Annotated in this window: 53 protein-coding genes and 1 tRNA gene (2 of these 54 running past the window's edge); 18 read left to right on the top strand and 36 right to left on the bottom strand. The window is 66.8% G+C overall.

Annotated features, from left to right (window positions below; all coding sequences use genetic code 11):
• Window positions 1-914 carry the 5' end (the start) of a glycoside hydrolase family 3 C-terminal domain-containing protein gene (locus OSC27_RS11535; protein ID WP_267181592.1) on the bottom strand. The gene continues 1,423 nt to the left of window position 1, outside the view, so only the first 914 of its 2,337 coding nucleotides appear in the window; its start codon is at window positions 912-914; its stop codon lies beyond the left edge, outside the window.
• Between the two features lie 75 nt (window positions 915-989).
• On the opposite strand from OSC27_RS11535, the gene OSC27_RS11530 reads away from it, so the two are divergent.
• Window positions 990-1,568 carry a TetR/AcrR family transcriptional regulator gene (locus tag OSC27_RS11530; protein WP_267181591.1) on the top strand — a complete coding sequence of 193 codons (579 nt, stop codon included), beginning with the start codon at window positions 990-992 and terminating at the stop codon, window positions 1,566-1,568.
• A 133-nt stretch (window positions 1,569-1,701) separates the two neighbouring features.
• Here OSC27_RS11530 and OSC27_RS11525 read toward each other — a convergent pair whose 3' ends face one another.
• Complete coding sequence (locus OSC27_RS11525) at window positions 1,702-2,184, bottom strand: FBP domain-containing protein (protein ID WP_267181590.1); 483 nt, start codon at window positions 2,182-2,184, stop codon at window positions 1,702-1,704.
• Between the two features lie 35 nt (window positions 2,185-2,219).
• On the opposite strand from OSC27_RS11525, the gene OSC27_RS11520 reads away from it, so the two are divergent.
• Window positions 2,220-3,692, top strand: coding sequence for a PLP-dependent aminotransferase family protein (locus OSC27_RS11520; protein WP_267181589.1), 1,473 nt, complete (start codon window positions 2,220-2,222; stop codon window positions 3,690-3,692).
• 15 nt (window positions 3,693-3,707) lie between these two features.
• Here OSC27_RS11520 and OSC27_RS11515 read toward each other — a convergent pair whose 3' ends face one another.
• Window positions 3,708-4,457, bottom strand: coding sequence for a pyridoxamine 5'-phosphate oxidase family protein (locus OSC27_RS11515; protein ID WP_267181588.1), 750 nt, complete (start codon window positions 4,455-4,457; stop codon window positions 3,708-3,710).
• Window positions 4,458-4,580: 123 nt separating this feature from the next.
• Between OSC27_RS11515 and OSC27_RS11510 the strand changes: the two genes are divergently transcribed.
• Window positions 4,581-5,771, top strand: a complete 1,191-nt coding sequence (locus OSC27_RS11510) for a winged helix DNA-binding domain-containing protein (RefSeq protein WP_267181587.1) — start codon at window positions 4,581-4,583, stop codon at window positions 5,769-5,771.
• Here OSC27_RS11510 and OSC27_RS11505 read toward each other — a convergent pair.
• From OSC27_RS11505 to OSC27_RS11495, 3 genes are all read right to left on the bottom strand, one after another.
• Window positions 5,725-6,558: a hypothetical protein gene (locus tag OSC27_RS11505; protein WP_267181586.1), complete on the bottom strand. Its 834-nt coding sequence runs from the start codon at window positions 6,556-6,558 to the stop codon at window positions 5,725-5,727. The two genes, OSC27_RS11510 and OSC27_RS11505, sit on opposite strands and share 47 nt — an antisense overlap.
• Window positions 6,555-7,541, bottom strand: coding sequence for a hypothetical protein (locus tag OSC27_RS11500; RefSeq protein WP_267181585.1), 987 nt, complete (start codon window positions 7,539-7,541; stop codon window positions 6,555-6,557). Before OSC27_RS11500 ends, OSC27_RS11505 begins: the two co-directional genes overlap by 4 nt.
• Window positions 7,542-7,699: 158 nt before the next feature.
• Window positions 7,700-8,008 (bottom strand): hypothetical protein, encoded by a 309-nt coding sequence (locus OSC27_RS11495; RefSeq protein WP_267181584.1) that lies wholly within the window; start codon window positions 8,006-8,008, stop codon window positions 7,700-7,702.
• Between the two features lie 126 nt (window positions 8,009-8,134).
• On the opposite strand from OSC27_RS11495, the gene OSC27_RS11490 reads away from it, so the two are divergent.
• From OSC27_RS11490 to OSC27_RS11480, 3 genes are all read left to right on the top strand, one after another.
• Window positions 8,135-8,752, top strand: coding sequence for a dihydrofolate reductase family protein (locus OSC27_RS11490; RefSeq protein ID WP_267181583.1), 618 nt, complete (start codon window positions 8,135-8,137; stop codon window positions 8,750-8,752).
• Window positions 8,749-9,177 (top strand): DUF4186 domain-containing protein, encoded by a 429-nt coding sequence (locus OSC27_RS11485; protein ID WP_267181582.1) that lies wholly within the window; start codon window positions 8,749-8,751, stop codon window positions 9,175-9,177. The genes OSC27_RS11490 and OSC27_RS11485 overlap by 4 nt, the downstream gene beginning before the upstream one ends.
• Window positions 9,178-9,272: 95 nt before the next feature.
• On the top strand, window positions 9,273-10,817 hold the full coding sequence (locus OSC27_RS11480) for an HNH endonuclease signature motif containing protein (protein ID WP_267181581.1): 1,545 nt from the start codon (window positions 9,273-9,275) through the stop codon (window positions 10,815-10,817).
• Window positions 10,818-10,870: 53 nt separating this feature from the next.
• Here the strand turns inward: OSC27_RS11480 and OSC27_RS11475 are convergent, their stop codons facing one another.
• Together OSC27_RS11475 and OSC27_RS11470 are read right to left on the bottom strand one after the other, a co-directional pair.
• The gene (locus tag OSC27_RS11475; protein WP_267181580.1) at window positions 10,871-11,596 is read right to left on the bottom strand and encodes a DUF1295 domain-containing protein; all 726 of its coding nucleotides are present in this window, start codon (window positions 11,594-11,596) and stop codon (window positions 10,871-10,873) included.
• Window positions 11,593-12,222 carry a TetR/AcrR family transcriptional regulator gene (locus tag OSC27_RS11470; RefSeq protein WP_267181579.1) on the bottom strand — a complete coding sequence of 210 codons (630 nt, stop codon included), beginning with the start codon at window positions 12,220-12,222 and terminating at the stop codon, window positions 11,593-11,595. Before OSC27_RS11470 ends, OSC27_RS11475 begins: the two co-directional genes overlap by 4 nt.
• A 76-nt stretch (window positions 12,223-12,298) precedes the next feature.
• On the opposite strand from OSC27_RS11470, the gene OSC27_RS11465 reads away from it, so the two are divergent.
• Complete coding sequence (locus tag OSC27_RS11465) at window positions 12,299-13,810, top strand: basic amino acid/polyamine antiporter (RefSeq protein WP_267181578.1); 1,512 nt, start codon at window positions 12,299-12,301, stop codon at window positions 13,808-13,810.
• 33 nt (window positions 13,811-13,843) lie between these two features.
• Here the strand turns inward: OSC27_RS11465 and OSC27_RS11460 are convergent, their stop codons facing one another.
• Window positions 13,844-14,482 (bottom strand): response regulator, encoded by a 639-nt coding sequence (locus tag OSC27_RS11460; protein ID WP_267181577.1) that lies wholly within the window; start codon window positions 14,480-14,482, stop codon window positions 13,844-13,846.
• Window positions 14,470-15,717, bottom strand: coding sequence for a sensor histidine kinase (locus OSC27_RS11455; RefSeq protein ID WP_267181576.1), 1,248 nt, complete (start codon window positions 15,715-15,717; stop codon window positions 14,470-14,472). Before OSC27_RS11455 ends, OSC27_RS11460 begins: the two co-directional genes overlap by 13 nt.
• Window positions 15,718-15,827: 110 nt before the next feature.
• On the opposite strand from OSC27_RS11455, the gene OSC27_RS11450 reads away from it, so the two are divergent.
• Window positions 15,828-16,607: an ABC transporter ATP-binding protein gene (locus OSC27_RS11450; protein ID WP_267181575.1), complete on the top strand. Its 780-nt coding sequence runs from the start codon at window positions 15,828-15,830 to the stop codon at window positions 16,605-16,607.
• Window positions 16,601-19,105: an ABC transporter permease gene (locus OSC27_RS11445; RefSeq protein WP_267181574.1), complete on the top strand. Its 2,505-nt coding sequence runs from the start codon at window positions 16,601-16,603 to the stop codon at window positions 19,103-19,105. Before OSC27_RS11450 ends, OSC27_RS11445 begins: the two co-directional genes overlap by 7 nt.
• Here OSC27_RS11445 and OSC27_RS11440 read toward each other — a convergent pair.
• Window positions 19,080-19,694 (bottom strand): TetR/AcrR family transcriptional regulator, encoded by a 615-nt coding sequence (locus OSC27_RS11440; RefSeq protein ID WP_267181573.1) that lies wholly within the window; start codon window positions 19,692-19,694, stop codon window positions 19,080-19,082. The two genes, OSC27_RS11445 and OSC27_RS11440, sit on opposite strands and share 26 nt — an antisense overlap.
• Window positions 19,695-19,753: 59 nt before the next feature.
• Between OSC27_RS11440 and OSC27_RS11435 the strand changes: the two genes are divergently transcribed.
• Window positions 19,754-21,193 (top strand): DHA2 family efflux MFS transporter permease subunit, encoded by a 1,440-nt coding sequence (locus OSC27_RS11435; RefSeq protein WP_267181572.1) that lies wholly within the window; start codon window positions 19,754-19,756, stop codon window positions 21,191-21,193.
• Here the strand turns inward: OSC27_RS11435 and OSC27_RS11430 are convergent.
• The 12 genes from OSC27_RS11430 to OSC27_RS11375 form a co-directional block, all read right to left on the bottom strand.
• Entirely contained in the window at window positions 21,144-22,322 is a 1,179-nt protein-coding gene (locus tag OSC27_RS11430; RefSeq protein WP_267181571.1) for a class I SAM-dependent methyltransferase, read from the bottom strand. The two genes, OSC27_RS11435 and OSC27_RS11430, sit on opposite strands and share 50 nt — an antisense overlap.
• Window positions 22,323-22,355: 33 nt before the next feature.
• A complete protein-coding gene (locus OSC27_RS11425) occupies window positions 22,356-23,747 on the bottom strand; it encodes an LLM class flavin-dependent oxidoreductase (protein WP_267181570.1) in 1,392 nt (463 codons plus the stop codon).
• 529 nt (window positions 23,748-24,276) lie between these two features.
• Window positions 24,277-24,921: a hypothetical protein gene (locus OSC27_RS11420; protein WP_267181569.1), complete on the bottom strand. Its 645-nt coding sequence runs from the start codon at window positions 24,919-24,921 to the stop codon at window positions 24,277-24,279.
• 209 nt (window positions 24,922-25,130) lie between these two features.
• Window positions 25,131-25,757 (bottom strand): signal peptidase I, encoded by a 627-nt coding sequence (locus OSC27_RS11415; protein WP_267181568.1) that lies wholly within the window; start codon window positions 25,755-25,757, stop codon window positions 25,131-25,133.
• On the bottom strand, window positions 25,745-26,230 hold the full coding sequence (locus OSC27_RS11410) for a hypothetical protein (RefSeq protein WP_267181567.1): 486 nt from the start codon (window positions 26,228-26,230) through the stop codon (window positions 25,745-25,747). The genes OSC27_RS11415 and OSC27_RS11410 overlap by 13 nt, the downstream gene beginning before the upstream one ends.
• Before the next feature lie 44 nt (window positions 26,231-26,274).
• Entirely contained in the window at window positions 26,275-26,895 is a 621-nt protein-coding gene (locus OSC27_RS11405) for a hypothetical protein (protein ID WP_267181566.1), read from the bottom strand.
• A 24-nt stretch (window positions 26,896-26,919) separates the two neighbouring features.
• The gene (locus OSC27_RS11400) at window positions 26,920-27,456 is read right to left on the bottom strand and encodes an alternate-type signal peptide domain-containing protein (protein WP_267181565.1); all 537 of its coding nucleotides are present in this window, start codon (window positions 27,454-27,456) and stop codon (window positions 26,920-26,922) included.
• 117 nt (window positions 27,457-27,573) lie between these two features.
• Entirely contained in the window at window positions 27,574-27,990 is a 417-nt protein-coding gene (locus tag OSC27_RS11395) for a heat shock protein transcriptional repressor HspR (protein ID WP_267181743.1), read from the bottom strand.
• A gap of 24 nt (window positions 27,991-28,014) precedes the next feature.
• Entirely contained in the window at window positions 28,015-29,010 is a 996-nt protein-coding gene (locus tag OSC27_RS11390; RefSeq protein WP_267181564.1) for a DnaJ C-terminal domain-containing protein, read from the bottom strand.
• A 127-nt stretch (window positions 29,011-29,137) separates the two neighbouring features.
• The gene (locus OSC27_RS11385) at window positions 29,138-29,782 is read right to left on the bottom strand and encodes a nucleotide exchange factor GrpE (RefSeq protein WP_267181563.1); all 645 of its coding nucleotides are present in this window, start codon (window positions 29,780-29,782) and stop codon (window positions 29,138-29,140) included.
• Between the two features lie 14 nt (window positions 29,783-29,796).
• Window positions 29,797-31,668, bottom strand: coding sequence for a molecular chaperone DnaK (dnaK, locus tag OSC27_RS11380; RefSeq protein ID WP_267181562.1), 1,872 nt, complete (start codon window positions 31,666-31,668; stop codon window positions 29,797-29,799).
• A gap of 171 nt (window positions 31,669-31,839) precedes the next feature.
• Complete coding sequence (locus tag OSC27_RS11375; protein WP_267181561.1) at window positions 31,840-33,216, bottom strand: GH1 family beta-glucosidase; 1,377 nt, start codon at window positions 33,214-33,216, stop codon at window positions 31,840-31,842.
• Between the two features lie 75 nt (window positions 33,217-33,291).
• Here OSC27_RS11375 and OSC27_RS11370 point away from each other — a divergent pair, with 75 nt between their 5' ends.
• Both OSC27_RS11370 and OSC27_RS11365 read left to right on the top strand, forming a co-directional pair.
• Window positions 33,292-34,617 carry an MFS transporter gene (locus OSC27_RS11370; protein WP_267181560.1) on the top strand — a complete coding sequence of 442 codons (1,326 nt, stop codon included), beginning with the start codon at window positions 33,292-33,294 and terminating at the stop codon, window positions 34,615-34,617.
• A 230-nt stretch (window positions 34,618-34,847) separates the two neighbouring features.
• Window positions 34,848-35,423, top strand: coding sequence for a GTP pyrophosphokinase (locus OSC27_RS11365; protein ID WP_267181742.1), 576 nt, complete (start codon window positions 34,848-34,850; stop codon window positions 35,421-35,423).
• Here OSC27_RS11365 and OSC27_RS11360 read toward each other — a convergent pair whose 3' ends face one another.
• The 3 genes from OSC27_RS11360 to OSC27_RS11350 all read right to left on the bottom strand — a co-directional run bounded on the left by OSC27_RS11360 (window position 35,424) and on the right by OSC27_RS11350 (window position 37,428).
• A complete protein-coding gene (locus OSC27_RS11360) occupies window positions 35,424-35,945 on the bottom strand; it encodes a hypothetical protein (RefSeq protein ID WP_267181559.1) in 522 nt (173 codons plus the stop codon).
• A gap of 40 nt (window positions 35,946-35,985) precedes the next feature.
• Window positions 35,986-36,588 carry a dCTP deaminase gene (gene dcd, locus OSC27_RS11355; RefSeq protein ID WP_267181558.1) on the bottom strand — a complete coding sequence of 201 codons (603 nt, stop codon included), beginning with the start codon at window positions 36,586-36,588 and terminating at the stop codon, window positions 35,986-35,988.
• Window positions 36,589-36,798: 210 nt separating this feature from the next.
• Complete coding sequence (locus OSC27_RS11350) at window positions 36,799-37,428, bottom strand: hypothetical protein (protein WP_267181557.1); 630 nt, start codon at window positions 37,426-37,428, stop codon at window positions 36,799-36,801.
• A gap of 155 nt (window positions 37,429-37,583) precedes the next feature.
• On the opposite strand from OSC27_RS11350, the gene OSC27_RS11345 reads away from it, so the two are divergent.
• Window positions 37,584-37,654 (top strand) — tRNA-Gly (locus tag OSC27_RS11345).
• A 77-nt stretch (window positions 37,655-37,731) separates the two neighbouring features.
• On the opposite strand, the gene OSC27_RS11340 is transcribed toward OSC27_RS11345, so the two are convergent.
• The 7 genes from OSC27_RS11340 to OSC27_RS11310 form a co-directional block, all read right to left on the bottom strand.
• Window positions 37,732-38,136, bottom strand: coding sequence for a hypothetical protein (locus OSC27_RS11340; protein WP_267181556.1), 405 nt, complete (start codon window positions 38,134-38,136; stop codon window positions 37,732-37,734).
• Between the two features lie 9 nt (window positions 38,137-38,145).
• Window positions 38,146-38,811 carry a DUF433 domain-containing protein gene (locus OSC27_RS11335; RefSeq protein WP_267181555.1) on the bottom strand — a complete coding sequence of 222 codons (666 nt, stop codon included), beginning with the start codon at window positions 38,809-38,811 and terminating at the stop codon, window positions 38,146-38,148.
• A 165-nt stretch (window positions 38,812-38,976) separates the two neighbouring features.
• A complete protein-coding gene (locus OSC27_RS11330; protein ID WP_267181554.1) occupies window positions 38,977-42,072 on the bottom strand; it encodes a type I restriction endonuclease subunit R in 3,096 nt (1,031 codons plus the stop codon).
• Window positions 42,072-43,364: a restriction endonuclease subunit S gene (locus OSC27_RS11325; protein WP_267181553.1), complete on the bottom strand. Its 1,293-nt coding sequence runs from the start codon at window positions 43,362-43,364 to the stop codon at window positions 42,072-42,074. The genes OSC27_RS11330 and OSC27_RS11325 overlap by 1 nt, the downstream gene beginning before the upstream one ends.
• A complete protein-coding gene (locus OSC27_RS11320; RefSeq protein WP_267181552.1) occupies window positions 43,361-45,319 on the bottom strand; it encodes a type I restriction-modification system subunit M in 1,959 nt (652 codons plus the stop codon). The genes OSC27_RS11325 and OSC27_RS11320 overlap by 4 nt, the downstream gene beginning before the upstream one ends.
• Window positions 45,320-45,439: 120 nt before the next feature.
• Complete coding sequence (locus OSC27_RS11315) at window positions 45,440-45,799, bottom strand: hypothetical protein (RefSeq protein WP_267181551.1); 360 nt, start codon at window positions 45,797-45,799, stop codon at window positions 45,440-45,442.
• A gap of 659 nt (window positions 45,800-46,458) precedes the next feature.
• Complete coding sequence (locus OSC27_RS11310; protein WP_267181550.1) at window positions 46,459-47,541, bottom strand: SDR family NAD(P)-dependent oxidoreductase; 1,083 nt, start codon at window positions 47,539-47,541, stop codon at window positions 46,459-46,461.
• Between the two features lie 59 nt (window positions 47,542-47,600).
• Here OSC27_RS11310 and OSC27_RS11305 point away from each other — a divergent pair, with 59 nt between their 5' ends.
• On the top strand, window positions 47,601-48,161 hold the full coding sequence (locus OSC27_RS11305; RefSeq protein WP_267181549.1) for a TetR/AcrR family transcriptional regulator: 561 nt from the start codon (window positions 47,601-47,603) through the stop codon (window positions 48,159-48,161).
• A 69-nt stretch (window positions 48,162-48,230) separates the two neighbouring features.
• Here the strand turns inward: OSC27_RS11305 and OSC27_RS11300 are convergent, their stop codons facing one another.
• Together OSC27_RS11300 and OSC27_RS11295 are read right to left on the bottom strand one after the other, a co-directional pair.
• The gene (locus OSC27_RS11300; protein WP_267181548.1) at window positions 48,231-49,334 is read right to left on the bottom strand and encodes an alkene reductase; all 1,104 of its coding nucleotides are present in this window, start codon (window positions 49,332-49,334) and stop codon (window positions 48,231-48,233) included.
• A gap of 109 nt (window positions 49,335-49,443) precedes the next feature.
• Window positions 49,444-49,902 (bottom strand): MarR family winged helix-turn-helix transcriptional regulator, encoded by a 459-nt coding sequence (locus tag OSC27_RS11295; RefSeq protein WP_267181547.1) that lies wholly within the window; start codon window positions 49,900-49,902, stop codon window positions 49,444-49,446.
• A 167-nt stretch (window positions 49,903-50,069) separates the two neighbouring features.
• On the opposite strand from OSC27_RS11295, the gene OSC27_RS11290 reads away from it, so the two are divergent.
• The gene (locus tag OSC27_RS11290; RefSeq protein ID WP_267181546.1) at window positions 50,070-50,393 is read left to right on the top strand and encodes an ATP-dependent DNA ligase; all 324 of its coding nucleotides are present in this window, start codon (window positions 50,070-50,072) and stop codon (window positions 50,391-50,393) included.
• Between the two features lie 542 nt (window positions 50,394-50,935).
• Here OSC27_RS11290 and OSC27_RS11280 read toward each other — a convergent pair.
• On the bottom strand, window positions 50,936-51,517 hold the full coding sequence (locus OSC27_RS11280) for a TetR/AcrR family transcriptional regulator (protein WP_267181545.1): 582 nt from the start codon (window positions 51,515-51,517) through the stop codon (window positions 50,936-50,938).
• A 92-nt stretch (window positions 51,518-51,609) separates the two neighbouring features.
• Between OSC27_RS11280 and OSC27_RS11275 the strand changes: the two genes are divergently transcribed.
• The 3 genes in view from OSC27_RS11275 to OSC27_RS11265 are tightly spaced (at most 34 nt apart) and all read left to right on the top strand, a layout consistent with a single transcriptional unit that may run on beyond the window.
• The gene (locus OSC27_RS11275) at window positions 51,610-54,111 is read left to right on the top strand and encodes a beta-glucosidase (protein WP_267181544.1); all 2,502 of its coding nucleotides are present in this window, start codon (window positions 51,610-51,612) and stop codon (window positions 54,109-54,111) included.
• Complete coding sequence (locus OSC27_RS11270; RefSeq protein ID WP_267181741.1) at window positions 54,108-55,253, top strand: serine hydrolase domain-containing protein; 1,146 nt, start codon at window positions 54,108-54,110, stop codon at window positions 55,251-55,253. The genes OSC27_RS11275 and OSC27_RS11270 overlap by 4 nt, the downstream gene beginning before the upstream one ends.
• Window positions 55,254-55,287: 34 nt before the next feature.
• A protein-coding gene (locus tag OSC27_RS11265; RefSeq protein ID WP_267181740.1) for an alpha-L-rhamnosidase crosses the window boundary here: on the top strand, window positions 55,288-56,813 show its 5' portion. Its footprint extends 724 nt past the window's final position; 1,526 of the gene's 2,250 nt are visible here — the first part of the coding sequence; its start codon is at window positions 55,288-55,290; the stop codon falls past the right edge of the window.

Below are 56,813 nucleotides of genomic sequence, written 5' to 3'. Positions count from 1 at the left end.
CGCGCCGCTCTCTGCGCCAGCGCGACGGAGCGGCCCGCCGCGACGTCGAGCACCCCCTCGTCGAGAACCCCCGAACGAACGGCAGCCACGACCTCGGCATCCGTTCTGCCCGAACTGGCGGGCATCTCGAGGTCGAGCCCGGCGACCAGGCCGGCGACGCGGTCGTTCACGGCGCCCCAGTCGGAGACGACGAGCCCCTCGAAGCCCCACTCGTCTCGCAGAACGCTCGTAAGCAGCCACGGGTTCTCGCTCGCGTAGACGCCGTTGATCCTGTTGTACGAGCACATCACGGTCCAGGGCTGCGCCTCCTCGACGACGCGCTGGAAGCCGCGCAGGTAGATCTCGCGCAGCGGCCGCGGGTCAATATCGGCGGAGACGCGCATGCGGTCGTTCTCCTGGTTGTTGGCGGCGAAGTGCTTGAGCGAGGCGCCGACGCCCTGCGACTGCAGCCCGCGCACGAGAGCCGAGCCGAGCACGCCAGACACGAGCGGGTCTTCCGAGAGGTACTCGAAGTTGCGCCCGCACAGCGGCGAGCGCTTGATGTTGATGCCGGGGCCAAGCAGCACCGCGACACCCTCGGCCTGCGATTCCTCGCCGAGGGCCGCGCCGACGCGCTCGAGCAATTCGGCGTCGAACGACGAGCCGAGCGCGACGGCGGGCGGGAAGCACGTGGCGGGAACGCTGTCGCCGATGCCCAGGTGGTCGCTGCCCTCGCGCTGCTTGCGCACGCCGTGCGGCCCGTCGGTGAGCATGATCGCCGGAACGCCGGCGCGCTCGACCGCCTTCGTCGTCCAGAAGCTCGCGCCGCTTGTGAGCGACGCCTTCTCTTCGAGCGTGAGGCCGGCCACAACCTCCTCGGGCGTCGCGTTCAAGAACAGGGCAGCGGATGCCGTTGGGCTGGTCGTGTCGGTCATGACTCTCCTTCGCGTCTGGCAAAACCTTATAACGCTCGGTTTTGAATGGCAAACGGTGTTCCGTAGCATTCAGGTATGGCAGCGAGGGGTTCGTACGCGAAGGGCGTCGCGAAGCGCGAGGAGATTCTCACGACCGCGCTCGACGTGATCGCGCGAAACGGCTACCGGCGCACCTCGGTGCGCGAGCTCGCCGAGGCGGTCGGGCTCAGCCAGGCCGGCCTGCTGCACTACTTCAGCTCGAAGGAGGAGCTGTTCCACGAGATCCTGCGCAAGAGAGACGAGCGCGACGCCGCCAGCTTCGATCTGCCCGGCGCGGAGCGCATCGACGCGTTCCTCGCCCTGATCCGGCACAACGCCGAGGTGCCGGGGCTGGTGCAGCTGTACGCACAGCTTTCGACAGAAGCGAGCGAGCCCGAGCATCCGTCGCACTCATATTTTGTGGAGCGGTACGCCACCATTCGGCACTCGTTCGCCGAACTCGTGCGGCACGAGCAGGCGGCCGGCGCGGTCGACGCCTCCCTCGACCCCGAACAGATCTCGGCCCTGCTGTTGGCGGCGGCAGACGGACTGCAGACCCAATGGATGCTTGACCCCTCGATCGACATGGCGGCCGGCATCGAGTACCTGTGGCGGCTCGTCACGCAACGGGTGTAACACACGCGACGTCGAAGAACTGCCCTATGTGGGTTGAGGAGACGCGAAGCGTCGTCTCGAAACCCTGCCGCGCCACGCGTTTTCGAGACGCAGCCTACGGCCGCTCCTCAATCCGCTCCTGGTCGACGCCCCTTCACGGCGCCCGCATCACGTCGGCGGTGAAGTTCTGCACCCGGCGCAGCAGCCCCGCCGACCGCGCCTCGATGAACTCGCGCTGGTCGGCGCGCGGAGGCGTGATTCGGATGAGCAGCGGGCACGCGAGATCCTCGCAAATGTATGAGCCGATACTGTTGCCATTTCGCCCCGCCTCGCCTGCGCGTGGCGCCGTGAACAGCTTCACCTGCGTCGCCGGCTGCGAGGAGTGGCACAGCGAGCACATCGCCGAGATTCCCGTTCGAAGCGACCCGTTCGGTGCGCGTAAGACGATGCCGGTCGGTCGGTCGTCCATCCAGTGCACGATGTAGCCGAGGTGTGCGGCCGCCGGGTCGCGCCATCCGAGAAACTCGCGCTCGTTCCAGATGGTCTCGTGCAGCCCCGGTATCGGCAGCCGGTGCAGCTGCTCGGGCGTCGCGTTGACGAACGATGAGCGGATGTCGGCTTCCGTCAGCGGTTTCATGTGACCTCCCATCCGGCAGTCTGCCACGATGAATCATGCGCATCACGCGGCCGAGCGACCTCGCCCTCTCGATGCACGACGTGCCGCGCGGGAACACGCGAACGCGCCTGGCGGACGAGCTGCGTCGGGCGATCCTGGGCGGCCGGGTGCGCGCGGGCGACGCGCTGCCCTCAAGCCGGGCCCTTGCGGCGTCGCTCGGCGTGGCACGCGGCACGGTCGTTGCGGCGTACGACGACCTGGCGGGCGAGGGGTACGCCGAGGTCAGGCCGGGCGCCGGCACGTTCGTCGCGGCGGTTCCGGCGGGTGCTGTTCCGACCGCCTCCGTGCTGTACGTCGCCGCGTCGCCCGCTCCCACTCCCGCACCCGCGCCCGCGAGCGCCCCGGACGCCTCGGCCGCCGGGGCCTCCATCAACCTGAGCCCCGGCCACCCTTCGACGCGCTCGTTCCCGCACCGCGAGTGGGCGGCGGCGTGGCGCGGCGCGTTGGCGAGCGCCCTGCCGGGGGACGAGCCACCGGCATCCGGTCTGCCGCAGCTTCGGGAGCAGATCGCGAGGCACCTGCGCCCCTCGCGCGGCATCGAATGCGGCGCCGATGACGTGATCGTCGTGGCCGGCACGAGGGATGCGCTCGCGCTGCTGACCCTCACGCTTGCGGGCAGCCTCGGCGGGGCGCCGCGCATCGCGTGCGAGTTGCCGGGTCACCGCGGCGGCCGGCGCACACTCGTGGCGGCGGGGGCCGAGCGCGTGCCGATCCCGGTGGTCGACGGCGGCATGGACCTCGCCGCCCTGCACGGCGCGGGGCGCATCGATGCGGCGCTCGTGACGCCGAGCCACCAGTTTCCCCTCGGCGGCAGGCTCGACGTCTCTCGGCGCCTGGAGCTGCTCGAGTGGGCCGAGGCGCGCGACGCCCTGGTCATTGAGGACGACTACGACAGCGAGTTCCGGCACGGCGCGAGTGTGCTGCCGGCGATGGCGTCGCTCGACCGCTCGGGCCGCGTGCTGCATGTCGGCAGCTTCTCGAAGGTGCTGAGCCCCTGGCTGCGTCTCGGCTACATCGTGACGACGAACGGGCGGCTGCGCGACGAGCTTCTCGCGGTTCGCACCGAGCTCGGCTCCACGGTGCCTGGCATGGTTCAGGATGCGCTCGCCCGCTATATGGCCAGCGGTGCACTGCGTCGTCACCTCGCGCGCGCGCGCCGCCAGTACGCGCATCGGCGGCGGCTCATCGTGCACGCGCTCGAGCCCGTGGCGGCCGCTTCGGGCGGTGCCGTGGCGCTCGACGCGCTGGACGGCGGCCTGCACGCGGTGATCTCCTGGCCATTGGCCGACGAGCGCGGTGTCGCCGTGCGGGCCGCGCTCGCACGCCGCTCGGTTCTGTGCGCAGACCTCGATGAGTACTACGGATGCGACGGGCCGGCCCCGCGCGACGGCATCGTCATCGGCTACGGCGCCTGCACCGACGTGGAGCTCGGCCTCGTTCTCGAAGACCTGAGGGTAGCGCTCGGGTAGCCAGACCCCCTCGTCTTACAGCGAACCGGCGACTTGTGCCGCTCGGCTCGCGCCGGCGCGACCGTCGAGCGTGCGAACGAGCCCCGCGACCGACGGCGGCACTGCGGCATCCGCGTCGCTCAGGCCGCTCACGATGGGCTCGCCCGCGCACGTCGACAGCGGCAGCACCCCGGCCCAGACGCCGTGGTCCTCGCCGTCGTCGGCGGTCTCGCCCGTACCGGCGCACCGCACCTTCACGCTGACGTGGTCGAGCGGCACCGCGAGCACCTGCGTCGCCGCCACCTCGCGCTCGGTCATCTCGCGCACCTCGGCGCGGCGGCCGGGCATGAGGTGCTCGCCCACGATCCAGAGAGCACGCCGACGCAGGTCGAGGGGAACCGGCTGGGCGCATCCGTAGATCATGGCGCTTCGGTAGTTGGCGGAGCTGTCGTGCAGCGAGCGCGCGTAGACGAGCCCGTCGAGGTGGGTGATGCCGACCGACACCGGCACGCCCTCGGTCCCGGCGTCGAGGAAGAGGCCGCCGCCGGTCGAGCCGTGCAGCAGCAGCTGGGTGCCGCGGCCGTCGCCGAGGTCGCCGGTGCCGTAGAGGTAGGGCAGCACTATGGGCATGCCGTCGCGCACCATGGCGACGTGCGCGATGAGGCCCTCGGCGAGAATCTGCTCGAGCACCGCCGGGTCGAAGGATTGGCGCTCGCGTTTGCGGCGCACCGTGAGGTTCGGGGTGTTGTTGGTGGCGGCTGGCGATGCGGCAGAACTCGAGGTCATAGCGCTCAGGCTATGGCCGCGACTGGCACAGGCAGAAGGCCGGTTGTGGCGAATTCGAGTGGACCAATCTTTCGGCTTTCGCCCGCCGCCCGCAGCGTCGGTGGCTGCCCCTAGGCTCGAGGCGTGACGACGACGATCACCCGCCGCGAACTCATCGCGCTGCGCCTGAAGCCGCAGGGCCTCGCCTTCAGCCCCCTCAGCACGCCGCTCGAGGCGGCGCGTCGCATGCTCGCGACGCAGGCGCAGGAGTTCGCGGGCGGCTGCTGGGCGCTCGGGGTGCGCGCACCGGGCTCATCCCAGCAACAGGTGCTCGACGCGCTCGCCGCCGGCACCGTCGTTCGCTCGTACCCGATGCGCGGCACCCTGCATTTCACCGCCGCAGACGACCTGCGATGGATGCTGTCGGTCACCGCCGGCCGCATGCTCGCCTCCGTCGAGCCGCGCCTCGCGCGCATGGGCCTCGACCGCGCCGCCCTCGATCGCGCCCGCGATGCTGCCGTGCAGCACCTCGCGGGTGGTGGAGCGCTCGGCCGGCAGGAGTTCGTCCAGGCGATGGCCGCCGCCGGTGTGCCGACCGAGGGGCAGCTCGGCTACCAGGTCATCTTCTTCCTCGCGCAATCCGGCCTCATCTGCTGGGGGCCGCCGCACCGCACCCAGCAGGCGCTTGTGCTCGTCGACGAGTGGATCGCGCCCACCCCGGCCGTCGACCCCGACGAGGCGCTGCGGCGTTTCGTGCTGCGCTACCTCGCCGGCCATGGCCCCGCCCAGGTGCAGGACTTCCAGTGGTGGACCAAGCTCACCCTCACCACCGCCCGCCGCGCCTTCGAGCTGGCGGCCGACGAACTTGAGCCGCTCGAGTGCGAGGGCGAGACGTTCTGGGTTGTGGCATCGGCTTTGGGTTCGGCTTTGGGTTCGGCTTTGGGTTCGCAAGCGGATGCTGCCGCGCTCCCCCGCCGTCGTGACTCCGCCTTCCGCGCCCTTCCCGGTTTCGACGAGTACCTGCTCGGCCCGAACTACCGCCGCTTCGCCCTGCCGCCTGAGCACAACGAGTTGCTGTTCCCGCCCAAGACGAGCATCTTCCTGCGTTCAGTCGTGCAGGAGGGCAGGGTGATCGCGTCGTGGCGTTCGGTGAAGAGCGCCAGGGCCGCTGGCGAGGCTCCGGAGATCACGCCGCTGAAGCCGCTGTCGTCGCGACAGCAGGCCGGCGTCGCGCAGGCTATCGCCGCGCACGACGGGTTCCTCGATGGCGGTGCTCCCGCTGCCGCCTCTACTTCTCCTGCCGCTCTTCGCGCTCGAGCACCGCGCGCGCAATAGCGTCTCCCGCCTCGGTCGAGCTGAACCAGATCGTGTCGCGGAAGTCATTGGTTCTCCAGTCGAGACCGACTTCGAACCATTCACGAACGATGCGCGCCATGGTGTCGTCTGCGGTTGCCTGCCAAGAGTAGAACCGGCCGTCATCCTCCAATCCTCCTGCGACAGCGAGATCGCGGTACAAGAACTCCGTGATGATCCCGAGTGACATCGTTCGGCCGTCCTCGCGGCTCGCTATGCCCAATCCAACAGCATGCGATTCGACCCACCCGAGGCTGGCCCAGTCGATCAGCATTCCTACAAGCAACTCTTCTACGACTGTCCGCTGTCCGTACGCAGATCCCGTCGACCCTTCACGCGAATCGTCCGTCGGTAGAGCGTCTCCTGGCGATCCAGCGATGCCTTGCTTCTCGCGCAGCAGCGCAGCGTGGGCGATTGCGTCGCCTGCACCCGTGGCGTCGAGCCAGATGCTGCCCCAGGGGCCATCATCGCCGTTGTTCAATCCGGCGGCAAACCATTCGGTAACGACGCGTGCGAGCGCTTCATGAGTGCTGCATGCCCACGGCACGAAACCCGCGCTACTTTCGTAGCTACCGGCCACAGCCAAGTCCCTGTGCAGCAACTGCGCCACAATCCCGAGCGACATGGTGCGGCGGTCCTGGCGGCCCTCGATCCCGGAGTCCGCAACGATCGACGTTACCCAGCCCAGGCTTGCCCAATCGTCAAGCATGCTTACGAGCACTTCTTCCAGGACAGTCCGCTCACTCAATCGCTTGCCGGGCTCGTTCATTTCGGCTCTCCAATGTGAATCTTGCTGTGCTTGTCCGCGCCGGGGAATTCGATGTCAATGGTCTTCCCCCCAGATTTCGACTTCTCGCGCATACCAATCTTTGTACCGTCGTCGAGTTCCACTGCCTTTTCGTGTCCCTTCCAGTTGGCGGGTCGAGCGCCCTTCGTTATTTCGGCGTATTCGTTGTCGAGGGCCGATTCGTCCGGCACCAGACGAATGCTGTCCCTCGACCCGCGTGGAAGCTTCTTCAGACGCTCTCTTATGTCCCTTCCCGTCTTGGCCGAACTTGCCGAATCATTCCGTGATGAAGAGGGCGCGCCCACGTCCCCCTGCGCTTCGTTGAACAATCTCATGTTCTCGGCGATGCCGGCGCCAACAGCACCGACGGCCACTCCGGCTATCGCACCGATCGCGGCCCCGAGTCCAGCCCCTGCGATCGTGCCTCCGCCCGGCTCGACCAGCGTGCCAGCTCCGCCGCCGATCTCCAGCCCGAGGCCTCCCCCGCCGATTCCTCCCGCAAGCGCGCCCCCGATCACTGCTCCGCCGATCGCTCCGATTTCGGCCCAGAAGCTCTGCACTTGATCAGCGGAGTTCCGCAACGAGCGCACTGACGCCGCTGGCACCACGGTGCCGATGCGCGGGAATGCCGCCCTGCCATCCTCGCCGCCGCCGATCGCCAGAATGCGTCGCGCCAGGGCCGTCGTCGACTCCTCGACCGCCCGGTTGAACATCGCGCCTCGCTGCCGCAACTGCGCCTCCTCGGCGACGAGCTGCGGAACCCGCATCCAACCCTCACCCGGCGCGAGGCAACGAAACCGCAAGATCTGCTCGACGAGCGACGCGCGCTCGCGCTGCAGGGCCAGCAACGCGGGAAGGGCCTCGCTGATGACCGCGCGCAGCTGTTGAGCGGCGCCACGCAGCTCGGCCGCGTGGTCAGCGGCCGGGTACACCCACCCCTGCATGAGCGCGGTCGTCTGCGGCACGGCGACCGCGTCAGGCAGCGCCGACCACGCTCGCGATCCCGTCATCGCCGCCTCCTCGAGCCTGCTGGCCTGCGCTGCGTAGCGGAGGGCGGCTTCGTCGAGAGATTCGGGCGAGAAGCCGAGCTGGGCGACATCCGCTTCGCTGATCGCGGAGAACATCAGGCGCCGATCTCTGCGGCGTGGCCGAGTTCAGAATCGGCCCGCTCGAACATCGCAAGCACTGTCGTGACGGATTGCCCCGCCTCGCCCAAGTGCTCGCCGATCGCGGCACCGTGGCCGGCCCGCGCGTGCTCGAACGCGCTCAATGCCGCGACGAGCGCAGGGCACGCCCGAGCCGTGTCGAGGAGTTCGGCAAACGCCGCCCGCGCCGAGGCTGCGGCCGTCGCCGCGTCGGACCCGGCCGCATCCATCACGGTCGCGATGTGCGCCGCGGCGTCGCCATCGAGGTGAATACGCGCAGCCCGCATCCGTCTCTCACACCCCTCCGCTACCCGCCCGTTCCGCCGAGCGCCCACGCTAACAGCGGCGGTCCCCTCCCGTTTCTGCCCTGTGGATAACCACGGATGTCGGTGGCGGCGGCCAGAGTGTCATGCATGAAGACGGTCTATTACACGGCGACCAGCCTCGACGGTTACATTGCCGACGAGAACAACTCGCTCGAGTGGCTCTTCGCGGCCGACGCCGCGGCTGACGCAGACTCGCCTGACGATCGCTCGCCTGACGATCGCTCGCCTGACGACTCCGCGTCTCTCGACGCTGGCCATGGCTACGACGCCTTCATTGCCACGATCGGCGCCGTCGCCATGGGCGCCACGACATACGAATGGATGCTCGAGCACCACCTCGACGCCGGCAACGCGTGGCCGTACCGCCAGCCGACGTGGGTGTTCACGCATCGCGACCTGCACGCGGTGTCGGGAGCAGACATCCGCTTCGTATCGGGAGACGTCGGGCGCGTGCATGCCGAGATGGCGGCCGCCGCGGCCGGCCTGAACCTGTGGATCGTCGGCGGCGGCGACCTGGCAGGCCAGTTTCACGACCTGGGGCTTCTGAACGAGATCGTCGTCAGCGTCGCGCCCGTCACGCTCGGCGCAGGCGCACCGCTCCTCCCGCGCGCGATCACTCCGCCCAGCATGCGGCTCACCGGCCTGACGCAGAGCGGACCGTTCGCGCAACTCACCTTCGCCGTCGCGACCGACGCAGCACCGTGAATGACGCCGTCGTCACACGCACACTCCGGCGGCTTGGCCGGTCGTCGTTCCGATCCCGGTTCGCGCTCGACGCCCGCGACCTCGCCTACCTGCGGGAGCGCGGCCGGCAGACCATCGGCGAGCACGCCACGCACCTTCTGACCACCCGTGTCGGCGCCGCGAGACCCCTCAAAGACGGTAGGCAGACCCCGTGGCGGGGGCATCCGGTGTTCGTGGCCCAGCACGCAACCGCCACCTGCTGCCGTGGTTGCATTGAGACGTGGCACGGCATCGCTCGAGGCCATCAGCTGACGGATGACGAGCTCGCGCATCTGCGCGACCTCGTTCTGGGGTGGCTCACGGCGCAGCTGGCGACGAACGGGCGCACGCATCCTTCCTCGCTGTCCCCGTTCGGCGCTTCCTCATCTCCGCTCCCCTCCTCTTAAGCTCCCTCATCCTCCCCAATTCAACCTCTCATCGGGTTTTCCCCAGCTGCGTGATCGGCCCTCAGAATGTCGGTGGTCGGGTGTGTACTTGAGGCATGCAGACAGCAGGCGGCACCGCGATCGACGTTTTCGTCGAACATGATTCGAGCCTGCTCGAGATCGAGGCGGCGTTCCTGGTTGCCGGCGCGCGCGGTCGAGTCTCGTCGCCAGAGCTTCCCGCTTTCGAGCGTGGGGATGACCGCAGCAGCGAGATAGGCGGTGAACGCGACTTCGTCTTCGCAATGGTGAAGGCGACGGCGGCCGCTGCGAACGCCGCCGCAGCGATGTCGTGTCAGATCGATGCCGTCTGCGAGGCTCTCGACGCCGCGCAGGCCTCACCCGAAGCGTTCGTGGGCCCGTTCGCGCGGCAAGGTCGAGAATCGGCCGAGTTCGTGAGGCGTGCCGCCGTTGCTGAGCTGGCTGTCGAGCTTGGCGTCTCCGAGGCGACCGTGAACCGGTATGCGGAGACAGGCAGGCTTCTGCAGACTCGTCTGCCTCGGGTGCGCGAAGGGTTTGCCGAGGGTTCGATCTCGTACGCCAAGGTCCGCATCATCGTCGAGCAGGCGTCGACGCTTCCCGACCCCGACGCACCAGGCGTCGACCCCGCCTTCGCTCGGCAGGCTCTGCAGGCATTCGACGAGTCGATGTCCGCCCTGGCCCCCGCGCTGACTCCCGTAAAACTGCGTATAAAGGCGCGGAGCCTCCGCGAGAAGCTTCACGACGAGCCTCTCGCCGAGCGGCACCGGCGAGCGAAGGCCGAGCGCAGAGTCTGGGTGGATCCGGCGGCCGACGGCATGGCGTGGTTCGGCGCGCACATTCCGGCCGACGTCGCTTATCGGGCCATGGCCAGGATCACCGCGAACGCCCAGAACCTGGCCGGCCTAAGGCGAGAAGAGCGAACTCTCGCTCAGCTGAAGGCAGATGTGGCCGCCGACCTACTCACCGGCGACGGCACCGCGCACGAGGTGCGAGCCGTCGTGAACGTCACCGTGCCGGTGCTCACACTGCTTGGCGACGGCGACGGCGACGGCAACGGCAACGGCCAAAGCAAGAGCAAGCGCGATCGCCATCGCACGAGCAAGAGAGATCGCAATCGCAACAGCAACGGGGCCGCGCATCACTCCGCCCCCGCGCCCATCCCCGCGGCGTTCCTGGGTCTCGAGCCGACCGGCTCTCACCTGCCAACGCAGCCGGCAACGCTCGAGGGCTACGGCCCCATCGACCCCGTCACCGCCCGGCGGCTCTGCGGCCGGGCGCCATCCCTTTACCGAGTGCTCACCGATCCTGTCAACGGCGCCGTAATCACCGTCGACCGCACGAGCTACCGCCCGCCGGCAGACCTCAAGCGGCTTGTGGCCGCCCGATTCAGCACCTGCACATTCCCGGGATGCGCTCGACCGACCGACGCGTGTGACATCGACCACAGCGACGCCTGGGAGCAGGGCGGCACCACGAGCATCCACAACCTGGCACCGCTCTGCCGACACCATCACCGGGTGAAGCACAATACGCGGTGGGCGCTGTCGCGAACTCCGGCTGGCGGGGTTCAGTTCACGAGCCCCAGCGGCGTGACGCACGACACCGATCCGCCGCCGTTCTGATGCACGCCCGCGCTCGCGGCCAGCCAGGAGCGAGATCGAGATCAGCGGCGAAATCAGTACACGAAGGGCACGAACCTCGCGGTACGACGTCGATAGCGCTCGAACGGCTCGCCGTAGTGTTCGGCCAGGTGGCGGTCAAGCATCGGGATGTTCACGAAGATGAACAGCGCGGCCATCAGTGCCGGGATCACGAACGCCCAGACAACGCCGGTGACCAGGGCGAACCCCGAGAATAGAACGACATCGCCGAAGTAGTTGATGTGCACGGCGAAGCGGAAGAGCCCTCCCGTGTACAGCTTGCCCGCGTGCGAGGGGTCGTCCTTCCACCGCTTGCGCAGATACTCGGATGCCGTGTTCGTGGCCGATCCGATCACATAAAGCGCCACTCCACACCAGGTTGCGGCACCGACTGGCGTCGTGTTCATACCGCCCAAACACGCCATGGTGAGATGGATCGCGACGATCCACAGCCCCACCCCGAACCCCTCTCCATACGAGACCCTGCGCTTGACCATCACGTACGTGGTCATGATGATGCGCAGAAAGTACACGAACGAACACGTCACGATCAGCACGCGCCGAACCGACTCAGCCTGTTGGAAGAGTCCTCCGAAGAGCGGAGCGCCGCCGAAGAGCGGGCCGCCACCGAAGACTCGGGCGCCGCCGAACAGCAGCCACGCACCCACGAGCACGCCCGCCAGATTGAGGCCGAGGAGCACGAGCTTGGCGGCATCCGATCGCCCGTGCTCTTTGTAGAACCCCCGCTCCGTGTCACTCATGATCCGCTCAACCCCTTCGAATAGATCGCCAGCAACTCGCGCCCCCACACCTCGATGCCGTCGGCAGAGAGCGGGTCGAAGCCCACGACCTGCTGCACCCGACGGCGCAGCATGATCACCCCGAGGTCGTTGACGAGCAGGAACGCCGCTCGAGCCGCCGGGTTCTGCCCCGGCGCGGCCGAGCCCGACGCGACCATCGCGTCCAGCCCGCGCTGGGCCGCCTCGAACAGGCGCCGGAACATTTCTGCGCCCGCGTCCGGTTCCGAACCCGAGCCCGAACCCGAACCCGAACCCGAACCCGAACCCACCAGCATCCGCCCCAGATACTCCGGCAACGGCGACCCCGGCGGAAAGAACGTCGCCGCAGCCTCCAGAATCGACGACGCCGGCCCGTCACCCGTCACCGTCCCGATCATCTCACTGAACCGCTCGAGCACCCGGTCATCGACCGCGGCCCGCAGCCCATCCTTGCTGCCGTAGTGCTGCATCACCAGCGCAGGCGACACGGATGCCGCCGCAGCAACCTCGCGCACCGTCACCCCATCGACACCGCGCGCCGCAAACAGCCGCATCGCCTCGTGCAGAATCACCGCCTTCGCGGTTCGGTCATCCCCTTGTGAACGCATGTTCGGTATTATAAACGCTTGTTCATATCGGTAGCAACAGGCGACGGAAAATCCGCTCAGGGGTAGACAGAAACCTGTGAGCGAGTACTCGGCAGCGACCACAACGGCGGCACCCGAAGGGGCCGCGCGCAGGCAGCTGCCGGTCATCGCGCTCACCGCCATGGTGGTCGGCTCCATGGTCGGCGCGGGCGTCTTCTCGCTGCCAAGCAACTTCGCGAAGCAGACCGGTGTCGTCGGAACGTGCATCGTGTGGGCCATCGCCGGCACGGGCATGCTCATGCTCGCGCTCGTCTTCCAACGACTCGCCGTGCAAAAGCCCGAGTTGAACGCCGGCGTCTACTCGTACGCGAAGGCGGGCTTCGGCGACTACGTTGGGTTCTTCTCGGCGTTCGGCTACTGGGCCAGCGCCTGCGCTGGCAACGCGACCTACTGGATCCTCATCGGCTCCACACTCGGAGAGGTCATCCCCGCCCTCGGCGAGGGCTCGACAGTTCTCGCCATCGCGGGATCGTCGGCGTGCGTCTGGATCGTGCACGCTCTCGTGCTGCACGGCATCCGCGAGGCGTCTGTCATCAACGTGATCGTGACGATCGCCAAGCTCGTGCCTATCGCTCTCTTCATTCTCATCGTCGCGATCGTGGGATTCAGCGGCCACGTGTTCGCAGGCAACCTGTGGCAGGGCGGCGCGGGCAGCAGCGGCGCGGGCAGTAGCACAGTCGGCAGCGCAGCGGGCAGCGCAGCCGCCAGCGCAGCCGGCCTCATCGACCAGGTGAAATCCACCATGCTCATCACCGTCTTCGTCTTTCTCGGCGTCGAGGGCGCAAGCGTGTACTCGCGCTACGCCCGGCGCCGCAGCGACGTGGGCAAAGCCACCGTGCTCGGCTTTCTCAGCGTGCTCGCGGTGTTCGCTCTCGTGTCGATCCTGTCATTCGGCGTCGCACCCGCGGCCGACCTCGCGGGTATGCGCCAGCCCTCCGTCGCGGGCGTGCTCGACGCGGTGGTCGGCCCGTGGGGGCGCGCGCTGGTCAGCGTAGGCCTCATCGTCTCGGTGCTCGGCGCCTACCTCGCCTGGACCCTGATGGGCGCCGAAGTTCTCTACAACGCCGCCATCAGCCGGGATGCGCCCCGCTTTCTCACGCGCATCGGCCGCCGGGGCGCCCCGCGTTACGCCGTACTTCTGACGAGCTGCCTCGTGCAGCTGCTACTCGTCGTCGCTCTCTTCTCCGACGACGCCTTCACGTTCATGCTCGACCTGTGCAGCTCGCTGTGCCTCGTGCCATACCTGCTGAGCGCCGCATACGCGCTGAAGCTCGCGCTGAGCCGCCGCGAGGCGACACCGCGCGCATCCGCTCTGATCATCGGATGCCTCGCCACGGCATACACACTCTTCCTGCTCGTTGCGGCAGGCCCGACATTCCTGTTGCTGGCCTTGATCGTCTACGCTCCCGGCACGGTGCTGTACGTCATCGCCCGCCGCGAGCGCCGGCTGCGGCTCTTCCGGCCGGCCGAGGCGGCGCTGTGCGGCCTCGTCATCGCGGGCGCGATCGTGGGCGTGATCGCGGTGGCGACCGGCGCGATCTCGATCTGAGCCGAGAGCTCTCGAGGACCGCGGCTCAGGTTCTCAGGTTCTCAGGTACGCCAGAACCGCGAGCACGCGGCGGTGCCCGCTGTCGCTGGTCGAGAGGCCGAGCTTCATGAAGATCTTGCCGATGTGCTTGCTCACGGCCGTCTCGGTCACCACGAGCCTGGCCGCGATGGTGTCGTTGTCGAGTCCCTCGGCCATGAGCCCGAGCACCTCATGCTCGCGCGGCGTGAGGGTGCGAATCGGGTCGTCCGCTCGCCGCCGGCTCAGCAGCTGCGAGATCACCTCGGGGTCCATCACCGTGCCGCCCTCGGCGACTCGTCGCAGCGCGTCGGTGAACTCCGTCACCTTGCCGACGCGCTCCTTGAGCAGATAGCCGAGACCGCCCGCGCCCTCGGCGAGTAGCTGTGCCGCGTAGCGGTCCTCCACGTAAGCGGACAGCACCAGCACGGGGAACCCGGGGCGCCGCTGCCGTGCGGTCTCTGCCGCCTTCAGGCCCTCGTTCGTGAACGTCGGCGGCATCCGCACGTCGAGAACCGCGGCATCCGTGTCGTCGAGCAGTGTCAGAAAGTCGTCCGCGTTGTCGACCGCCGCCACCACGTCGAACCCCTCGCTGCGCAGCAGCAGGGCGAGGCCCTCACGCAGCAGCGCGTCGTCTTCCGCAATCACCACCCGCACGGCAGCTCCACCCTCATCCTCGTCGGCCCGTCGACCGGACTGGTCACCTCGAGCGTTCCCTCGAACGCCTCGGCACGGCGCCGGATTCCCGCGATGCCGCCTCCCGGGCGTTCGGTCGCCCCGCCGTGTCCATTGTCTTCGACGACGATCAGCAACCGTTGGGCCGGCTCGGACGCGTCGGTCTCGAGAGAGATCGTCGCCTGCGTCGCCTCACTGTGTTTGTTGAGGTTCGTCACGGCCTCGGCCACGATGAAGTAGCTCGCGGACTCCACCGCCGACGGAACCCGATGCAGGCCCTCGGCGTGCAGCGAGCACGGCACGGCCGAGCGGCCGGCCACAGAGGAGAGCGCGCCTTCGAGCCCGAGTTCCTGCAGGATCGGCGGGCAGATGTCGTGCACGGTCGTGCGGAGGCCGGCCAGCGCATCCGTCGCCGCTTCTCGCGCGCGGCGCAGCTGCGGCAGCGCGCTCTGCGGGTTGGTTTCAAGCGATCGTTCCGCGATGCCCAGCATCATGACCACGCTGACCAGGCGGTTCTGCGCCCCGTCGTGCAGGTCGCGCTCGATGCGTCGCAGCTCGGCGGCGTGGGCGTCCAGTGCGGCCGCCCGGCTGGCGGTGAGTGCCGTGACGCGTTCGGCCAGCACCTCGTTTCGGCCCGGGGTGAGCATCGCCGCCTGCGCCCGGGTCAGCACGGAGGCGACGCCCGGTACGAGCCACCAGGCGGCGAGTGCGTAGCCGAGGGCCACAAGCGGCGACCACGCGGCCGCCGCCCACGACGTGACAGGGAACGGGCTGGCAATCGGATCGTTCGCGGGGGCGAGGTACCAATACGCGGGCACGAGCAGCGCGTTGACGGCGGCAAGCGGCAGGGCAATGGTCAGAAGGCTCACGAGCGGCGCGATCACGGCGTCGCCGACGAGCCACACCAGGTCGCGCCCGGTTGAGCGGGAGAAGGCGAGGCGCATCAACTCGCCGTACGTCGCAGAGTCTGGGATCGGTCGGTACGCAGAACTGATCGGCCTGCCGCGATAGCGCTCGCTTCGCTCGCGAGCGAGCAGCGCCCACCAGCGCAGCGGCCGCACGATCAGAGGCACGACGAGAGTTCCGCCGCTGAGCACGAGCACGGGCACCAGGGCGAGGGCGACCAGAAGGAAGAAGAGCGACGTGAGGCCGGCGCCGAGTTCGACCACCAGGTGGCGCAGCGCGCGCCACCATCGTCGACCTCGTGCGCGGCTCATCCGTTCAGTCTGCCGTAGTACCCGCGGCAAGGCGGTAGAGCCAGCTACACCATTAAGACGGTGGCGGGCGGGAGCGCGCTGCCGGGCCCACATTCGTAGCGTCAATGACTATGAACATCAACACGAGCATCGAGACGTCGCCTCCCCGGGCCCAGTCGAGCACACGACAGGCGCTGCGTCTCGAGGCGGTCGTCAAAAGGTACGGCACGGGAGCCTCGGCGGTGATGGCATTGAGAGGCATCGATCTCACGCTGTCGCGTGGATCGTTCTCCGCGATCATGGGCCCATCAGGCTCGGGAAAGAGCACCTTCCTGAACACGGCAGCCGGGCTCGACACCCCCACAAGCGGCTCCGTCTGGATCGGCGACACCGACATCTCCCGGATGCGCGCCAACCGGCTCGCGAGGTTCCGTCGCGAACACGTCGGCTTCATTTTCCAGGCCTACAACCTGCTGCCAGCGCTGACGATCGAGCAGAACGTGACGCTCCCCCTGATGCTCGCCCACACCCGTGTGGATCGGGCCTGGCTCGACCGCATCATCCGGGCGGTCGGCCTCGGCGAGCTGCGCGATCGACGACCTGCAGAACTCTCCGGCGGCCAGCAGCAGCGGGTCGCCATCGCGCGCGCGCTGATCACGCGACCGGATGCCGTCTTCGCCGACGAGCCGACCGGCGCGCTCGACTCGCGAACGGGTCGCCAGGTGCTCGAGCTGCTCGCGCAGATGACACGTGAACTGAACCAGACCGTCGTCATGGTCACCCACGACCCGGTCGTCGCCTCCCATGCGGACCGCGTCATCTACCTCGCCGACGGCGCGTTCGTCGGCTACCAGGACGGCGCGACGACGCAGCAGATCATCGACCAGATGTCCGGTCTGGGGGAATGGTGAACACGTTGGTCAGGGCGGCGATCCGCCAGCATAAGGGCTCGTTCGTGGGCGTCTTCGTGGCCGTGCTCACCGCCACCATGCTCGCGACCGGGCTCGGCATTCTGATTGAGTCCGGCATCCGCGGTGGCGTGCACCCCGAGCGCTACTCGGCCGCCGACGTGATGGTGGGCGCACAGCAGTCGTTCGACACCGCGGAGGGCGTGACCGTACCGCTGAACGAGCGCGTCCCGCTCCCCGCCGATGCGCTCGCGGCGCTCCGGCAGCTTCCTGCCGCGGCTCGGGTCGTCGCCGACACGACGACGCCGCTGGCCTGGGCGGGGTCGCCCGTTGAGGCCCACGGCTGGAGTTCCGCCGCGCTCACCCCGTACCGTCTGGTTCACGGGCATGCGCCACAGGCACCGGACCAGGTGGTCGTCACCGGGGCGGCAGCGACACGCACCGAGGTCGGCGCTACCATCACCCTGCGCCACGGCGGTGTTCCCGCCCGCTACCGCGTGGTCGGGATCGCCGCCGCCGCCACGGCCGAGCAGCCCGCGCGCGCGCAACACGTGTTCCTGAGTGACGCCGCGGCATCCGCTCTGGCTCCGCTGGGCGGCGCGCCGAGCGTCGTGGGCGTCTTCGCACGCCCCGGCGTTTCGCCGGACCAGCTGGCTGGCGAGATCCGCACCGGCATTCCCGACGTCGCCACCTACACCGGTGATCAGCGCGGCAACGCCGAGTTTCTCGACGTGGGTGTCGCACGAGGAACCCTCGTCGCCATCGGGTCGTCGTTTGCCGGCACGGCCATCCTGATCGCCCTCTTCGTCGTCGCGAGCACGCTGTCACTGTCGATCCAGAGCCGAAGGCGGGATTACGCGCTGATGCGTGCGATCGGCGCAACACCCCTGCAGATCATTCACCTTGTCGTCAGGGAAGTGCTCGTCATCGCCGGCGCGGGAGCGCTGATCGGCGCGGCACCCGGCTACCTGCTGGCGAGCGCGATGCGATTCGGCTTCGCTCAGGCCGGGGTGATCCCGGCGGACTTCGCCCTCGCTTCGAGTCCGATCCCGGCGCTCGGCGCCATCGTGCTCGTCGTCGCGGCGGCTCTGCTCGCCGCCGTGGTCGCCGCTCGACGTCCCGCACGGATCAACCCGATCGAGGCCCTGCGCGAGGCGTCGACCACGCCAGCGCGACTGGGCCGGGGTCGCACCACCACCGGCATCGTGCTCGGCATCGTCGGCCTGCTTGCGAGCGCCATGCCCCTCGTTGTGCAGGGAGCGATCGCCGTCACCGGCCCGGCGGCCGCCCTTCTGCTCCTGCTCATCTCCGCGGGCCTGCTCGGGCCACGCCTGGTGCGCATCGCCATGGCGGTCTTCGGTGGGCCCCTCAGGCGGTCGCCGTCGCCGTCGGCGTTTCTCGCGGCCACCAACGCGCGCAGCAACTCGCGACGGCTCGCGGCAGCCATCATCCCCATCGCACTGGGCATCGGCCTTGGCCTGGTTCAGGTCGGCACGGGCCAGATCGTCGCGACCGAGGCAAGCGCGCAATCCCACGCAGGCCTCACCGCAGACCTCGTGGTCGCGGGAGGCGCATCCGGCATATCCGGCGACGGCGCGGCGGTTATCGCCCGCGCGCCCGGAGTGCAGGCAGCGAATCCGGTTGCGCTCAGCGACGTGACCCTCAGCTACGTGCTTCTCGGCGATCCGTCGTCACAGCAGTACGCCGCGCAGGGGGTGGACCCCTCGACTGATGCATCGACCCTCGACCTCGACATGGTCGCCGGTTCCCTACATTCCCTGAAGGGCATACAAACCGTCGCATTGAGCACGGATGCGGCGCAGGCCGCCGGAGCGCATGTCGGCGACACCGTGCACGAACACCTCGGCGACGGAACCCGAGTGGACGCACGCGTCGTCGCCATCTACACGAGGGGCCTCGGCTTCGGAGACGTCACTATGGCCAACGCGGCGCTGCGCGAACACACAACGACCGGGCTCAGCAACTACGTTCTGGTGAGCACACAGCCCGGCCAGCGCGCGCAGGTGCAGAAGGCCTTGGCCGATGCCGGCTTCACCGTGACGACCCGAGACGGGCTCGACGCGGTCGGTGACGGCGCCCGCGACGCCAATAGTGCGGTGAATCTCATCGCTCTCGTCGTCATTCTCGGCTACATCGCCATCGCGGTCGTCAACACACTGGTGATGGCAACCGGTGAGCGCCGCCGCGAGTTCGCGCTGCTGCAATTGCTCGGCGCGACGCGACGCCAGGTGCGCTCGATGATGCGCGCCGAGTCCATCATGGTCGCGGTGATCGCCGCGGTGCTGGGGGTGCTGCTGGCCGCCCCGCCGCTGGTCGGGATCAGCCTCGGCATCTCGGGCCAGCCGCTGCCCGGCATCTCACCCGTCACGACCGTGGCGATCGTCGCTTCGCTGAGCGTGCTCGCGATGATCGCGCTGGCGTTGGCGACACGGTCGACCATGCGCACCGCGCCGATCAGCGAGATCGGGTCGCGCGAGTGACGACCAGGGGCATGAACACCTCGTCAACGATGGAGGCGCTCACCTCCTCCGTGACCGGCTTCAGGGTCAGCAGCAGCTCCTGCCGGTACAGGTCGAACGGTACCGAGACGACCCTCGGGGTCAGTCTCGACGGGTCGACCTCGCCCCGTTCGACGGCACGCGCAATGATCGTCTCGACCGCGTTGCTGCGCCCCGCGAGGAGCGATTCGCGCAGATCGGAAAGGGCGGTTCCGGTCTCGGCGAAGTAGCCGGAGAGCTGCAGCATCATCATGATGCCGAGCCGTGCGCGCGAGCGGTTCGAGCGCTGCAGCAGCTCGACCATGTCGTCGCGCAATGAGCCGGTATCCGGGATCACCACGTGCTCCTTGCGGCCGACGTGCGTCACGGCCGCGCGCACCAGATCGGGCTTGGTGGGCCACCGTCGGTAGATGACGGCACGGCTCGCCTTGGCCCGCTCTGCCACCGACTCGATCGTGAAGTCCGAGTAGCCCTTCTCCGCGAGCTCGTCCCACGCGGCATCGAGCAGCGCGTTCTCGAGTGCCGCCCCGCGCCGCCGCCTCGGAACCTGGGCATCGTCTTTAAGAGACATTGTGTTTCTTATCCTCACGTCCTACTCTTTAGTGTACAGAGTGACTCTAAGGAGGACCGATGCTCGATCAGAAGATCGAAACCACCACGGTCGACCCCGCCGTGTGGCGCACCGTCTGGACCATACTCGTCGGCGGCCTCGCCGTGCTGTTCGACACGACCATCGTCGCGGTCGCCCTGCACACCCTCGCGCACGATCTGCACGTCTCGGTGGCCACGATCCAGTGGGTCAGCACAGGTTATCTGCTCGCGCTGGCCGTCACTGTGCCGATCGCAGGCTGGGCACAGCGGATGCTGGGCGGCAAGCGTCTCTGGCTGGCGGCCCTCTCGTTGTTTCTCGCCGGCTCGGTGCTCTCGAGCCTGGCGTGGAGTGCCGGCAGCCTGATCGCGTTCCGCGTCGTGCAGGGCGTGGGCGGCGGCCTGCTGTTGCCGCTCATGTCGACCATGGTGATGCAGGCGGCGGGCGGGCGCGCCCTCGGCCGCATCATGTCGGTCGTGAGCCTGCCCGCCGTGCTCGGCCCCATTCTCGGCCCGGTCGTCGGCGGCATCATTCTGCAGCACCTGCACTGGTCCTGGATGTTCTGGGTCAACGTGCCGTTTTGCGTGGCCGGCCTGATCCTCGCCGTCATCTACCTGCCGAAGGACGGCCCCGTGAAGCGGCTGCCGCTCGACGTCGTCGGGTTCCTGCTCATGGCCCCCGGCCTCGTCGGTGTGCTCTGGGGCCTCTCGAACGCCAGCAAGCCCGGGGCCTTCACCCGCGCCGACGCCTTCGGCCCGATGGTCGTCGGGCTCCTGCTGCTCGCCGCCTTCGTCGCCTGGGCGCTGCGCCGCCGCGAGCGAGCCCTGGTCGACCTGCAGCTGCTGCGGCACTGGCCCCTCGCATCCGCTTCTCTGCTGCTCTTCCTCTCTGGCGTCACGCTTTACGGGGCCATGCTGCTGATGCCGCTGTACTTCCAGCAGCTGCGCGGCTCGACGGTGCTTCAAGCCGGCCTGCTGCTCATTCCGCAGGGGCTGGGCACGCTCGCCTCCCGCTCGCTCTCCGGCCGACTCTCGGACACCATGGGCGCGCGCTGGCTCGTCGTCGGCGGGTTCCTCATCGTGCTGCTCGGCACCGTTCCGTTCGCGTTCGCCGACGCCCACACGAACGAGTGGATGCTCATGGCCGCCCTGTTCGTGCGCGGCATCGGTCTCGGCACGGTCACGGTGCCCCTGATGGCGCTCGGCTTCCGCGGGCTCGCGCGGCACGAGGTGCCCGACGCCAGCATCATCACGCGCGTGGCCCAGCAGGCCGGCGGATCGTTCGGCACGGCGGTGCTCGCGGTGATCCTCACCGGCGCGATGACGGCGGCCACGGCCACCGCGAGCGCCGCGTTCCAGCAGACCTTCTGGTGGGCGATCGGCTTCACCGCGGTCGGCGTGATCATCTCGCTCGCGCTCCCGGGCAGGCCGGCTAGAGAGCCGTCTGCGACACCGGGATCTTCTGCGACACCGTCACGGTGAACTTCGCATTGCGTCCCACCTGCCGCGTCGGCCCGACCAGCGCCTCGAGCTGCCCCCGATAGCCGAGGTGGGAGTTGTAGACGCACCAGAGCTCGCCACCGGGCGCGAGAACCCTCGCGGCATCCGCGATCAGGCGCAACGCCACGCCGGCATGCACCGAGGCGCCCACGTGGAACGGCGGGTTCAGCAGAATCAGCTCGGCCGAGGCGTCGGGCTGCGCGCTGAGCGCGTCGTCGCGCACGACGCTCACGCGGTCGGCGACGCCGTTGGCCTCCACCGTGGCCCGAGCGGATGCGACGGCCGCCGCAGACTGGTCACTCGCCAGCACGCTGACACCGGGCCGTCGCAGAGCGAGCGCCGTCGCCAGCACACCGGTTCCGCAGCCGAGGTCGATGGCCGAGCGGGCAGCGGGCGCGGCCTGGTCGAGGTACTCGAGCAGGAATCGCGTGCCGATGTCGACGGCGGTGCCGGCGAACGCGCCACCGTGCGCGCACACCCACAGCGCGAGGTCGTCGTGCCATTCGCGCACGGGCCAGACCGTGTCTTCCTCGTCGAGCTTCGGCCCTCGGGCCGTGAGCCCGCGGGCCGTGAGCACGCGGGCCTTCTGCCGCGCCAGCCCGGCGCTCACGTCGCCGAAGTGCGCGCCGAGAACCTCGTTCATGCCCCGCGTCATGTGCTTCAGCATGCCGCCGGCGAAGACCTGCACATCGGATGCCGCATGCCGCGCCACCTGCCAGGCGATCTCGTCGAGCTCGGCCAGGCTGCGCGGCAGCTGCAGCAGCACCACGCGGGCGCCATCCAGCAGCTCCACGCCGAGCGGAAGGGAACGGTACGAGCCCTCGAGCCCCAGCGCCTTCGCGTTGGCGGCCAGCGCACGCTCACCGCTCAGCGGGTCCTGGTGGGTGCGGATGCCGCCGGACTCCGATGCGGCCTCGCCACGCAGCGACGCCGCTCCCAGCGTGAGCGCCCCGTACCGGTCGCCGATGACGACGATGCCGGCTGCTCCGGCATCCGTCAGCGCCCCAGCGGCCGTGTCGAGAATGAGCCGGTCCGCAGCGTCGACCGCGTGCAGGTTCGGGGCCTCGACGTCGGGCCATCGGCGAAGGGCGTCGAAGGTGAACGGGGGCACCGGGTAAGGCTAGGTCTCGATGCGCGCTTCGCGCTACTCGACCAACGAAGCCGCAGCCGCCCCCACCCGGTAGCGCGCCCCGCGATGCGTGTCGGGCAGCCGGTCGCCCGCGCCCTGCAGCTTGTTGCGCAGCGTGCCCTCGGTGTACTCGGTTTGGTAGACGCCCCGCGCCTGCAGCACCGGCACCACGTGCGTGACGATGTCTTCGAACGTACCGGGAGTGATCGCGTAGGCCAGGTTGAACCCGTCGACATCCGTCTCTTCGGCCCACTCCTGCAGCATGTCGGCGACCTCTTCACCGCTGCCCACGATGTACGGGCCGAGGCCGCCAATCGCGCCCTGCGTGCCGATGTCGCCGACCGTCCATTCGCCGCCCTCCGCGTTGGCGGCCTGGTAGTTGGCGACGACCGACTGAATGGCGTTGCTCTTCACGTTGCCGATCGGCTCGTCGAGGCCGTACTGCGAGAGGTCGACGCCCATCCAGCCAGACATGAATACCAGCGCGCCCTCGGCGCTGGCGTAGCTCAGGTAGTCCTGGAACTTCGCCTGCGCCTTCTCGGGCGTCTCGTCGGTGATCACCGTGAGCAGCGTGTAGATGCGGGCGGAATAGCGGTCGCGACCGGCGGCCTCGAGCGCGTCGCGCAGCTTGGCGACGGTGGCCTTCAGGCCCTCCTTGGTGGAGTTGGCGACGAAGATGGCCTCGGCGTTCTCGGCGGCGAAGGCGATTCCCCGAGAGGATGCGCCCGCCTGGAAGATCACCGGCGTGCGCTGCGGGCTTGGTTCAGAGATGTGGATGCCGGGAACCGTGAAGTGCTTGCCCTGATGCCCGATTTCGTGCACCTTGCTCGGGTCGGTGAAGACGCCGGTTTCGCGGTCGGCGACGACCGCGTCATCCTCCCACGAACCCTCCCACAGCTTGTAGAGCACCTCGAGGTACTCGTCGGCGTAGTCGTAGCGGTCGTCGTGCTCCATCTGGTCGTCGTGGCCCATGTTGCGCGCGGCCGAGGGCAGGTAGCCGGTCACGACGTTCCAGCCGACGCGGCCCTTGGTGAGGTGGTCGAGCGTGGTCATGCGGCGGGCGAACGGGTACGGGTGCTCGTACGCGGTGCCGGCCGTGATGCCGAAGCCCAGGTTCTCGGTGACGTATGCCATGGCCGAGACGAGCATCATGGGGTCGTTCACGGGCACCTGCGCGCCGTGCCGGATCGCGCCCTCGTTGCTGCCGCCGTACACGTCGTACGTGCCGAGCACGTCGGCGATGAAGATGCCGTCGAACTTGCCGCGCTCGAGCAGCTTGGCGAGCTCGGTCCAGTACGCGAGGTCCTTGTACGTGCGCGAGCGGTCGTCGGGGTGACGCCACAGCCCGGAGGACTGGTGGGCCACACAGTTCATGTCGAACGCGTTGAAACGGATCTGGCGAGGCATTCTCCTATAGTGAGGGCCGCGTAGGCGCGGGAGAACTGTGCGCGCAATAAAGCGTCACATAGCGGATGCGGCCCCTGCCGCCCGTGCCCGGCCGAATTGCCTCTTGTGCCCCGTAAGCGAGCCCCGCTACTGTGGGTGAGGCTTTTCTCACAAGACACACGAAAGGGGGCCGTTCATGTCCGCAATTGCACACGCGCTGCACGGGTTCCCCGGCATGCTGCCCGCGTAGCTCTCGGAGCCTCTCGACCGGCCTCGGTGCCGGTCCTCGTCTGAGCCGGTTCTTGCCTGTGCCGGTTCTTGTCTGACGACGTCGCTCTGCCGTCGTCGGTCGCCGTGGCGTTCCGCACGTCACGCGGCCTTCCTCATCGCGCCCGTCGCGCCTCGCGACGCCCCTGCGCGCCTTCTGCGCTCCCGCGCGCTCTCGTGCGCCCTCGCGCGCCAACGACCCCAAAAGGAACATCCGACATGTCTACGCTTCGTGACCTCACCCTCGAGCATCCGCCGTCAGCCGACGAGCCGAGTGAACCACTCACGCTCTCGGTGGAGCACCGGGCAGAACTCGCCCGGCGGCATCAGGCTCGCATGGCTCGTGCCGAGCGCGAGCGGAACTGGCAGCGGCTCGCAGCGACCACCCTTCCGCTGCGCTGAGCCGAGCGTCTCGGCGCCGTCGCAAACGGGCGAAGAGCACCAGCAGCAGCCCCGCGACGACGGCGCCGAGCGCCCAGGGAAGGCCCGCGGCATCCACCCCGGTCTTTGACAACAGCGAGACGTCCGCGTGCGATGCCCCGCCATCATTCCGCTGTGCAGGGGGGTCGACTGCCGGTATCACGGCCTCCTGCTCGCCCAGCGTCACATGCACAGCGAATGTCACCGACTGGGTTAGCTGTGCAGAGGTTTGTGCCGACGCCGGCAGCTCGATCGAAACGAGCACCGGCACGGCGTCGCCACTGCCCAACTCGGCGTGCGCCAGAGAGGCCGCGGTCGCGGCCGAGGTGAAGGTGCGCTGCGCGCCTGGCGCTCCGGCGATGGCGACGCCGACGCGTAATGAGCGAAAGAACGCGCCATTGAGCGGCGCCGTCGCGTCGACATCCGCGAGCGCCACGTTCAGCACGGCGGCGCCAACCGCGTCGTTGCGCACAAAGAAGCGTGCCGATTGGGAATCGCCCGGAATCATGACTGCAGCGGGGAACAGCGTGGTGAGATCGTGCGACCAGGTAACCCCGTCGCTGCTGAGGGCGAGAGGCCTCCCGGTGGCAGTGGGCGAAGGCGTGGCCGAAGAATCGGACGTGTGCGTTGATGCGAATGCGCCCGCACCGCTGGAAGCCCACAATGCGAGCGCGAGCAGCGCCACCGCCGTGGTGCGCCACACCCCCTTCGCTTCGTTCACCTCTCAGCCGACCGTCGGTACCGCTTCTCGAGAAGGGCGCCTACCAGCGTGAACACCGCGTACGCGATGAGAAGCGCGCCGCCGACTGACACCACCCATCCTTGCTCCCCACTGAACGCGCGCGTCGCGTAGCCGACATACGGCACGTTGTAGATGACCTTGCCCATCACCTGATCTGCGACGATCGGGCTGTCGGGCTGGCTGTTGTTGTCACCGCGGGTCGTGAAGGTGAGCTCGCCGTCTGCTCGATACCCGAGCGCAATGATGCGGTGGGTGATGAGCATCGGGTCACCGGAGTGGGGCTGGAAGGTGATGACGTCCCCTGCCCTCAGCTGCGCCGTCTCAACGGGCTGCGAGACAACGAGCGTGCCCGGCGGCAGCGTCGGTTCCATTGACGAGGTCAACACCGCGAGCGGCACGGCCCCGAGAACGCGAGGCAGCACGACGACGGCGGCGAGTACCACCATCACAAGGGCGAACACCGCCCACAGTGCCGCCTGCCCCGCTCGTCGCAGCGGTGTGCGCCGGCGGTGGCGCGCCGATGTCGTCGCCGGGCCCGTGTCCGTGCGCAGCCGCCCGCGGGTGCGCACGGCATCCGTCGTCGCCTCGATCACGCTGTGCATGTCAGCACCAGCGTTCCCGAGGCTCGCAGAACGGTGATCGAGTTGCTGGCAGGCCCAAGCCACCCGTTCTGGTACATCGGCCGCACCCACACAGTCATCGGCGAACCGACCGGCGGCCAGTTGTAGAACGCGCCGCCCACGTCGTGAAACATGTAGTTGAGTTGGTTCTGGTCGTTCACGGGCGCCGGTGTCGTGGTCGACCACAGGTTCGAGGTGGTCACTCCCGCGATCGTGCGGTAGACCATGAAGCTGCTGATCGCAGGCACGGCATTCGCGACCGCTTTGAAGTCGCCACCAATGCTGTTCACGTAGTTCTGGTACGTCTCCGGCCCGCGGCAGGTGAGCCAGTTGCCGCCCAGCAATTGCGGGTAGCCGGCGCTCACGCTCACGTCTGCCGTTGCCGTTGACGACCATTGAGCGGATGCCGGTGCCGCCACCGCGAGCATCGCGACCGCCACGATCGCCGCTGCCACTGCGTGCAATCGCGACCGGCTGCGCCCTCTCGACGCCCGCCCCTTCATCGAACCCCCTGCCCGGTCACGACGATGCGGAATGACGTGGTCGCATCATTGATGTTTACGCCGCCGATTGTCGCGGGAGTTGCGGCGGGCAGCGAGAGTCGCATGCACAGATATGCGGATGCGCGCGCCGTGTGATCGGGTTGGCTCATTCCTGCGCCCACGGGAATGAGGATGTTCGGAGCGGTCATCATCGAATTCAGCGGCGCGAATGCGCCCGACGACCCGTACAACTGCGTACCGGTGGGAGTGGCGGAAGATGTGCACGAATCAGAGGGAGATGTCTGCACGTAGAGCTGTGCGGTCATCGCGTTGAAGAGCGCCGCTGATTGCGGCGACGGGTCGGCGAGGCTCACCGACTGCATGGAAGCCGTGAGCCCCAGGTGGCCGGATGCCGCGCCGTTGACCGTGAAGCGGAACGGCACGACCGACCCGGGGTAGAGCGCAGAGAGCGGGCCCACCGTATACGTGGATTGACCACCGACGGCAACGGTGAGGACCCCTGTTTTCAGGGTCGCCGCACCGGACGTCTGCGAGTTGTTCCACAGTGCGAGAGTGGTGCCGGCCCCGACGCCGGCCACCACGACTGCCCCAATGACGAGACCCCAGACGCGTTTCACCGCGTGCCGCCGACCATGATGCGCTTAGGGGGTGCGGGACTTCTGCTGCAGCGTCACCGTGGTGCCGGAAAGATCGATCGACTGAGCTTGCGCGACCGTGTTGGTAACCGAGCCCTCCGGGAACGTCACGGTCACCGTGGCTGTCACCGTCTTGGCATTATCGGCGTCGGTGATCGTGTCGCCGCTGGCCGCGCCAGTGAACGCGCTCGTGACCTGCAATGCGGTCTTCAGGTCTGGGTCCGTCGACGAGGTGACGGGATCGACGACAGACAGCGTCGCCTCGAGGTTGTCTCCCGTCGCGTTGATCGTGTAATCCTTGGTGAACTGAAGCACGTCGCCGGGAACAACGAGGTAGTTGGTCAGGTCGGCGATGGCGACCGGAGTCCCCGTGGAGATGTCGCTCCAGCCGCCGCCCGCCTTCGGCGCGAGACTCAGCGTTCCCGAAGTGATGGTGCCGTCGCCTGCCGTCGCGCTGTCATTCCACAGCGCGAAGGTCGCCCCTCCGCCTAAGAGAATGATGCCCGCCGCACCCGCGATGATTCCCTTGGTGAGTCTGTTCACGACACTTCCCCCTGCACCCCTCTGCAAACCGTTGCTGTAACTGACACCATGGTATGCGAGAAGAGGTGCAAGAATTCACCCCCACTCATGGGTACGAAAGGGGCGCTGCGGCGTGTGTCAGTGCCGGTCGAGCGGTCGCCAGACGACCACTTGATTCGAGCGGCGGATGCGCGTGCCCGCCTTCACCGAGATGACATCGCCCTCGGTGCCGGCCGCGAACACGCGCCGACCCGGCCGGTTGAGCAACTCGTCGGCGAGCGCGGCCTCGAGTTCGCGCACGCGAGTGGACAGCGCGTTCACGCGATCCTCCAGCTCGATCACGCGGCGGATTCCCTCGAGTGAGATGCCCTCGGCGCTCAGGTGCGCGATCTCGCGCAGCTTCGCGACGTCGCGCATCGAGTAACGGCGCGACTTGCCCGCCGTGCGACCGGGGCTGACGAGCCCCAGCCGGTCGTACTGCCGCAGCGTCTGCGGGTGCATGCCAGAGAGCTCGGCAGCGACGGCGATGGCGAAGACCTTCGCGTGCTCGTCCATGCCGTTCTCGAACATGCCAGAACCCTACCCGCGCGCCTTGGCGAGGAGCTCGTCCCGCGGGTTTTCGGCCGGGAGCGTGTCGGCGAACGCCTTGAGCGCCTCCTCCGCATCCTTCGACAGATGCGACGGAACCGCGATCTGCACGACCGCGAGCAGGTCGCCCGTGGCCTTCGCCGTCTCGACGCCGCGGCCCTTCACGCGCAGCACGCGCCCGCTCGGGGTGCCCGGCGCCACGCGCAACCGCACGGGGTCACCGGCCAGCGTCGGCACCTCGATGGTGGCGCCCAGCGCCGCCTCGGCGAACGTGACCGGCACGTTGACGCGCAGGTTCAGCCCATCCCGCTCGAACACCGGGTGCTTGCGTACGGTCACGGTCAATACGATGTCTCCGGCCTGCCCACCGTCCGGGCTCGGTTCGCCCTTGCCGCGCAGCTTGATCTTCTGCCCGTCGGCAACGCCGGCTGGGATCTTCACGTTGATGGGTCGGCCATCCGCCGTCTGCAGGTGCACCGTGTCGCCCTTGGTGGCCGTCACGAAATCCAGGGTCGTGGATGCCGCAACATCGCGCCCGCGCGTCGGCCCGGCCGCGCCGCGGAACCCGCCCGTGGAGTTGCCGAAGCGGCCGCCGCCGAACATGCCGCCCAGAATGTCGTCGAAACCGCCGCCGCCCTGCTGGAACGTGTAGCCGCGCTGGCCGCCGGCGGGCCCGCCGAACATGCCGCCGAAGACGTCTTCGAAGCCGCCGCCGCCCTGGCCGCCGCCGGGCGCGGTGAAGCGGGCACCCGAACCCATCGCCCGAATCTGGTCGTACTCCTTGCGCTGCTCGGGGTCGCTCAGCACGGAGTGCGCCTCGCTGATCTCCTTGAACTTCGCCTCGGCTCCCGCGTCGCCCGGGTTGGAATCCGGGTGATACTTGCGGGCCAGCTTTCGGTAGACCTTCTTCAGCTCTGCCGGCGTCACATCCTTGGAGACGCCCAGCACCTTGTAGAAGTCCTTGTCGAACCAGTCTTGACTAGCCATAACGCCTCCCTTCTGTGTTCATAAGCGGGTTGAGGAGCCGCGAAGCGGCGTCTCGAAACCGCTCCCTTCTGTGTTCATAAGCGGGTTGAGGAGCCGCGAAGCGGCGTCTCGAAACCCAGTCCCTGAGCTAGCTTTGCGGCACCGCCACGACCACCTTGGCCGCGCGCACCAGCGTTGACCCCAGCATGTACCCGGTCTCGACGACGTCGGCGATGGTCTCCACCTCGACGTCGGCGCTCGGTTGCTGGAAGATCGCCTCGTGCAGGTTGTGGTCGAACGGCTCACCGGCGGCGCCGAACGCCGTCAGGCCGAGCTTCTCGGCCGCGCCGCGCAGCTTCGCCGCGATCGTAGCGAATGCGCTCTCGCCCTCGAGGTCTCCGTGCTTCTCGGCACGATCGAGATCGTCGAGCACGGGCAGCAGCGCCGCCACGGCCCCGCCGATGGCACGCTCGCGCTCCACCTCACGGTTCGCCTCGGTGCGCTTGCGGTAGTTGGCGTACTCGGCGGTCACCCGCTGCAGGTCCGCGAGCCGTTCCGCGGCAAGCTGCTCGGCGTCGGACTGGCCAGAGAGGAAGTCGAGGTCGGCGTCGGAAAGCGACGTCTCCACATCCGGGCCCTCGTAGCCTTCGCCAGTATCGACCACCTGCTCGTGCTCGAGATCGGGGGCAGCTGCCCCCGATCCGTCGCCCTGCTGCGGCTGACGACCCTCGGCGGTAGCGTCGTTCTGCACGTCGTCGGGCTCGCCCGACTCGTTGCGGTTCTCGTCAGTCATTGCTTCTTCTCTACTTACTTCTGCTCGTCTTCGTCATCGACGACCTCGGCGTCAACGACGTCTTCATCGGAACCCTGCTCTTCGCCAGCCTGCGCGCCCGACTCGGCGCCGGCCTCGCCGGCGGCGGCATCCGCCTGTGCCTGCTTGTAGATTGCCTCGCCCAGCTTGGTCTGGCTCTCGTTCAGCTTGTCGAAGGCGGTCTTGACCGCGTCGTCGTCGTCGCCCGCGAGCGCGGACTTCAGCGCGTCGACGTCGCCCTGAACCTCGTTCTTGACGTCGTCAGGCAGCTTCTCGTCGTTCTCCTTGATGAGCTTGTCGATCGAGTACGCGAGCTGCTCGGCGCTGTTGCGGGTCTCGGCGGCCTCGCGGCGGCGCTTGTCCTCCGCAGCGTGCTCCTCGCCCTCGCGCACCATGCGCTCGATGTCCTCCTTCGCCAGCGACGAGCCGCCGGTGATGGTCATCGACTGCTCCTTGCCGGTGCCCTTGTCCTTCGCGGAGACGTGCACGATGCCGTTCGCGTCGATGTCGAACGTGACCTCGACCTGAGGGATGCCGCGCGGTGCCGGCGCGATGCCGGTCAACTCGAACGTACCCAGGTTCTTGTTGTCGCGGGTGAACTCACGCTCGCCCTGGAACACCTGGATGGCCACGGACGGCTGGTTGTCGTCTGCCGTGGTGAACGTCTCACTGCGCTTGGTCGGAATCGCGGTGTTGCGGTCGATCAGCTTGGTCATGATGCCGCCCTTGGTCTCGATGCCGAGACTCAGCGGGGTGACGTCGATGAGCAGAACGTCCTTGCGCTCGCCCTTCAGCACGCCGGCCTGCAGGGCGGCGCCGACGGCGACGACCTCATCAGGGTTCACGCCCTTGTTCGGCTCCTTGCCGCCGGTCTCCTTCTTGACCAGCTCGCTGACGGCCGGCATACGAGTGGAACCGCCGACGAGAACGACATGCGCGATGTCGGAGACCTTGATGCCGGCCTCCTTGATGACGTCGTTGAACGGCTTCTTGGTGCGATCGAGCAGGTCTTCCGTCATCTGCTCGAACTGCGCGCGCGTCAGCGTCTCGTCGAGGTTGGCGGGGCCGTTCTCGGTGAGCGAGAGGTACGGCAGCTGGATGCTCGTCGACATGCTCGACGAGAGCTCCTTCTTCGCCTGCTCCGACGCCTCCTTGAGGCGCTGCAGGGCGATCTTGTCCTTCGAGACGTCGACGCCCGTGGTCTCCTTGAACTTCTTGATCAGGTGGTCGACGATGCGCTGGTCCCAGTCGTCGCCGCCGAGGCGGTTGTCACCGCTGGTGGAACGCACCTGGATGGTCGAGAAGTCCTCGTCCTTACCCACCTCGAGCAGGGAGACGTCGAACGTTCCGCCACCGAGGTCGAAGACGAGAATGAGTTCGTCTTCCTTGCCCTTGTCGAGGCCGTACGCGAGGGCGGCCGCCGTGGGCTCGTTGATGATGCGCAGCACGTTGAGGCCCGAGATCTCGCCGGCCTCCTTCGTGGCCTGGCGCTCGGCGTCGTTGAAGTACGCCGGAACCGTGATGACCGCATCGGTCACCGTGTCGCCCAGGTACTGCTCGGCATCCCTCTTCAGCTTGGCGAGGATGCGCGCCGAGATCTCCTGCGGCGTGTAGCTCTTGCCCTCGATGTCGGCCTTCCAGCCGGTGCCCATGTGGCGCTTGACCGACGCGATGGTGCGGTCGACGTTCGTGACGGCCTGGCGCTTGGCGGTCTCGCCGACGAGCACCTCGTTGTCTTTCGTGAAGGCCACGACCGACGGGGTCGTGCGGAAGCCTTCCGCGTTGGCGATGACCGTGGGCTCGCCGCCCTCGAGCACTGCGACCACCGAGTTGGTGGTACCCAGGTCGATTCCTACTGCTCGTGACATAGTGTGTTCTCCCTTTGTTGCACAGCTGTTTCAATTCGATCGCTGCAAAGTCTGCGTGAGACTTGAGCCTCACCCGCTCAAGTTTATTCTCCGAGCATCCGCTGTCAAGCTGGAGACTCAAAAGTTGAGCGTACTCTCATCAACTTTAGGATGCGCGTGGCTATTCCCTGCTCAGCTCTGCGAGCGGATCAGCTCCTGATACCAGTAGTAGGAGTCCTTCGGGGTGCGCTGCTGTGTCTCGAAGTCGGTGTGCACGAGGCCGAATCGCTGCGAGTAACCCGCCGCCCACTCGAAGTTGTCGAGCAGCGACCAGTGGAAGTAGCCGCGCACGTCGACGCCCGCGGCCACCGCCTCGGCGAGCGCCTCGAGGTAGGCGCGGGTGTAGCCGACGCGACGCGTGTCGGGAACGCGACCCGTCGCATCCGGCCCCGTGGCGTCTGAACAGCCGTTCTCGGTGATGTAGATGGGCGGCAGCGCGTCGCCGTAGCGATCGCGGAAGCCGGTGAGCAGGTCGGTGAACGCCGACGGCACCACCGGCCAGCCGAAGTCGGTGCGGGGGTAGCCCTCGATCTCGACCATGCGGAACGGCAGGCCGGAGTCGAGCTGCTGCCCGTCGACGCTGCCGGGCAGCGCGGTGGGATCGGTCGAGGGTGCGGCCACCATGGTCGGGTTGTAGTGGTTGATGCCGTACCAGTCGATGGGCGCGGCGATTTCGGCGAGCGCGTCGCCTGCACCGTCGGGCAGGTACGGCTCGAGCAGGGCGGGGTAGCGGCCGAGAAGCAGTGGGTCGGCGAAGAGGTCGTTGGCGAGGGCGTTGTAGAGGGCGGCGGCCTGCTGGTCCTCGTCGTGGTCGCTTGCAGCCCACACCGGCGCGTGATTGTTGGCGATGCCGATCTGGCCTGCGCCGGCGGCACGCAGCGCCGCGACACCCCGACCGTGCGCGAGCAGCAGATTGTGCGCCACGGCGAGAGAGCCGAAGCCGAGCCGCTTGCCCGGCGCATGCATGCCCACCCCGTAGCCGAGCGTGGTCAGCACCACCGGCTCGTTCACCGTGATCCACCGCGGAATGCGGTCGGCGAAATGCTCGCCCAGAACGTTCGCATAGTCGGCGAAGCGCTTGCTGATGTCCGGGTTCACCCAGCCGCCCTCGTCTTCGAGCGCAAGCGGCGTATCCCAGTGGAACAGCGTGGGGCTGGGCTCGATGCCGGCCGCGAGCAGCGCGTCGACCAGCCGGTCGTAGAAAGTGAGACCCTCGGCGTTCACCGGGCCGCGGCCTGTCGGCTGAATGCGCGACCAGGCGAACGAGAAGCGGTAGGCGTCCACGCCGAGCTCCTTCATGAGCGCGATGTCTTCCGCGTAGCGGTGGTAGTGGTCGCAGGCGACGTCCCCCGTGTCGCCGTTCACCGTGCGGCCGGGAGTATGCGCGAACGCATCCCAGCTCGTCGGTCCCCTGCCGCCCTCGGTCACCGCGCCCTCGATCTGGTACGAGGCGGTCGAGACGCCCCAGACGAAGTCGGGCGGCAGACCAAGGCTCTCGGATGCTGGCATGCAACCAAGGCTCCTCGAAACTCCCGTACGCGTCAATGCCGCCCCCGCCCCGCTCGCGCCCATAGCCTTTAGGGCATGACCGAGGTATTGGACCGCGCCGGCAACGACGCCACGGCGGTCACGAAGGGCCGGATTCTCGCGTGGTCCCTGTGGGACTGGGGATCGGCCTCCTTCAACGCGGTGGCGACGACGTTCGTCTTCACCATCTACCTGACCTCGAATTCCTTCGGCGGCAAGGCCTTCGTCTCAGAGCGACTCGGCTGGGCGATCGCGATCGCCGGCGTCGTCGTGGCGCTGCTCGCCCCGGTCATGGGGCAGCGCGGCGACAAGACGGGCAAGCGCAAGCTCTGGCTGGCGGTCAACACCTACCTCGTCGTTCTGGCGCTCGCGCTCATGGTGTTCGTCGAGGCCAAGCCGTCGTTCCTGCTGTTCGGGTTGATCCTGCTTGCGGCCGGCACGCTCTTCTTCGAGTTCGCGGGTGTCAACTACAACGCCCTTCTCGCGCAGGTCTCCACCCGGCGCAACGTGGGCCGCGTCAGCGGGTTCGGCTGGGGCATGGGCTATATCGGCGGCATCGTGCTGCTGCTCATCGTCTACTTCGGCTTCATCAAGCCTGAGGTGGGGTTGTTCGGCGTGACGAGCGAGAACGGGCTCGACGTGCGCATCTCCATGCTCATCGCAGCCATCTGGTTCGGCATCTTCGCGCTTCCCGTTCTCTTCACCGTGCCCGAGAACCGGCCGCGGGCCGACCTCGTGGCGAAGCGCGTCGGGTTCTTCCGCTCCTACGCCATCCTCGGCCGCGACATCGCCCGGCTCTGGCGGCTGAATCGGCACGCCGTGTACTTCCTCATCGCCAGCGCGATCTTTCGCGACGGTCTCACCGGGGTGTTCACGTTCGGCGGGGTGCTCGCCGCGGGAACGTTCGGCTTCTCGGCGGGCGACGTCATCATCTTCGCTATCGCGGCCAACGTCGTCGCCGGCGTCTCGACGATCCTCATCGGCACGCTCGACGACCGCATCGGCCCGAAGCGCATCATCGTGGCCTCGCTCATCGGTCTCGTGGTGTGCGGCGCGCTCGTGTTCGTGCTGCACGACAGCGGCCAGGCCGTGTTCTGGACGCTCGGCCTCGCCATGTGCCTCTTCGTCGGGCCGGCACAGTCGGCCAGCCGCACCTTCCTCGCTCGCCTCATCCCGGAGGGCCGCGAGGGCGAGGTGTTCGGCCTCTACGCCACCACCGGCCGCGCGGCCACGGCGCTCGCCCCGGCCGCGTTCGCCCTCTTCGTCGGCATCGGCAACGAGCAGTACTGGGGCATCATCGGCATCGTCATCGTGCTCGCGGTCGGCCTGGCGCTCATCCTGCCCGTCAAATCGAACCAGGAACAGCTCGCCGCCCGCGACTGATCCGCCGCGAGACAAACGCAATTCTCATCGGTTCCCCAATGACCGGCGCTAACGTGAACGGCGTGAGCATCGACATCCGTCCACTCCGCGACGACGCAGCGATCGGGGAAGACGCACCGCCGTCGATCACCGCAGACCTGCTCACGGAGCGGGCCGCGCACGCCCTCGGCCAGGTCGACGACGAGGGGCTCGACGAGATCCGCTCGCTGCGCGACGACTTCGCGCGGTTCATGATGCCGTACAAGTTCGGCATCGACGAGATCAACACCAAGATCGGCATTCTGCGCGAGGAGTTCAACGAGCTGCACGCGTACAACCCCATCGAGCACGTCTCCTCGCGGCTCAAAACGCCCGAGAGCCTCATTGAGAAGCTGGTGCGCAAGGGCTGCGACCCGTCGTTCGAGTCGATCCGCGAGACCATCACCGACATCGCCGGCGTGCGCGTGACGTGCAGCTTTGTCTCTGACGTGTACCGCGTGTTCGAGCTGATCACGGCGCAGACCGACATTCGTCTCGTCGAGGCGAAGGACTACATCGCGAACCCCAAGCCCAACGGCTACAAGAGCCTGCACGCCATCGTGGAGGTGCCGGTGTTCCTCTCGGATGGGCCGGTGCCGGTGCGCGTCGAGGTGCAGCTGCGCACCATCGCCATGGACTTCTGGGCGAGCCTGGAGCACAAGATCTACTACAAGTACGACCGCTCGGTTCCGGCCGAACTGCTCTCAGGGCTCAAGGATGCGGCAGACACAGCGGCCCAGCTTGACGAGACCATGGAGCGGCTGCACTCGCAGATCCGCGGCGTGTAGCTAGCTGACGCGCGTCGCGTCCATATGCTGCTCGAGCCACCAGGTGCCACCCTCGTCGTTGGAGACCCAGCCATCCCACGCGAAGGATTCGTTCGTGATGTCGCTGAAGTTCCAGCGAATGGGGCGGCCGTCGGTCTGGGTTCCGTCTTGACGGATGCCGGTGGAGTGCCCCGTCGCCACGAGTGTGCAGTAGTCGCCGCCCGCCACGCCGTACCAGTTGACGCGCCAGACGCCCAGCGACGGGTCATACACGCGAATGGTGGTGCCCTTCGCCTCGAGCACCTCGGGGTCGGCGGCGCTCGGCCCCGTGATCACGTCTTGCACCCCGCGGCCGTCGAGAATGAACGCGAACCGCCACGTCAGCAGCGACTCGCGCCACTCCCCAGTCGACTCATCGAGCAGGCGACTGGAGACGGCCCAGGTGCCGACCAGGCGCCCGAAGCGCCGCATCCGCTGGGGGTATCGAGGGGTGGCCCGGGGCGCAACGAGGGCGTGGGCGAAGTCAGTCTCGGTGTCGGTCATGGCCTCCCCCTGGTCTGCGGCGTTGCGCGCGGCGTGTCTCTCAGTCTGCCGTGTGGGCGGATGCTGCGCCCACGTCCGTTCGATGGAAGTTCAGGTACGAGCGCGACGCCGTAGGCCCGCGCTGCCCCTGGTAGCGGGAGGAGTACTCGGCCGAGCCGTACGGCTTCTCGGCCGGCGAGGTGAGCCGGAAGAAGCACATCTGACCGATCTTCATGCCGGGCCAGAGCTTGATGGGAAGCGTGGCGACGTTGCTGAGCTCGAGGGTGACGTGACCCGAGAAGCCCGGGTCGATGAAGCCGGCGGTCGAGTGCGTCAGCAGGCCGAGGCGGCCGAGCGAGCTCTTGCCCTCGAGGCGCGCGGCCACGTCGTCTGGCAGGGTGACCAGCTCGTATGTCGAGCCGAGAACGAACTCGCCCGGGTGCAGAATGAACGGCCGGTCGGAGTCGACCTCGACGAGGTGCGTGAGCTCGGGCTGGTCTTCTGCCGGGTCGATGTATGGGTACTTGTGGTTGTCGAAAAGCCGGAAGAACCGGTCGAGGCGCACGTCGATGCTGGAGGGCTGGATCATCTCGGGCTGATACGGCTCGAGCGCGATGCGCCCCGCCCCCAGCTCGGCCTTGATATCTCTGTCGGATAGCAGCACGGTCAAAGCCTACCGGGCGCTAATGCGCGTTAAGGAGGTCGCGAGCACGCGGGTTGAGGAGGTCGCGAAGCGACCGTCTCGAAACCCAGCCCCACAGCCCGCCCCCCGAGGGCGTGAGTTCGCGACGAGTGCGAGTGTTCCCCCTGCACATCTCGTCGCAAACACCCACGCTCGCCGAGCGCAGTCTCTGAGGCTCGAGTAGCCGATGGCTCAGGCGCCGCCGAGCATGAATGCCGTCACGGTGACGAAGGCCAGCGCGATGATCGCCACGCCACAGACGATAGCGGTGAGTACAGGATGCCGCTCCCACGGTTCCAGGTTGCCCGGGTACGTGCGCCTCAGCTGCGGCCAGGTGAGCTCGGTCTCGCACGCGGTGACCGGTACCCCGTAGAACTCCACCATGTTCGCGAAGTCTCTGGCATGCCACAGCGGGCTTCGCAGCCTGAGCAGGGTGCGGCCTGCGGCATCCGTGACGAAAGCCTGTTTGGAAACCTCGTCACTGTTCGCGTCGCGCAGGCGCACAACGAGTACTTCAGCGATCTGCTCGACCGGCGTGAACACCGCCCGGCTGAAGTACTCACGCTCGCGGATGCCGTCTGCGCTCATCAGCACGCCGGCGCCTTTGAGGCGACCGGCCGCGAGCACGAATGCGATCATGAGAAGGGCATGGGTTGCGACGACGGGCAGCCAGTGCCCACGCCCGGCCGTCAACAGGTAGGCCGCCAGGAAGATCGGCGTGGTGAAGGCGAGCCACGCGACCCAGGCCGAAGCCCAGAGTCTGCGTTTGGGGCGGAACAGCCGGGAGACATCCCCCGGCGGCTGTATGCCGTTGCTGCTCATCACACTCCCCGCTGAAAACCCTATAGCGCTCGAGGGTGCGACGAACGGCCCCCAAGCGGGGCAGGTGCGGGCAGGCGAGCGCCTGAACTCGTGCGCGGCTGAGCGGTGCCTTAGGATGGTGACGATCGCCGGCTGGCTCTTGCTCTCGCGATCATGCGGATGTAGTTCAATGGCAGAACTTCAGCTTCCCAAGCTGATAGCGCGGGTTCGATTCCCGTCATCCGCTCTCTGTGATGTGTCAGGGCGTTGAGAGGTCTCGCACTTGAGGGACTCGTCTCATCGGGTGTCCACCAACAATCCCGGCTAGCTAAACAGTTTGAGCGTCACCAGGCCTCGCTCGCTGACGCTGACGACGTACGGGCCCGCTTGCGTCAATGAACGCCGAACAATTGCGTTCTCGTGACTGAGCAAGCGCTGCGCTTTCTGCGGCCCTGTGAGCTGATTAGTGCCTAGTGCAAAGACGCGGGCTGCGGCCGCGACGACCGCCCGAGCCTCAAGCGGGCGCTTCGCAATTGCCTTATCGCCGGTCAGTAGTACTTCGCCTTCACCGGTCGCGTCGCGGATCCAGTCGATATCGGCGAGCGCCTGCGCGGTGATCGAGCCGTATCGTTCACGCATGCTTACCACCGCCCAGCCGTAACTGCGGAGCGCCTTGGGCACCTCATGATCGCCGAGGCTGCGGTCTAAGAAGAACCGCAGGTCCGCCATGTCGATGCTCTATGCCGCTGCGAGTGCGAGGTTCTCGACGGTCGAGGCGGGCATGTCGTAGTCGGCGGCCACGTCCTGAATCGTCTCGCCCGCAGCGATGCGACCGAGCACATCCACGACTCGAACACCGTATGCGCTGAGGGTCGGCTGGCCGAAATTTATTTGCGGGTCGACAGTGTATTCCGCACCATGCGCTCGTGGAATGCGCACTTGCCCAATGAACCCGTCTCTGTAGTTCACCTGCTTCAGGTGCGCCCGGACAATTTCGCCGAATGCCGCCTGCCCATTGCGAACGACGACAAGCCGATTGTCGTCGAATGCAGCATCGGTCTGGCGCAGGTCCCAGAGAATCTCCGCCCCATCGGTATTCAGCTTGTCACTCGCGAGTGCATGCTCGATTCCGATCTGCGTACGAAGCTGTTCCAGCGCCGGCCGGATACGCGACACCGGCACCCCCGCTCTTGTAAAGGCGCGCACGATCCATGCCTCGGCGAGACCGATGAAGGGCACGGTGTAGCCGCGCCCAGGACGCTCGATGGTAACGAACGGGGGCTTCGCGTTTCCCGATGTCGTCGTATAGCCACTCGCCCAGTGGTTGAAAGTCGACTGAGGGAGGCTCAGAATGCCAGCCGCCTCGCTCTGCGTATAGAGAGGCGTCAGATTGAGCTCATCCACGACAAACCTCCTCCGGCGGACTTCAAGGCTAGCGACCCCCCAAATGGTCGGGGACTGAGCCACTCGGTTGACGCCCAGTCTAGAGGCGACCGCCGACGCCATGCCGGTAGCGACTTCTCTGCTCTCCTTACCTGGCACGCAATCGTCTGCGAACACGGGCGAGCTTTACCGCGCGGCGCGTTCGGCTTCGTCGCGGAGGCGCTCGTAGATGCCGGCGGCGATCAGGATCGGCACGAGAGGTTTCAGGCTCTCGAGCTGCAGCAGGGCCTTGAAGGCGCCGCTGTTGCCGGCGGCGGCCGCGTAGACGATGTCTTCGAGTTCAGCCTCGATGGTCGGTGAGGTGGAGAAGTCGACGGGCGTGTTCGCCATCGCCTCCGCCTGCAGTCGCTGGTTCTCCACGAGGTGGCGGGTGACTGCCTCGACCACGCCGACCTGGTCCTTCTCGCTCACGCCGCTTCCGACGAAAAGTTGGTTGATCTGGTCTATGACCGCCTGCAGGGGGCCGTATTTGGGCTCGCGCGGCTGGCCGGAACCGGCATCCGTGATGCCTGTCAGTTCACCGGATGCGCCGTCGCTGAGCGCGAGGTTGCGTTGTTCCTGGCGTCGTAGCCGGTAGTGGGTCAAGACGATGTCGTCGGTGACGATGACGGAGCCGTCGTCGGCGTCGCGCTCGATGGTGCGGCGGTAGACGCGTAGGAAGATGGCCCATTTCTCGATGCGGGTGTCGCCGTAGTCGATGATCTGCGAGAGGAAGTCGTAGGTGCGCACGAACGCGTTGACGGTGCCGCGGAACTCTTCCAGGCGGCCCTTCTCGAGGTCGTCGCCGGCGTCGATGGCGGTGCGCCACCTGTCACAGAACACGTCGCGTGAGGCTTTGATGTGTGAGTAGAGCTGGTTGTGGCTGGTGCCGTTCAGCCACGCCTTCACGACCTGGTCGACGTCGTACTCGTCGATGATGTGCGCGGCGTCGAGCTTGGCGAGCATGTCGTGAATGATGTCGGGGTCGGATGCCTGTTGCAGCTCGGCATCCTCGTAGTACGTCTGGAACGCTTCCAGAATCTCGTTCGGGTCGTTGACGAAGTCGAGCACGTACGTGTTCTCTTTGCCCGGGATCACCCGGTTCAGCCGCGACAGGGTCTGCACGGCGGTGATGCCCGAGAGCTTCTTGTCGACATACATGCCCACCAGCAGCGGCTGGTCGAAGCCGGTCTGGAACTTGTCGGCCACGATCATGACCTGGTAGTCGCCGCCCTCGAACGCCTTCTCGAGCGCGCGACCCTTCAGGCCCGGGTTCATCGACAGCTCGGTGAATTCGGAAGGCCCCGAACCCGGGTCGGTGACGGCGCCCGAGAACGCCACGAGCGCCCCGATCTCGCCGGCGAGCCCGTGCTCGGCCAGGTAGGCGTCGACGGCGAGCTTGTAGCGCACGGCCTCCTTGCGGGACCCGGTGACGATCATGGCCTTCGCCCGGCCGCCGAGCTCGGTGCGCACGTTCTGCCTGAAGTGCTCGACGATGATCTGCACCTTCTGGGCGATGTTGTGCGGGTGCAGGCGCACCCACCGCATCAGCTCACTGTTGGCCTTGGCGACATCCACCTCGATGTCGGCCTCAATTCCCGGCTCGGCACTGGCGGCGTGCGCGATTTTGAACGCGAGGTCGTAGCTGACGTAGTTCTTCAGCACGTCGAGAATGAAGCCCTCTTGTATGGCCTGCTTCATCGGGTACAGGTCGAACTCGCGCTTCAGGCCCGTCGCGGGGTCTTCGCGCCCGAACAGCTCGATCGTCTTGCCCTTCGGCGTGGCCGTGAACGCGAAGAACGAGATGGTGCCGATGCCGACCTTGCGCGCCATCACATCCGCCAGCACGTCCTCGGCATCCACGTCCAGGCCCTCGGTCTCCTCGATACCGGATGCGGTCAGCACCTGTTTCAAAAGTGCGGCCGCTTCACCCGACTGTGACGAGTGCGCCTCATCCGCGATCACCGCATACGTGCGATCGCGCAGCCCGTGATCCTTCTCGATCTCCTTCAGTGCGAACGGGAACGTCTGCAGCGTGACACCGATAATCTGCTTGCTCGCCAGCAGCGCCTTGGCCAGCTGCGCCGACTTCGACCCGGAACCGCCGGCGGTGATCGCCTGGAACACTCCCGCCTTCGCCTCCAGCTGCTCCACCGCCCGCTGCAGCTGCCCGTCGAGCACCGTGCGGTCCGAGATCACGAGCACGCCGTCGAACACCTTCGACCCGTCCTCCCGGTGCAGCGACGCCATGCGGTGCGCCGTCCACGCGATCGAGTCGGTCTTGCCCGAGCCCGCCGAGTGCTGAATCAGGTAGTTGTGGCCCGCACCCTCAGCCCTGGCCGCCTGCTCGAGCCGGGTGACCGCACGCCACTGGTGATAGCGCGGAAACCGCACGGATGCCGCAAAGCCCTTATTACCCGTGATCGCATCCGTCTTCTCATCGAACCGGTAATGCAGAAACCGCCCGATCAGATCCAGCCACGTGTCCCGTTGCAGCGTCTCTTCCCAGAAGAACGCGGTCGGGCTCGTGCCCTCGATCGGCGGGTTACCCGCACCGTTCCTATACCCGCGATTGAACGGCAGAAACCGCGTGTTCGCCCCGTCGAGCTTGGTGGTCATGTAGACCAGCTCGTTCGAGACCACGAAATGCACCAGCGCACCCCGCCCGAACTCCAGCAGCGGCTCACCCGCCGGCAGCCGGTCGTGCGCGTACTGCTTCAGCGCGGCATGCGCGTTCTGGGTCAGGTCGGTCTTCAGTTCCACCGTCGCCACCGGCAGCCCGTTGATGAACAGCACCAGGTCGAGCCGGTTGCCGTTCTTCGTCGAGTACGGCACCTGCCGCATCACCCGCAGCCGGTTCTGCGCATACCGCTCGGAGACCGCCTGGTTGAACCCCGTCGCCGGCCGCGCCTGGAACAGCGACAGCCGCGCCGGCGTCACGTTCACCGGCTTCTTCAACGCATTCAGCGTGCCACCACCGTTGATCGGATCGGTCGCCAGCACCTTCGCCACCCTTTGCAACAACCGAGCGGATGCCTGCGCCTGAGCCGGCGCAGGTGCCTCAGGCTTGACCACCTTCGAAAGCTCCTCGCTCTGCGTCTCCTGCAGCCAGTCGAGGAGATCTGCGGGAAACATGGCCAGCTCACGGTCGTAGCCCTCAGCGTTCTTGGAGTACAACCACCCGTGCGCGGCCAGGTACTCGCAGATCTCGACCTCGAACGCGACCTCATGCTGAACACCCACTACGCCGTCTCCCTCGCTCGGTCACGCACGTCGATCTTGCCCGTCACCGCCGCCGAAATCAGCGCAGCACGCCGCTCCCGCGACAACGCAATCGCCTCACGCGCATCAGCGATGGCCGCGTCGATCTCCGCGGTTTCAGCTGCAATCGCAGAAGCGATCGCCTTTTGCTCATCGAGTGGGGGCCAGGCGAGAGGATATGACATGAACTTAGCGTCGCTCAGTGATGGCACGGCTCCGGGATTCGTGAGAGGTTCGAACGATACTGTCTGCACGTTGCACCGCAAGAAGGAAGGATCGACCGAAGGGGCAGCTTCGATGGCCATCATGTTGTTGTCGATACACGAAGGCATCGAAATCGCTCGCACTCGTCCGAGAAGGAGTGCGGCCCCAATCTTGGCAATCACTGTTGTTCCTGCCGGAAAGATCGTTGCGCGAAGCTGTTTCGCTGTATCGCGAGTGACGGTGTCCTCGACGAATCGAATGACATCGTCTGCATCAGCTCGCCCCAGCGCGTTCACCTTGTAAAAGGGAATCTCGTGCTGGCCGTCTCCTTGAAACTCATGAGGGAATCCAGCACCAGATGCCGAGCGGGCGAATCGCTCCAGCCCCGCAATGCGCCAATTTGCTGGCACCGCACTTAGGTGCCCGACACCGCTGTCCTTCATCGGCACGTTCGGGTCGAGACCCTTCGTGACCGCGTGGCTGATGGTCGCAACACGGCGCTCGGCGAGCAGCGCGATGAGTTCTTCCTGATCCGCGATGAACGCGACGATCTCCGCTATCTCCTGATCGAGAAATTGGACGATCGATCGCTGGACTTCGATCGGCGGGATAAATATCACGCTCGACGAGACATCACTCAAGTAGATTCCGGGCTGCGCAGAGACCTTAGTCTTCAGTGATAGCTGGTCCTGGAAGAATCGGGACTGGATCTGGTAAGACAGAAAATCCGAGTTGAGCCGACTTCTCGGCCTGATAAAGCACACACTGCGTTGGAATGACAGCGACCGGCTTTCCCTATAAACCGCCGAACGCCCAATTGATCCGACGATCGTCAGCAGAACGTCACCCGGCTTCGGATAGCCGTTCGCTGTGATCGACCTATGGTCCTCGTACGAGATCAGGCTCTCGGCCTCTCCCACTTCGAGCACGCCGTCTCTAACGTTCTTCGCGCTGAGGAGAGGAACACCGTCGACTACTCGGGAGAACGTTCCGTGCGTGCCGTCCGTGATACCGGCGGTCACTAGCCCAAGCGTTGCCATCGGAAACGCTGGCTGAATATCGCCGCTCACGCCTTCACCTGCTCGAGCCGGGCGCGGATGCGGCCGAGCACTGCTTCGAGGTCGGCGTCGATTTCTTCGAGTGAGCGTGGGGGCACGTATTCGTAGAAGTGGCGGGTGAAGGGGATCTCGCATCCTTCTTTGGTTTTGGTTTCGTCGAGCCAGGCGTCTGGGGCGAACGGTTTGACCTCGCGGTCGAAGTAGGTGCGGATGTTCTCGTTCCAGGGCACGTTCTCGGTGTCGCGCAGCGCGGCATCCGCTTCGGGGTTGCCTTTTGCGTTGGTGACGATGGGGGCGGTTTCGTCGCTGGCGGAGAGGGCGGCGATGAAGGTTTTGAGTTGGGGTGGGGTGAGGGTGATGGTGGCGTGTGCCAGGAGCTGCGATACCTCGTTCGTGAAGGCGCGGGCGTCGGTAGTGACGTCGACTGGGGTGGTTTCGACAAGCTCAACCAGCCCGGTCCAGTCGATGCCCAGCTTGGCGATGGGCTTCTGGGCGATGGCGGTGGCGAGGCGGTCGGGAGTGAGGGCCCAGTTCAGGCGCAGGGGGCGTTCGACGGTGATGGTGCGGTAGAAGAAATCCTCGTTGGCGAAGATTTTCGATGTGCCGCCGTGCTCGAAGTCGCCGTAGAGGCGCACGATCTCGGCGATGTCGCTCTCGCCGAGTTCGTTGCGTTTGGAGCCGAGGCCCTTGCGCATCTTGTGGAACATCTTCGACCCGTCGATCAGCTGCACCTTGCCGGCCCGCTCGGGCGACTTCTTGGTGGTGAGAATCCAGATGTAGGTGGCGATGCCGGTGTTGTAGAACATGTCGTTCGGCAGGGCGATGATGGCCTCGAGCAGGTCGCGTTCGAGCACCCATTTGCGGATGTTCGACTCGCCTGAGCCGGCACCTCCCGTGAACAGGGGGCTTCCGTTGAGCACGATGCCCGCACGGCCACCGCTGCCGCCTTCTTCGGCGGGGCGCATCTTGTTGATCAGGTGCAGCAGGAACAGCATCGACCCGTCAGAGACGCGAGGCAGGCCGGGGCCGAACCGGCCGGCGTAGCCGCGGAGGGTGTGCTCTTCGGTCACGGCCTTCTGCTGCTTCTTCCAATCGACACCGAACGGCGGGTTAGACAGGCAGTAATTGAAGGTGCTCCCCGCGTGACCGTCGTTCAGAAGGGTGTCGCCGAAAACAATCGCATCCACTGACTGGCCCTTCACCGTCATGTCGGCCTTGCAGATAGCGTAGGACTGCGGGTTGATCTCCTGCCCGGCGAGGGTGAGCGTGGCCGTCGGGTTCATGCCGCGAATGTGGTCTTCGCCCACGCTGAGCATGCCGCCCGTGCCCGCCGTCGGGTCGTAAATGGAACGCACCACGTTCGGCTTCGACAGGGCATCGGAATCGGGGGTGAGCAGCACGTCGACCATCAGCTCGATGACATCGCGCGGGGTGAAGTGCTCACCGGCGGTCTCGTTCGAGGCCTCGGCGAACTTGCGGATCAGCTCTTCGAAGATGTGACCCATCTCTTCGTTCGGCACCTTTGCCGGGCTGAGGTCGACCTCGGCGAAGCGCTGGGTGATGTGGAAGAGCAGGTTCGCGTCGGAGAGCTCCTCGATGCGGTCGTCGATCTTGTACTTCTGAAAGATGTCGCGCACGTTCTCGGAGAAGCCGGCCACGTAGTCGAGCAGGTTCTCGGCCAGGTTGTCCGCATCGCCGAGGGCGGTGCGCAGGTCGAACCGGCTGCTGTTGAAGAACGAGTACTCGTGGTGCGCCTGGGTGCGCAACAGCGCCGGGCGAACCGGGATGTCGCGAGAGCGCGCATCCGCTACTGCTTCAAGCACCGCCGCTTTCGTGGGCGCCAGCACCGCGTCGAGGCGGCGCAGCACGGTGAACGGAAGGATGATGTCGCCGTACTGGTGCGCCTTGAAGCTGCCGCGCAGCAGATCGGCGATGGACCAGATGAACGTGGCGTGGTTGTTACTCAAAGCGGTACTCCCGAGGCGCAAGCGGCGCCGAAGCGGCGCACGTTCAAACCTAGTGAAGGGGGGCAGGGCGGCGCACCCACCCATTACGAGGCCATGCGACCTGAGGGAGTGAGCCGTGCACTATTCGCTTATGACGCGGCACTTCTCGAGAAGGTCCTCCACGCCCTCCCTGGTGACCGGTCGTTGCAGAACCGGGATGTCGGCCCGGAGGGCTGAGTGGGGCATGTCAGAACACATGGCGAGGAAGCGTTGAGATCGAAGTGCGCTGGTGCATTCCTCCATTGACGGTCCGTTGATCGCCTCCAGCGCCTCATCGACCACGACGAGGTCATACGTCGCTTCGGCGCACTCACGGACCAGGGACGCCCTTGACTCAACGACGTTTACATCGCAGTTGGCCTGTCGGAATCTGATGCAAAGAAGCCGCATCTGGTCGGGGTCATCGATCGCGATGAGAACGCTAAACGTCTCGGAAGTCACGAAGGAGGCTCTTTCTCTGGGTGCCCGGTGATCGCTTGACGATCACCTGGACCGTCGAAGCGCGTGGGGTACTGCTCGACTTTCCGCGACGACTCTAGCTGCTAGACGGAGCAGGCTGCGAACCTGCGCTCATATGCGCACCCCTCCCGATTAGGTTGGTGGGAAACCCTTAGTTAGCCTCGTTGTCGATGTGGTAGGGATTGGGGAAATTTCGTGTTCGTTTCATGCCCCCGGTGCGGGGCTTCGGCTTGGGAGAAGCCCAATCCGTTCTATGGCACAGGCAAATCTATTTACGAGAAGCTCATCGAGTGCGATTCCTGCGATCGCGTGATCTTTAAACGCTTGCTGAAGCCTCGACCGACCGAAGCTCCGCCGGCTGCCCCTGGTACCTGGGAGCGAATACGAGGTGCCGCCTCAAGATTTCCCACCAGACACGAGCCCTGACGAGCACGGGGCTCAGGTGCTCCGGCGAGAGGCTTCAGGCGAATGCTCGTTTGAGCGACGATAACTCTTGCGTCTCGCGTTATGAGCTTTCCTCGTGATTACCTTGCGAGGACAAACTCTTTGCTGCTACGCCCCCCGAAATCGCGCTGCCTCCTTCGGTTCTCGAGCTGCGAAAACACTGGCACCGCGCCCGTTCTCGGAGCGTAACGACCGGGTCAGACCGCCGACCAGCCGCCGTCGGAGGGCAGGATCACGCCGTTGATGTTCACGCCGTCGTCGCTGAGGAGGAACGAGATCGACGCGGCAAGCGCGTCGGCCTCGGCCGCATCCGGCAGAATCGCCATCGCCTCGCGCACGCGCTGCTCGCCCAGCTTCGACGCGAAGCGCGCCTCGATGTTCGTGATCGTCGCGCCCGGCGCAACCGCGTTGACGCGGATGCCACTCGGCCCGTACATGAAGGCGCTGCTCTTGGTGAGGCCCGCAACCGCGTGCTTTGAGGCAGTGTAGGCGGCGCCAGCAGCCGAGCCGCGCAGGGCGGCCTCAGAGGCGGTGTTCACGATGGAGCCGCTCGCCTGCGCGAGCATGAACGGCACCACGGCGCGCATGAGCTTCATGGTTCCCGTGACGTTGATGGCGAAGACGCGGTTCCAGACCGCGTCGGTCACCTCGTGCACGGGGGTCATGTCGTCCATGATTCCGGCGATGTTGGCGAGGCCGTCGATGCGTTGGCCTGCGGCATCCGTGATCTGGGCAAGAGCAGCGTCGTCGGTGATGTCGGCGACGACGGGGGTGATGGCGGCATCCGGCAGCTCGGCGACGAACTCATCGAGGCGCTCGCGCGAGATGTCGACGGCAATCACACGGCCGCCTTCGCGGGCGATTCGGGATGCGGTGGCCCGGCCGATTCCGGAGCCGGCGCCCGTGACGATGACCGTCTTGCCCGCGAACCGCTGCGGCGTGATGCGCTCGACCCACGGCTCGGGGTCGGGGGTGGTCTCGGCGTCGATGTCGTCGGCGTCGCTGGCGTTGGCGTCGCTTGCGTTCACGGCGGCACCGGATGATGCCGGCACCTCACCCGCCTCGGCGCGGCGCACCAATTCGTCGACCATCTCGGTGGTGAACGCGCCCTTGCTCATGGTGACGAGCCGCTTGATCGCGAGCCGCCTCACCGGGCGCAGCACGTCGGCATCCTGGCCGGCCTGAGCGAGGAGCTCACGGATGATCGGACCCCCGACCGGATGCTCGAGCCACGTCGCGATCGACGAGTCTTCGGTGAGTGCTGAGGTCTTCTTGCCCATGGCGGCTTTCCTTCGTTCGGGTTCTACCGGACACCTCTGTCCGGTTGTATGCTACACCGGTGCCGACGAACGCCAAAGCCAACCGCGGGCCGAGCGCCGGGCCCGCGAATCGTGCCGCCCTGGTGGCCGCCGCCCGCGAGATCTTCGCCGAGGAGGGCTTCGCCGCGCCACTGAGCGCCGTGGCCCGCCGCGCCGGCGTCGGGCAAGGCAGCCTGTACCGGCACTTCCCGGATCGCATCGCGCTCGCCGTCGCCGTGTTCGACGACAATCTCGCCGCCCTCGAGGCGCTGGCCGACGATGAGCGGTCGACCCTTCGCGATCTCTTTGACGTAGTGACCGAGCAGGCGCTCGAGTCGACGGCCCTGGTCGACATGCTCATGTCGGCGCGCAACGACGCCCGGTCAGAGCACCTGGGCACGCGCGTGCTCGCCGTGATCGACGCGATCCTCGCGCGCGATCAGGCGGCCGGGCGCATACGAGACCACGTCGAGCCCGCCGACGTGATGCTCGCGATCTCGATGCTGGCGAGCATCCTTTCGAAGTCCGAGCCGGGCGAACGAGCCGAGACCGCGACGCGAGCGCGCGCCATGTTTCGCGCGGCGTTCACGCACGACGCCTGAGAGAGCGGATGCCGGCGGCCCGCGCCGATCGTCGGCACGGGCCACGCGCATCCGCTGGGGGTAAGGGACTCAGCCGACGAGCGCCGGGTAGTCGGTGTAGCCCTCGTGAGTGCCGCCGTAGGCCTTCGAGAGGTCGGGGCTGGCGAGTTCGGCGCCCGTCTTGAGCCGGGCCACGAGGTCGGGGTTGGCGATGAAGAGGCGCGCGAAGGAGACGAGGTCGGTCGCGCCGTTCTCGATGAGGTCGAGGCGGCCGGGGTGATCGGCCAGGTCGGGGGTGGCGGCGTTGAGAATGAGCGTGCCGCTCCACGCCGAGCGGATCACCGGCGTGAGCGCCGGGTCGCCCGCCTCGACGAGGTGCAGGTAGGCGAGGCCGAGCGAATCCAGCTCGCGCACCAGCTGCGGGTAGAGCGTGGCGTAGTCGAGCTCCTCGGTGTCGCCCAGGCCGTTGTTCGGCGAGATGCGCAGGCCGGTGCGGTCGGCACCGATGGCGCCGGCGACGGCGGCGACCACGGCGAGCGTGAGCCGCATCCGATTCTCTGGGCTGCCGCCCCAGCGGTCGGTGCGCTGGTTGGCATTGGTCGTCAGGAACTGGTGCAGCAGGTAGCCGTTGGCTCCGTGCACCTCGACGCCGTCGAACCCGGCATCGATCGCGTTGCGGGCGGCCGCGGCAAAGTCGCCAATGGTCGCCTCGATCTCGTTCTCGGTGAGCTCAAGCGGCTCGACGAGCTGCTGGGACCCCTGCGGGGTGAAGATGGTTCCCTTCGCGCGCACCGCAGACGGGCCGACCGGCGTCAGCGGGCCGTGACCCACCGCCTCGGTCGTGCTGGGGTGGCCGAGCCGGCCGGTGTGCATCAGCTGCGCCACGATGGTTCCGCCCGCCGCGTGCACGGCCGCGGTCACCCGCCGCCACGCCACGACCTGCTCGTCGGTGTGCAGCCCGGGCGTCGCGGGGTAGCCCTGCCCGATTGCGCTCGGCTGAATGCCCTCGGTGACGATAAGACCAGCGGATGCGCGCTGCCCGTAATACGTCGCCATCTCTGGCGTGGGCCTCGTGTCGTATGCCCGGCTACGGGTCATCGGGGCCATGACGACCCTGTTCCTCAAGTGAAGGCTGCCGACTGTGACCGGCTCGAAGGCTCTCTGCCTGGTCTCGACGACGAATTCCGCGCTCATCTGTTCACTCCTGTTCCGGAGGAGCTTGTGCCCCTTTGGTTGCTCGAACAGGTAATGAAGTGGGGTTATTCCTTGTTCGAACAACTTCCTTGGAGAGTGCGGGGATACTCTAACTGACACCGGATTCGTCTGCGTCGGTGAGGGACGCCTCGAGGTCGCTCAGGGCTGCGATGATCTCGCGCTGCCTCGCGGGGGGGATTCCGCTCACGGAGAGACGCTCGAGCTCGGCCCACGCGTTCTCGACGGCTGGGCGCAGGGCGAGGCTCTTCTCGCTCGCCTCGACGATCGTCGCACGCCGGTCGGTCTCGGACGGGCGGCGGGCGACGAGGCCAGCCTTCTCGAGTCGGGCGATGCTGCGGGTCATAGTGGCGGCATCCGAGTCGAGAGTATTGACGAGGTCGACGAGGCGCTGCGGGCCACTCTGCCAGAGGGTCATCAACACGAGCTCCTGACCGGGGCGCAGACCGCTCTCGCGCAACAGGCGCGCGGCGAGCGCCTTGTGCAGCCGGGCCGTGCGGAAGACGGCCTGGCTCACGGGACCGGCGTTCAGGTGCATCCGCTCGGTCATGGCCTCAGCGTACGGTTGGGATGCTTGTTCGAGCAAGAAGCAATCGCGTCAGAACTGATGCGCTTGCCAGTCGAAAGGCAGAGACTGTACGTACCACTTCGGATGGCATCGTCGCTCGCCGCACTGCCTCGGTTCACCCGGACCCCGGGATCGGCGAAGGGCGCACCATGGGCACACTCACGTACGACGGCACGACGATCGAGTTCGACGATCGTATGCTCACACACCTGCAGATCGTGATCGTCAATAAACTGCGGCGCAACGAGAGCTTCGCCATGTCGTGGCGCGACTCGATCATGGTCGGCGACGGGCGCAGCTCGATCTGGATAAGCCCGTTCATTCCTCTCTACTTTCGGTTCAATGGTTCGCGCGTGCCCGAGATCAACCGCGACTGGATCGAGACGCTGTCGTCATCGGCACAGTCGTCGACCGGCCTGATCGTCACAGACGAGAACGGCAACCCCGCGCATCCGCGTGGCACCGAAGACTGAGCCGGTAGCCTTCGCCTGTCGCGAATCGGCACCCGCACCGGCGAGAATCGAAGCATGACAGCGGATGCCGCGGCGAGCGCCCCGATCGCGTTGGGCGCCCTGCGGTGAACTCGACCCCCGACGCCGTGCGCGACACCGAACCTGCGGAGGCGTCGCCGGTGGCACACTCAGGTACGACGGCACGACGATCGAATTCGCAGACCGCCTTCTAACGCATCTGCAAATCGTGATCGTCAACAAGCTTCGGCGCAACGAGAGCTTCGCCATGTCGTGGCGCGACTCGATCACCGTGAGCGACGGCCGCAGCTGCATCTGGATCAACCCGTCGACTCCACTCTTACTTCCGCTTCAACGGCTCGCGAGTACCCGAGATCAACAAAGACTGGATCGAGACGCTGTCGATGTCAGCGCAGTCCTCGACCGGCCTCATCGTCCCAGATGAATACGGCCAGCCGGCTCGGACGGAAGGCAGCGAGAACTAGGCCTTCTTCCCGTGGAGGTTGTGTGCAGCGTGGCGTGTAAGAGAACAAGGGTTCCGAGAATCAAACGACCCGTTTGAGTATCCCCCAGAGCCTCGACATCAGACTTGCCATGTCCACGCTGCCAGGATCCAAGAGCCATTGCAGCTGAAGCCCGTCGGCAGCCGCGACTAAGAGCGAAGCAGCCTCCTTCGGCTCAATCGCGCTTGTGAGCTCCCCCGCCTCTTGCTGCACTCTTATATCCTGAGCAATCTCATCGATCAGCCACCGGTACCGCTCGACGAAGAATCCGTGGGCAACGCCTTCGCCTTCTATGCTCTCTGCCGACATTGAGACGAAGAGCCTGACGAGGCCGGGCTCTCCTGCGTTGCGCTCCACTGCGCCCATCAGCCTGCCCACAGAGTGGGTGTGGTCAAACTCGTCCGGAACCGTAGCCCTGTCATCTCTGCGGCGAAGCACTTCGAGGAAGAGCTCCTCCTTCGTGCTGAAGTGATGCAGCAAGCCCGCCTGGCTCAGTCCTGCCTGCCTCGCGATTTCTCGCACAGAGGTCCTGTCATAGCCGTGTCGGGCGAACTGCTCCAGTGCAGTGTCAAGGATTTCCTCACGTTTGGCAAGCCCTTTCGCATACGGGCCACGGGTTGTCATACGGACATGGTATCGATGGCAAAACTATGAAACGATGTCATTGACCGGTTTCCGTTCACCGCAGAGTTCGATGAAGAATTGGAGATGAGAACGTGTACGACCCGACGCAGGCGCAGCTCGTGGAGTTGCGTGAATCGCTGCCCCTTGAAAGCAAGGTGGCGCTGTTGACAGGCGCCGATTCCTGGTCGACCGTCGCCCTGGAATCGATCGGGCTAAGGCCAATGGTCTTGTCTGACGGGCCAGCAGGTGTTCGTGGGGAGAAATGGGACGAGCGCTCCCCGTCGGTAAGCTTCCCGTCACCCACCGCCATGTCTGCTTGCTGGGACCCGGAAATGATTGAACGCATCGGCCGGGGCCTGGGAAGCGAAGCCGCCCGCAAGGGCGTCGACGTGCTGCTTGGTCCCACCATCAATATCCAGAGGTCGCCTTACGGTGGTCGACATTTCGAGGCGTTCAGCGAGGACCCGTTGCTGACCGGGACGCTTGCAACTGCCTACGTACGAGGGGTTCAGTCCTGCGGAGTAGGTGCAACCGTGAAGCACTATGTCGCCAACGACTCGGAGACTGAGCGATTTACCGTCGATGTGCGCGTCTCCGAGCGAGCCTTGCGGGAGGTGTACCTTGCGGCCTTCGAACGTCCTGTGATCGACGGCGGCAGCTGGCTTGTGATGAGCGCATACAACTCCATCAACGGTGCGACCGCCTCAGAGAACGCTCTCCTGTCCACTCCGTTGAACACCGAATGGGGCTTCGACGGAGTGGTCGTGAGCGACTGGACCGCAGTCCGCTCCCTGGAGAGCGCAGAGCATCCACAAGACCTCGTCATGCCCGGCCCCTCCGGGCCGTGGGGGGCGGAGCTGGTGCGCGCTGTACGCGAGGAACGAATTCCCGTCGAGGCAGTCGACCGGAAGGTAGATCGCATTCTGCGCTTGGCGGCCCGAGTCGGCGCACTGCGAGGCGTCGCAAACCGCGACTGGCCCGCCATAGAGGACGCGCAGCAGGTGCGTGCAACCGTGCGCGCTGCAGCGTCCGCTGGCATGGTGCTGGTACGGAACGAACACCTATTGCCTCTGGCACAGCCCAGCGTGATCGCGCTGATCGGCGAGGGAGCACGGTTCGCGCGGATTCAGGGCGGTGGCAGCGCGACGGTGGTTCCTGCGACCATCAGCTCCCCCCTTGACGGGATCGCGGCCCGCTGGCCCAACGCACAGCTGACCTGGTCTCTCGGCGCGGCCGCGCAGCACGGAGTGGCGGACTTCGGTGCGGACGAGTTCAGCACGACCGACGGCGAACCCGGCATGACAGTTCGCTATTTTGACGCCAACGAGACGATGTTCCTCGAGGAGACCCGTCGAGCATCTCGTATTGTCGGCTTCGACAAGGACTCTCCAGCTGTGCGTGCAGCCAGAGTGGAGATGGACTTCCTGTGGAAGACAGCCGGCGCGGGCGAGAACCGGCTCGGAGTCGCGGGTCTTGCAGACTATTCGGTCAAGGTCAATGGTGTCGTGGCGGCATCAGGGCAGCTGCGAACGGACCAGGGTGATGATCCCGCCACGGCGGTGCTGAATCCACCATCAGCTGTGATCGAGGTTCCGTCGTCAACGCCCGAGCTGCACGTTATTGTTTCGTTCCGGCCGGTATCGGGTGGCATTCCGGGCGCCCTTGCACTCGTTATCGGCAATCCCCCGACGACGCGCGATCCGGAGGAACTCATCGCCGAAGCGGTCGAGCGCGCTCGCGAAGCAGAGGTCGCCGTGGTGGTCGTCTCGACTACCGCCGGGGTCGAATCCGAAGGATTCGATCGTGAGTCGCTCGCGCTTCCTGGCAGGCAGGATGATCTGGTTCGCGCGGTCGCCCGCGTCAACCCCCGCACAGTGGTTGTCGTCAATTCGGGCGCCCCGGTGTTGCTGCCGTGGCGAGACGAGGTCGCCGCCATCGTCATCAGCTGGTTCCCAGGCCAGGAGTTCGGCGGCGCCTTGGCGGATGTACTCAGTGGCGATTCGGAGCCTGGCGGGCGCCTGCCTGTAACCTGGCCTGCAACCGAGGCGCATCTTCCCGTGCACAAGACGAGACCGACACTTGGCAAGCTCGACTACGTCGAGGGGATCCACGTCGGTTATCGCGCGTGGCTGAAGAGCGACGCCACGCCGGCATTTCCATTCGGGCATGGCCTCGGCTACACGACCTGGGTCATCGAATCGGTTAATACACCTCTACAGGTGAACGAGGGCGGCGACATGGTCGTGCGTGTGAAGGCAACGAACACCGGCAGGCGGAGGGGCAAGACCGTCATCCAGGTCTATCTCGAGCGCACCACGCCCACGGAAGTGGATCGGCCGATACGCTGGCTGGCCGGGTTCGCCTCGGTCTCCGCTGATCCGCGTGAGGCGATCGAGGTCGAGATCCCTGTGGCCGCGCGAGCGTTCCAGCATTGGGACGCCGCGTGGCTCACGGAGCCGGGCGGCTATGCCGTACGAGTGGGGTTCTCTGTGGATGATCTTCGCACAAGCGCAGCTGTCACCGTCGATAGCATTCTCACCTCGACGCCGAGCACTGTGGCGAATTCTATGACGACGGAGGAGGCGTGGACATGATGGAGGCGGTCGCTCACGGCTCTTGCGACGTCCGGTTCGCCCCGGTGGCGGACCGCTTCGCCGAGATGCTTACTCATGACGACGGCTACAGTGCGCAGCTGAGTATCCGTCTGCACGGTGAACCGGTTGTCGATCTCGCGGGCGGAACCTATCTGGCCGCGAGATCGCTCACGGGTGTCTACTCAGTGTCCAAAGGTGTCTCCGCTCTCGTCATTGCGCACCTGATCGATCAGACCGCCATTGAACCGGACCGTGTTGTAAGCCACTACTGGCCCGAATTCGGGGCGGCTGGAAAGGCGAACGTCACGGTCCGTCAGTTGCTGGGCCACCAAGCGGGCCTGCCGGTTGCCGCGCGACGGCTGTCGCTCGACGAAGTGCTGGATTCACGCGCAGCAGCCGATGTGCTCGCTGCGCAACGGCCGGTGTGGCGTCCGGGAACCGCGTTCGGTTATCACGCACTGACGATCGGCGTGCTCATGGAGGAACTGGTCCGCCGGGTGACGGGCACCACCTTGCAGACAGTGTACGAAGCAGCCATCCGCGGACCGATCGGCGCAGACTTCTTCCTCGGCCTCCCCGAGATCGAGGACTCCAGGTACGTGCCAGTGGACGACCCGAAGCCCACCGCTGCCGAAGTCGCCGAGCTTGCCGCACGTCCCCCCGTCGATGCTCTTCAGGAGGCGGTGTTCAGCAACGTCGACGCACCGGAGGACCGTTCCGACCGCGGCATGAGCACGAACAACCCACTGGTGCGACGGGCTGGAGCCGCCGCTATCGGCGGTGTCGGCTCCGCTTCCGGCCTGTCGCAGCTCTACGCAGCGGCACTGGGTACGGGCCGTGTTCGTATCGCCGCTCCAGAGGTCTTCGCGGACATGGCGCAGCAGCAGTCTTGGGGGACGGACCGCGTACTCGGTGTGCCCAATTGCTTCGGGATGGTGTTCATGCTCCCCCAGCCGCGCATGCCGTACGGCGGCCTGGGCTCGTTCGGACACGATGGCGCAGGGGGAGCTCTCGCATTCGCTGACCCGACCTCTGGGCTTTCGTTCGGCTATATTCCGGCACCCATGCAGTACCCGGGAGGTGCCGATGGCCGTTCGATCGAGCTCGCTCGCCTCGCAGCCCACGTGGTGAACCATGCATGACCACTCCCCTACAGACACAGGAGAGATAACAGTGATGACCAACGATCCTTTGGCCGGTGCTGCCTTTCTCACCGCCGACGTCGACCGCGATGTTGCCCCCCGATTCCACACAGACGTGGAGCTCCTCCACGCAAGAGAAGACGTGGTTAGCGCGGTCCTGCGCGTGACAGCCCACGGCGTCTACGAAGCACGAATCGACGGCACGCCGGTGACGGAGTCCGTGCTCAACCCCGGCTGGACCGCATACGAATGGCGCCTCCAATATCAGGAATACGATGTCGCAGCCACCGTCGCCACCGGTGTCGGTCCGCTCTCCCTGGAACTACTGCTCGGCAACGGCTGGTACCGAGGAGACCTGGGCTTCGCCGGCGCCCACGCGAACTACGGAGATGAGATATCCGTAGCTGCTGCTCTCGAAATCACCTATCGCAACGGCGTGACCGAGCGCGTGACCACGACGTCGGATTGGAACGCGTATCGATCCGAGATCACGCGCAACTCGCTGTACAACGGCCAGACCATCGACGCACGGCTACGCGGCAAAGCCGGAGCGATCACCGTGCGAGAGGTCGACATTGACCGTTCCACGCTGGTCCCGACGACCAACCCCCTGGTGATGCGTCACGAGACCCTGCGTCCCGTCAAGATCTGGACGGCGACGTCCGGGGAGACATTGGTCGATTTCGGTCAGAACCTCGTCGGATGGCTTCGATTCACGGTGCAGGGCGATCCCGGAGACCGGATCGAGATCCGGCATGCAGAAGTCCTCGAGGACGGCGAACTGGGCGTGCGCCCCCTCCGTGGAGCACAGGCCCGAGACGAGCTCATTCTCTCCGGTGGGGCCGACTTCTTCGAACCGACCCTCACCTTCCACGGCTTCCGGTACGCCGGAATCTCCGGCTGGCCCGGTGAAATCAGGGCGGAAAGCATTGAAGCTGTGGTCGTGCACTCGGAAATGCGCCGAACGGGACACTTCGCGTGCTCCGAGCCACTCGTGAACCAGCTCGTGCACAACTCAGTATGGGGGCAGAAAGGCAACTTCCTCAGCGTCCCCACGGACTGCCCGCAGCGGGACGAACGACTCGGCTGGACCGGAGACATCGCCGCGTATGCAGCATCCGCCTCATTCCAATTCGACACGGCCGACTTCCTCGACAGTTGGCTCGCCGATCTCCTCCTAGAGACGGAACACTCCTCTGATCGAGGAGTGCCGCTCGTCGTCCCCGATGTCCTGAAGTACGCGCACTTCCCGGAAGGCTTCAGCCTCCCACCGTGGGCCGCAACCGCGATCTGGGGAGATGCGTCGATCTGGGTGCCGCAAGCCCTCTGGACCGCATACGGGGACGAGAAGATGCTGGCGTCCCACTACCCTGCGATGAAGCTCCACCTCGAATCCGTGGAGCGGTACATCTCCCCGACGGATCTCTGGGATCTTGGCCATCAGCTCGGCGACTGGCTTGATCCAGACGCACCGGACGACCAGCCAGACGCAGCAAAGGCCGACCCACACGTCGTGGCACAGGCCTGCCTGTATCGCTCGGCGAGCTTCGCAGCCGAGAC

The sequence above is a fragment of the Microbacterium sp. STN6 genome, assembly GCF_026410545.1.
Taxonomy (GTDB): domain Bacteria; phylum Actinomycetota; class Actinomycetes; order Actinomycetales; family Microbacteriaceae; genus Root112D2.
Note: the sequence above shows the minus strand (reverse complement) of the source record. Positions and strands in the feature narration are given on the sequence as shown.

Bases quoted from the DNA above. Each gene is read 5' to 3' on its own strand.
- OSC27_RS11525 (WP_267181590.1), bottom strand. From the start codon at position 2,184: ATGAAACCGCTGACGGAAGCCGACATCCGCTCATCGTTCGTCAACGCG.
- OSC27_RS11490 (WP_267181583.1), top strand. From the start codon at position 8,135: ATGAAGACGGTCTATTACACGGCGACCAGCCTCGACGGTTACATTGCC.
- OSC27_RS11475 (WP_267181580.1), bottom strand. From the start codon at position 11,596: ATGAGTGACACGGAGCGGGGGTTCTACAAAGAGCACGGGCGATCGGAT.
- OSC27_RS11280 (WP_267181545.1), bottom strand. From the start codon at position 51,517: ATGACAACCCGTGGCCCGTATGCGAAAGGGCTTGCCAAACGTGAGGAA.
- OSC27_RS11435 (WP_267181572.1), top strand. From the start codon at position 19,754: ATGCTCGATCAGAAGATCGAAACCACCACGGTCGACCCCGCCGTGTGG.
- OSC27_RS11390 (WP_267181564.1), bottom strand. From the start codon at position 29,010: ATGGCTAGTCAAGACTGGTTCGACAAGGACTTCTACAAGGTGCTGGGC.
- OSC27_RS11340 (WP_267181556.1), bottom strand. From the start codon at position 38,136: ATGGCGGACCTGCGGTTCTTCTTAGACCGCAGCCTCGGCGATCATGAG.
- OSC27_RS11425 (WP_267181570.1), bottom strand. From the start codon at position 23,747: ATGCCTCGCCAGATCCGTTTCAACGCGTTCGACATGAACTGTGTGGCC.
- OSC27_RS11385 (WP_267181563.1), bottom strand. From the start codon at position 29,782: ATGACTGACGAGAACCGCAACGAGTCGGGCGAGCCCGACGACGTGCAG.
- OSC27_RS11495 (WP_267181584.1), bottom strand. From the start codon at position 8,008: ATGCGGGCTGCGCGTATTCACCTCGATGGCGACGCCGCGGCGCACATC.
- OSC27_RS11290 (WP_267181546.1), top strand. From the start codon at position 50,070: ATGGGCACACTCACGTACGACGGCACGACGATCGAGTTCGACGATCGT.
- OSC27_RS11270 (WP_267181741.1), top strand. From the start codon at position 54,108: ATGATGGAGGCGGTCGCTCACGGCTCTTGCGACGTCCGGTTCGCCCCG.
- OSC27_RS11350 (WP_267181557.1), bottom strand. From the start codon at position 37,428: ATGAGCAGCAACGGCATACAGCCGCCGGGGGATGTCTCCCGGCTGTTC.
- OSC27_RS11310 (WP_267181550.1), bottom strand. From the start codon at position 47,541: ATGGGCAAGAAGACCTCAGCACTCACCGAAGACTCGTCGATCGCGACG.
- OSC27_RS11455 (WP_267181576.1), bottom strand. From the start codon at position 15,717: ATGAGCCGCGCACGAGGTCGACGATGGTGGCGCGCGCTGCGCCACCTG.
- OSC27_RS11530 (WP_267181591.1), top strand. From the start codon at position 990: ATGGCAGCGAGGGGTTCGTACGCGAAGGGCGTCGCGAAGCGCGAGGAG.
- OSC27_RS11375 (WP_267181561.1), bottom strand. From the start codon at position 33,216: ATGCCAGCATCCGAGAGCCTTGGTCTGCCGCCCGACTTCGTCTGGGGC.
- OSC27_RS11295 (WP_267181547.1), bottom strand. From the start codon at position 49,902: ATGACCGAGCGGATGCACCTGAACGCCGGTCCCGTGAGCCAGGCCGTC.
- OSC27_RS11480 (WP_267181581.1), top strand. From the start codon at position 9,273: ATGCAGACAGCAGGCGGCACCGCGATCGACGTTTTCGTCGAACATGAT.
- OSC27_RS11445 (WP_267181574.1), top strand. From the start codon at position 16,601: ATGGTGAACACGTTGGTCAGGGCGGCGATCCGCCAGCATAAGGGCTCG.
- OSC27_RS11470 (WP_267181579.1), bottom strand. From the start codon at position 12,222: ATGCGTTCACAAGGGGATGACCGAACCGCGAAGGCGGTGATTCTGCAC.
- OSC27_RS11440 (WP_267181573.1), bottom strand. From the start codon at position 19,694: ATGTCTCTTAAAGACGATGCCCAGGTTCCGAGGCGGCGGCGCGGGGCG.
- OSC27_RS11300 (WP_267181548.1), bottom strand. From the start codon at position 49,334: ATGAGCGCGGAATTCGTCGTCGAGACCAGGCAGAGAGCCTTCGAGCCG.
- OSC27_RS11505 (WP_267181586.1), bottom strand. From the start codon at position 6,558: ATGAACGAGCCCGGCAAGCGATTGAGTGAGCGGACTGTCCTGGAAGAA.
- OSC27_RS11415 (WP_267181568.1), bottom strand. From the start codon at position 25,757: ATGCACAGCGTGATCGAGGCGACGACGGATGCCGTGCGCACCCGCGGG.
- OSC27_RS11395 (WP_267181743.1), bottom strand. From the start codon at position 27,990: ATGGACGAGCACGCGAAGGTCTTCGCCATCGCCGTCGCTGCCGAGCTC.
- OSC27_RS11515 (WP_267181588.1), bottom strand. From the start codon at position 4,457: ATGACCTCGAGTTCTGCCGCATCGCCAGCCGCCACCAACAACACCCCG.
- OSC27_RS11420 (WP_267181569.1), bottom strand. From the start codon at position 24,921: ATGATTCCGGGCGATTCCCAATCGGCACGCTTCTTTGTGCGCAACGAC.
- OSC27_RS11450 (WP_267181575.1), top strand. From the start codon at position 15,828: ATGAACATCAACACGAGCATCGAGACGTCGCCTCCCCGGGCCCAGTCG.
- OSC27_RS11520 (WP_267181589.1), top strand. From the start codon at position 2,220: ATGCGCATCACGCGGCCGAGCGACCTCGCCCTCTCGATGCACGACGTG.
- OSC27_RS11365 (WP_267181742.1), top strand. From the start codon at position 34,848: ATGATGCCGTACAAGTTCGGCATCGACGAGATCAACACCAAGATCGGC.
- OSC27_RS11360 (WP_267181559.1), bottom strand. From the start codon at position 35,945: ATGACCGACACCGAGACTGACTTCGCCCACGCCCTCGTTGCGCCCCGG.
- OSC27_RS11370 (WP_267181560.1), top strand. From the start codon at position 33,292: ATGACCGAGGTATTGGACCGCGCCGGCAACGACGCCACGGCGGTCACG.
- dnaK (WP_267181562.1), bottom strand. From the start codon at position 31,668: ATGTCACGAGCAGTAGGAATCGACCTGGGTACCACCAACTCGGTGGTC.